Raw genomic sequence first — 54,852 nt, forward strand, 5'->3', positions numbered from 1 at the left:
GCCGTCCGCAGGCACGATCCGGCTCGACGGGCAGCCCTTGTCCGATCTGAGCCGCGACGCGCGCGCCCGGCGGATCGCGGCCGTATTCCAGGGCGTCGGAGTCGGCTGGCCGATGAGCGTCCGCGAGATCGTCGCGCTCGGGCGCCGACCCCACCGCCGCGTCTTCGCCGGCCCGGGGGAGCGGGACGAGGCGGCGATCCTCCGGGCGATGGAGCGGACGGATGTCGCCCATCTCGCCGACCGCGCCGAGCCGAGCCTCTCCACCGGCGAGCGCATGCGCACGCTTCTCGCCCGGGCGCTTGCCGTCGAGGCCGATTGGCTGATGGCCGACGAACCGATCACCGGCCTCGATCCCGCGCATCAAATCGATGCCATGGCCCTGTTCCGCGACATCGCCCGCGACGGCGCAGGCGTCGTCGCCGTGCTGCACGATCTCACCCTCGCCGCCCGCTTCTGCGACCGCATCCTGGTGCTGGCGGAGGGGCGGATCGTGGCGGACGCGGCCCCGGACGCGGCCCTGACCGACCGCCTGCTCGCCGAGGTGTTCGGGGTGACCGCGCGGCGGGGACGGGCACCGGACGGAACACCCTACATCCTGCCCTGGGCCCGCGCCCGGGCGACGACGGAGGACGACGATGACGCCATCCGCTCACCTTGACGCGGTCACGGAGCTGCTGCGCGGCGCCCTCGCCGATCCCGGGACCGCCTGGAGCCTCGGCACCTTCGGGGCCATCGCCGAATTCATGCGCGATCCGGACGAGCCGGTGCAGGCCCTGGCCGACGGGCGGATGGGGATGGCCACCGCCCGCGGGGCCATCGCCCTCATCCCGAATGCCGATCTGCGTCCCGTCGCCTACGAGACCGCTTTGGCCTTGGGCTGGAACCACGCGGTCGCCCTCTGTCTGCCGTCGGAGGCCTGCGCCATGAGCGGCCGCAGCGTGGTGACCGAGCTCGGCCCCGATCGCGAGGCCGCCAGGGCCGAGAACCGGGAAGACGTCCTGTTCGATCTCGGCCTCGGGCTGCGCGCGGTCGATGCCTGCGTGCGCACGGGCGATCCGGACGCCGTCGCCTGTCTCCGCGCCGGGGTGGGCCGCCCCCTGTTCGACCCCGCGAACCCGATCGGGCCGCGCCTCGTGGCCATGAGCCCGCACCGGATCTTCCTCGCCCGGATCGGCCGGATCGAGGTCTACGCGCCGATCCCCGGGCCGGGCGGCACGAGTCCCGAGGGACCGCACACGCATGTCCTGCCGAAACTCCTGCGTCAGGGCCGCACGCATGCGGCGACGACGCCAATCCCGGCCGGCCTCGTGCCCTGCGCCGGTCTGCATCCGCCCCACCCCTACAAGGACATGTTGGGCCAGCGGATCGCCTTCGACGTCGCCCGCCTCGATGCGTTTCGGGCGCTCCTCGACCGTTGGGGCGATCCGGACTGGGTCGCGATCAAGCGCGGCGCTCCACACATGCCCGACAGTCCCCTTTCGAGCCGGCACGCCCAGGGGGCCCGCCGCGTGGCCGAGATCCAGGCGCGCCTCCGCCGCGGCGAGAGCAATGTGCCGGATCTGCTCTTGGACGAGAACGACGGCGAGGCGGACGAGGCGTGAGCGCGAAAGCCGTGGCGGAGGCGGACCGAGTGCCGGGCCGGGCTACCCTCGGATCGGCCGCCCTGCCTCCGGCACATCGATCGATTCAGGGACGGCCCGCTCCGCCTCTGCCCCAAGCGCCGTCGGGATAAGGCCCGGCGCGGCATGACGGATGCCTGTGAGCGGGACGGACGGTGACGCAGGCTCGCCCGTGCCTAGCTCCGCTATCGCTGCCCGATCGTGCCGCCGCGAGCGCTCCACCGCGACGATTGCCGCCTTGATGCCCCGGGCTTCCGGAGAGGTGCCCGTCGAGGGAACGCCCCCCTCTGCCTGCAAAGCGGACACCGAGATAATGGACCAAGCGTCCATAACCCTCCGTGACCGGACTGGATGAACGCAGCCGCCCCGCGATCCGTGGCGGCACGAGGCATTTCGTGCGGCGACACCGTCAATGATGGGCTGCCGCGATCTGATGCTCTTGTGCCATCGGATTTGAGGCCATCGCCGAAGCCCAGGCGGCATGGGGCTGTTCCGACATGGTCGACATCGCCTGAATCATCCTGTCGATACCTGCGGCCTGTCCCGCGTCGTCACTCGACCCTGTGGCGGTCGAAGCGTCGGTCGATGAGAACGAACGCGCCGGACCGCCCATGTAGTCGAGGTCGCCGGCGAGGCCGACCACGAAGTCGCCCCGCGACACCACCCGTTCGCCAAGCAGCGTTGTCCACTGCGACAGTTCCGCAGCCGTCGGTACACGGCCGAGGGCATTCTGGAACATCTGCGTGATGAATTGACTATCGTTCAGCGTTCCGTAGCGCATGTAGAATTCCGAAGAATTCACGGCCTTGTCCGCCAAGGCAGCCTCGGTGTCGGTGCCGGTCAGGATGCCGCTCGCCGCGGCGGCGGCTCCCGCATCGGTCCCGTGCCGCCCCAGACTAGTTACGTAGATCCGGTCGACGATGTTTGCCGCCGCCATCTTGTCGTTGGTGTGCTCCAGGGTGAACGTACCCGAGACGTTGCGGCTGCTGCTCGTCACCGCATGGACATTGCCCATAGTGAGATGTTCGGCGCTGTCCACCAGCGCCGCGGCGACGTAATTGCGTACAATGTAAGCTCTTATTGAAATGTTCAGCCAGTAAGCTAGCTCTGAAACCCTTGCGCTCCGACCATAAGCGTTCTTGTACATTTGCTCGATGCACTGGGCCTCGGTGAGAGTGCCGTAACGTTGTCTGAACTCGCTACTGCGTATGATGCCCGATGCGATCGAAATAAGATCTTTTTTGAAGAGATATTGTTCTCTTTCCAGCGAGGTCGGGTCACGATCCAGTAAGACGTCGAAGATGCGTGCGACACGAGCCCGGTCGGCATCGCTTTGACGCACTGTCTGAAACCCGCCCATGATGGCCGAGTCGTATCCATTCGCCCGATACTGAGCGCCCCGGGCGATGATGATACGGTCGACGCCGTTCTCATCGATCGTGTGGTTGCCTTGGAAGAGAACGCCGTTCGACGTCGCGTCCTGTGCGCCGATATCGTAGGAGCCAGTGCCGTCGGCCACGTGGCTCTCCACTTCGAGGGCATCTCGGCTGCCGTTTCCATCGAAGTCGCGGCTCACCGTTGTGAGGCGCCCGTCGGCGCTGGTCGTGGTTGTGTCGCGTGAGACCAGCGTGCCGCTCGCATCGTAGTAACGCACGTCGATGGTGCGAACACCGCTGCTGGCGGTGTCGTCAGTCCTGACGAGCTCGTTCCTTCCGTCGCCATCGAGATCCTCCTGGGTGACGACGTCCTGTCCGTTCGCCGAAGTGAGGATCACGGTGGTATTTTTGACTGTGGCATCGGCGTATTTCGTCTGGATCGTCTGCGTCCTGCTGCCGTCTGTGTTGAGGATGGTCTGTTTCGAGAACGTCTCGTCGGTCACGCCGTCTCCGTCGAGGTCGATCGTGCTGGTGACCTTGTAGCCGTTGGCACTGGTCGTGGTTGAAACCCGGTCGCGCAGCCTGCCTTTTCCGTTGTAATCGTTACGCGTTTGCGCGGTGGAACCGTCATCGTTGATCCACGAAGTCTGGGTTTGCTTCCTGTCGATGACGGCATCGCCGTCGGTGTCGATGGTGGTGATCTGCGTACGGCCGTCCGCGCTGGTCGTTGTGACGGACCCTTTGTGCCCGGCACTGCCCGTGCCCTGCCAGACCGCGTCGATACGAGACCCGTCGACGTGGACCTCGGTGCTCTTGAACGCGTCCGCCTGACCGTCGCCGTTGGTGTCGCGGTCAATGGTGACGCGGCGTCCGTCGGCGCTCGTCCAGGTCACTTCTCGTTCGGCCAGCGCGCGGTCCTCGATGTCCGTATAGATCCGCGTCGTGGATCCGTCAGCGTTGACCGTGGTCTCGTCAGTGATATGAAAATACCCGACCGGGCCGGCATCGAGTTGAACGGTGCGCTTGAGGCCATGCGCATAATCGGTGATCGTCTGCGTGCTTCCCAGCGCGACGGATCCATCGATCTGTGAGACCAGCATGCTGCGGACCATAGTCCTGCTGCCATCAGCTCTGAGACTCGTTGACTCGAACGCAGTGCGGCCGATGGTGAAGCCCTCGTTAGACCCGGTGACTTTGGTGTTCTTGCTCAGCCCGTCGGCACTTGTCGTGATTTCGATCCTGCTTTGGCTGCCCCGGCTTCCAGGCTGGATATTGGCATCGGCGTTGGTGTCCGTGACGATCTCGGTCGTCGAGCCATCGGCTTCGTAACGGAAGGTCCGGGTCTGGATCTCGTCAACCGTCGCGTCGTTGCCGACACGGAGGGTCCGCGTTGTCGAGAGCCCGTCGGCGCTCCGCGTCACCGTCGTCGTCTGCAACAGGGTATCGTTTGCGTCGTAGGCCGTCGTGGTGTCGACGACATCGCCGTTGCCTGCGACGGTGATCGTCTGCCGCGTGTCCGTGTTCCCGCTGGCGTCGAGATCGGCGGTGATCGTCGTCGCCCGGTGATCCGCACGGATCTCCGTCGTGGTCCAGTCGATCAGCCTGCCGTTGCCGCTGACATGACGGATCGTCTCGCTGGTGCCGCCCATGGCATCCGCGTTGAGGGTCATCACGGCGTTGGTGGTGAGGTCGGTGGAACTGGCGGCGAGGACGTTGCCGTCGAGATCGCTGACGATCGACCGCGACAGGCCGTCATCCGACACGGTGGTGGCGGTGCGGCTCACGACCTTGGCCGTCGCGGTCGGCCCGCCGGCGGATCGGGTGACCGTGGTGGTCCGGCTGCCGTTGGCGTTCAGGACGGTGTCGGAAACGGTTTTCCCATCGACTTTGCCGTCACCGTTCACATCCGTCTGGACGCTCGTCTTCAGGCCGTCGGCGCTGCTGCTGGATTTGGTCCAGGTGCGGAAACTGCCAACGTCATTGGTCGTCTCGACCGTCTCGAGGCGCCGGCCGTCGGAGAGGAGGGTGACCGTATCGCTGCCGTGTTGGTCGTCGCCTCCGAGGGCGTCGACGTTGGTCTCGACCGTCTTGACGAGCCCGGTGTCGTCGGTCGTCGTTGACGTGATGCTGAGGGGGGCGCCGTTGCGCGCGTAACGGGTGACGACGTCCGTGACGGTGCCGTCGGAGTGTTTCCAGATCGTCTCGACGCTGTCGGTCGCACCGTCGCCATTGATGTCGCTCGTGATGGTCGTGATGTTGCGGCCGGCGCTGAGGGTGACGACGCGCTTGCTCTGCAACGTCCCGTCGGCGCTCGTCACGGTCTCGGTCGTGGTCCGCACACCGTCGCCGCCCAATGCGGTCACGCTCGTCGTGGTCAGATCGAAGCCAGATGCTCCGTTGAGGTCGATTTGGCTGATGGTGGTCAGCCCGTCGGCGCTCGTCGTGACCGCGCTCTGACCCGTCAAGATTCTGAGACCGGTGGAATTTTTGGTCGTGACCGTCGCGCTTCCGTCGCTCTTGTTGATCGTCTGCACTTCTGTTTGCCGGTCGAGCGTGCCGTCGCCGTCCAGGTCGGACGCGACCGTTTGGGTCAGGCCGTCCGCACTCGTCGTGGTCACCGTCCGGCGCGTCAACGTCGTGCCGTCGGGCCGGTAGTTCGAGAGCGTCTCTGTGACGATTCCAGAGGCGACGCTCACCTGATCGACGCTGTCGTTCGTCCCGTTCCCGTCCGTGTCCACGAGGGTCGTGCGGGTGATTCCGTCCGCGTCCTTGACGGTGGTGGTTTTGGACAGGACCACGCCGATGGTGCTCAGGTCGGTCGTCACCAGCGTGCGGTTGCCGTCCGCGTCGATGCTGGTGGCTTCCTTGTGGGTGGCATCGAAGGTGCCGTCGCCATTGAGGTCAGACGCCACCGACCGGCTCTGTCCATCGCGGGTGGTCGCCGTCCGGGAGGACGCGCGGGTCGTGCCGTCCCCGTTCTTCTCGGTCACGACCGTGATGATGGCGCCGTCGCCGCTGCGCACGGTCGTGTCCGACACGCGTGTCGTCTCGCTCGTTCCGTCGCCGTCGGCGTCGATCGTCTCGGTTCGGACCGTGCCATTGGCGCTCGTCACGGTGACCGATCTGGCGCGCAGCGAGCCGTCGGTGTTGGTGTCGGTGACCGTGCGGGTGCGGCTGCCGTCGGTGGCGACCGTGGTCGTGTCGTTGGTGACGAGGTCGAAGCCGTTCGCATCGTCGTCGTCGCGCTTCGTGATCGCGGTCCGTCCGTCCGTGGACACCCAGCGCCGGACCGTGTCGATCACGGTGCCATCCTCGTTGAGGTTCTGGATCGTGACCGAGAACGAGTCGTCGTCGTTGGTGACGTCGACCTCCCTCTGGTCGGTGAGGCCGTCGCCGTCGCTGTCGCGGAGGATGGTGACGGTGGCGCGATCGGCGCTCGTCGTCGTCGTGACCTTGTCGAGCAGGATGCCGGAGGACCGGTCGCTCACCGTCTCGACATGGGTGCCGTCGGACGGATCGGTCACGGTGGTGGTGCGCACGCGGTCGATCACCCCGTCGCCGTCATCGTCGAACGAGAGCGTCCGGGTCCGGCGATCGGCGCTGGTGACGAGCGTCGTCTCCGAGATCAGCTGTCCGCCCGAATCGAGCAGCGTGTTCTTGACGGTGACGGCGCCGCTCGCCGCGTAGGTCGTCTTCGACTGGAGGACACCGCCGTCGTCTTCAGCGGCGAAGGACACGGTCGCCGCGGTGCCGCGGGTGCCGTTCGACCGGGTGAAGGTGGTCTGCCCATCGATGGAGGAGCCGTCCTCCATGACGCGCTGGGTCTTGTCGGCGGTGAGGTTGATTTCCTTGATTCCGAGTTGCGCAAGCGTCCGGAGTGCGCCGGTGCCGTCGCTGTAATGGGTCATCAGCCGGAAAGACCCGAACTGGGCGTCGCCTGCGTCGAGCTTGCCGTTGTGGTTGGTGTCGAAGACGTGCGCCAGCGCCTCCATGTCGGTTTCGGCCGTGGCATCCCAATCGGTGAAGACGATCTCGTTGCGCTCGGTGATCTTGCCGTCGCCGTCGGCGTCGAGCGCGAGCACGGCGTCGCCCACCGCCGCCCAGGCGGTGCGATGCTGATAGCCGTCGCCGGCCACATCGAAGAACTTGTTCGATCCCGTCAGGGGCGCAATGTCGACGCCGTCACCGTCGAGATCGAGGATGACGGGGTTTAGCAGTCTGCCGCCCGTTCTTCCGGATGGATTGTACGATCTTGACCGGATCCGAAGCATCAATGGTTCCGACTCATCGTCGCGTTCAACCGAACCGATCCCCGATTCCGGTGACATATCGCCGATCAATGTTGTGCCGCGTCCCACCAATCCCGGGGCGTTTGCGATCCCATTGGGAGAGCCGACAGCTCCTTGGCTCACTCCGCCAATTTCACTGGCGTCGCGTCCCGAATTTCCAGTTTGATTCGGGCCAAGGATAGTGTCGAGCGTGGAAGAAACCATTATGTCGGCACCAGCAAAATCCTGGCTGGTGCCGGCGCTATTTGGATAAGGCACCATAGGTTGCGAGGCGCGACCATTCGGTTCAAGATGTGGGTTGCCTGAGGAGCTAGTGCCGTTGTTTGAGGCTTCACTTGCAGATGCCTCGGTGGCAAGTAGACTGGCCGCGATCATCCCTGCTGCTGCCACAAAAAACCCAGGGGGCGCGGCAAGAATAGCAATTGCAGCTGCGGCAATGATAAGACCGCCCGCCACATAATTGTAATTTATGGTGAATTGATAGTCCGTCATCCGGCCAGATGCTGAGCCAGACAGAGTATTCGGCTTCTGAGCAAAAATGGTCGCGCCTTCAGGAGACGCGGCAGGAAAGCTCTCGGGCAGCGGCTGCGCGAAAGGCGTTCCCGTGAAGCCGGGGTTGGCCGGCAGCGGCTGCGCGAAGGGTGTGCTGTAGGCCTGGGGGCCCGTCGGCATCGCCATGAAGCCGGGCAGGTTTGTGAATTGCGGTGCCTGGGTGAAGCCAGGAAGTGGATCAAAAGAACCCGATTGCTCAAATCTCGATTGAATATTTTTCTGAAACCGAAAGTTAAACTTGTCGTTATCCGTTTTTGTATAAACATTGTAAGGGTCGGTTATCTTGTTCCTGCTTGCATGTAGCGTTCCATTCAACAGGGCTCCTTTGGCAAATCTGGCATATGACTTAAAATCGCCGCCGAGACGCGCTCTGGACGCCGGATCATTCCAAAAGTTCTTGTAATCGTTCGTGTTTTGCAATCTCTGCAATATCTCTTCGATTCCATTTTGATATGACGAATGTGTTCTTCCATTATGACTCGATACTCCAAGTATTTCGGCTACCATATCGTCTACTGGGAGATCGACTTTGTTATAAAACGCATTCTTTAAAAAAATCCTCGATTTTAGAAGGTCTGCCGCCAATCCCTCGTCAAATAGGGTCTGTGGCCAAATGTGATGACCTTGTGTCTTGTACAATTTGTTCTCCTTGCAAGATTTTTGGCAGATTTATCTGCCACAGTTGATAAAAGTTAAGCCTTTTATTTGCTTTTTTTGGCATTTCTCTCTGAATATGTCATTACAAATCACCTTGTGCCAGGCAAACTGCATTCTAAATATGATATTGCTTTGGATTTTTTCTTCCAAAAACAAATATCTTTCTGATCCTATTAAGTTGTAAAGCTTCTTTCCCCCAACGTAGTCAATAGATATGTCGGATTTTAATTCATCGAGCGCATTGATTGTTCTAACTACATCGCAGATCCAGTACTCTCCATCTGATTCATGCCCTTCGATACATGTTCTGCAACTCATGAAAACAAAAGCTTCAGCATCGACAGATTCAAGAAATTCTTTCACTCGATTTGTTATCAGCCAAAAATCCCTAAATTTTTCAAATTCTTTAGGCTTTCGGCCTCTACTTTTTATGTATTTTATGTAAGGCACCTCTTTCGTTGGTGGAAAGCCTCGAACCGACGAGTCTCTAAGGACAAAAGTCGGATCTCCTGAGGTAGATATTGTGGATTCGTTTATTAAAATCAATCCGGGTAAAGATTTGTTTCTATCGTGTGAAACAATAAAGTACTTACGCGCGCTCATGGCTTGGCTTTCCTTCATTCATGTGATGAATTGAATTTTTAAATTAGGCAAATTTATATAATAAGCAATTATTTCAATCAAAAATATGCATCTATTATAATATTAAAAATACATTTTTGTAATTGTGGTGTTGCAACCGTGCTCAGAACTGTATTATGATTTTGGAGTGCTTTAAAATTTTTCATCGTCATGCATTAGCCCCGGCCGCCGGCCTTACCCAGCCAGCGACATATGAGTTGCATGCCACGTTCGCTACTCCGGCCGAGCTCGCCGCGCAAGGATGAAAATCGCGTCTCGAACGTGCTTGGCAAACGCAACCATCATATGTAGAAATCCGGCCACATCGGTTGGGCGCAACCTAATGCGCCGTCCGGTCGATCGCGGAAAGAGCCTTTCCGCGACAGGGGAAAATTTCAATGAAAGACGAAGTCGTGGCCGAGTCAGGACTCGCAGCCCTGGCCGCCGTGCTGCAATTCCACGGTGTTCCTGCCGATCCCGATCAGTTGAGCCATCGCGCGGCCGGCCAGCCCTTCGGGCCCTCTGAGATCGTCCGCGCCGCCCGCGAACACAACCTAAAGGTATCTTTGCGCAGGTGCCGTCCGAACACGCTGCCGTGCCAGGCCCTGCCCGCCATTGTCCGCCTCAATGACAACCGTTACGTGATTCTGGCCAAGGTCGTGGAGCAGACCGTCCTGATCCACGATCCCGTTGCCGGTCAGCCGCGCCTGATGGAGAGGGCCGCGTTCGCGCGGGAATGGGACGGCACCCTGATCCTGTTCGCCCGCCGCGCGGCGCTGTCCGACCTCGGGCGCCGCTTCGACTTGTCGTGGTTCCTCCAGGCGATGCACAAATATCGCTGGCTGCTCGGCGAAGTGCTGCTCGCGTCGCTGTTCATCCAGATCTTCGCCCTCGTCACGCCCCTGTTCTTCCAGGTCGTCATCGACAAGGTGCTGGTCCATCGCGGCCTGACGACCCTCGACCTCCTCGTCATCGGCCTCGTCGTCGTCGGCATGTTCGAGAGCCTGCTGACGGCCTTGCGCACCTACCTTTTCGCCCACACGACCAACCGCATCGACGTCGAACTCGGCGCGCGTCTGTTCCGTCATCTCCTGGCGCTGCCGATCGCCTATTTCGAGACCCGCCGCACCGGCGATTCCGTCGCCCGCGTGCGCGAGTTGGAGAACATCCGCTCCTTCCTCACCTCGTCGGCCCTGACGCTGGTGGTCGATCTCGCCTTCACCTCCGTCTTCCTCGCCGTGATGGCGGCCTATTCGCCGTTGCTGACCGGCATCGTGCTCGCCTCGATCCCGCTCTACGTCGTGGTCTCGGTCGCGCTCGCGCCGGTGTTCCGGCGGCGGCTGGAGGAGAAGTTCAATCGCGGCGCCGAGAACCAGTCGTTCCTGGTCGAGAGCCTGTCGGGCATCGAGACGCTCAAGGCCATGGCGGTCGAGCCGCAGATGCAGCGCCGCTGGGAGGAGGGGCTCGCGGCCTATGTCCGCGCCAGCTTTCGCGTGCTCTCCCTCGGCAACACCGCGAGCCAGACAATTCAGCTCATCGCCAAGGTCGTCACCGCCGCGATCCTGTTCTTCGGCGCGAAGGCGGTGATCTCGGGCGCCATGACGGTCGGCGAACTCGTCGCTTTCAACATGCTGGCCGGCCGCGTCGCCCAGCCGGTGCTGCGGCTCGCGCAAGTCTATCAGGATTTCCATCAGGCCCGCGTCTCGGTCGCGCGGCTCGGCGACATCCTCAATGCCGTGCCCGAGCCCGCCACCCGTCCCGGTGCGGCGGCTCTGCCCGCGATCCGCGGGGCGATCCGGTTCGACCGCGTCACCTTCCGCTACCGCCCCGACGGGCCACCCGTGCTGCAGGACGTCTCGATCGACATCGCGCCGGGACAGGTCGTCGGCATCGTCGGCCCCTCGGGCTCGGGCAAATCGACCCTGACCAAACTGGTGCAGCGCCTCTACGTGCCCGAGACCGGCCGCGTGCTGGTCGATGGGATCGATCTCGGCGTCGTCGAGGCCGCTTGGCTGCGGCGGCAGGTCGGTGTGGTGTTGCAGGAGAACGTGCTGTTCAACCGCTCGATCCGCGACAACATCGCGCTGGCGGAGCCCGGCCTTCCCATGGAGCGGGTGATCGCCGCCGCCCAACTCGCCGGCGCGCACGACTTCATCACCGGCCTGCCGCACGGTTACGACACCCTGGTGGGCGAGCGCGGCGCCTCCCTCTCCGGTGGCCAGCGCCAGCGCATCGCCATCGCCCGCGCGCTCATCGGCGACCCGCGCATCCTCATCCTCGACGAGGCGACGAGCGCGCTCGACTACGAGAGCGAGCGCATCGTCCAGGACAACATGCGCGCCATCGCCCGGGGACGCACCGTCGTCGTCATCGCCCACCGCCTCTCCACCGTACGGCGGGCCGACCGCATCCTGACGCTGGAAGGGGGCCGCCTCATCGAGGATGGCAGCCACGACGAGCTCGTCGTGCGCGGCGGGCGCTACGCCTCCCTCCACCGGATCCAGGGAGGCCTGCATGAGGCGGTCTGACCCGGCCGCGACCGCCGAGGTCGTCGCCTTCCGCCCGCGTCCCGTGTCCCGGAGCGAGGCCGCGTTCCTTCCCGCCGCGCTCGAGATCGTCGAGACGCCGGCGTCACCCCTGGGCCGCGGCATGGCGCTGGCCATCGCCGCCTTCCTGCTCGTGGCCATCGTCTGGGCGAGCCTGGGCGAGGTCGACATCATCGCGACTGCGCAAGGCCGCATCATCCCCACCGGCAAGTCGAAGGTGATCCAGCCCTACGAGACCGGAGTGGTGCGCCGCGTCGCCGTCACCGACGGTGCGGTGGTGAGGGCGGGCGACGTACTGGTCGAGCTCGACCCCACCACGGACGCCTCCGACGAGACCCGCGCCGCCTTCGGCCTGGCCCAGGACCGGCTCGACATCGCCCGCCTCCAGGCCTTGCTCGCGGGCGACACCGACGCCTTCAGCCCCGACCCGCAGGCCGAGCCGCGGCTCGCCACGATGGCGCGGGGGCAGATGGAAGCGCAGGGGGCGGAGCATCAGGCCCGCCTCGACGGACTCGACCGCCAGATCGCCCAGAAGCAGGCCGAGGGCCGTGAGATCCGCATCGCCATCGAGCGGGTCACCGCGAGCCTGCCGCTGCTGACCGAGCAGCGCGACATCCGTCAGAGCCTGCTGGCCAACCAGTACGGCTCGCGCCTGACCTACCTGCAGATCCAGCAGCAGGTGGTGGAGAGCCAGCACGAGTTGGAGGCACAGAAGCAGAAGCGCGAGGAGAACGCCCACGCCCTCGCCGCGCTGGAGCGGCAGAAGGCGGAAGCCGTCGCCGGCTATCGCAAGGGCCTGCTGACCGATCTGGCCAAGGCCGAGCTTTCGGCGAGCGAGCATGCACAGGAAATTCGGAAGGCGGCGCTCCGACGCGAGCTGCGCACCCTGCGCGCGCCGGTCGACGGCACGGTCCAGCAACTCGCGCTGCATACGCTGGGCGGGGTCGTGACCCCGGCCCAGCCGCTGATGGTGGTGGTGCCGAAGGGCACCGGCATCGAGATCGAGGCGGCGCTCCCCAACAAGGATGTCGGCTTCGTGCGCCGGGGGCAGCCGGTCGAGGTCAAGGTCGAGACCTTCACCTTCACCCGCTACGGGCTGTTGCACGGCACGGTCTCGGACGTCAGCCACGACACGATCACGCCGCAGGACGAGGGGCGCGGCATGCGCGCCGAGACCGAGGCGAGCGCCGACGAGACGAGCCGGCAGGCGCGCCAGCCGACCTACCTCGCCCATGTGGCGCTCACCGACCACGTGGTCGCCACCGAAGACGGACCGATCGCGCTGGAGCCGGGCATGGCGGTGACCGCGGAAATCAAGACCGGCCGGCGGACGGTGATGAGCTATCTTCTGTCGCCGCTGGTCCGCTTCCGCCAGGAGAGCCTGCGCGAACGGTAACGGACCGGGGGTGCGGCCATCGATCGACACTCAGGGTCAGAGTGGGCCATTGCAGGGACGGTCTTGCGGCCCTACCCGTCAGCGCGGCGCCGGCCTCTCACGACGCAATGCGCTCTCTCCAATTGTGACTTGTTGAAAACGCGACGAGGTTTTCGAGCCGCTCATCGACCTCGTCCTCGTTCCATTGAAGTTCGATTTCTCGCTCGACGTGAAAATCCCTCACCGTGATGGTGCGGACATCGGCGGAGCCATGAAGCTCCGGCATCAAGGCGAGGCCGAGGCCCGAAGCGACCAAGGCGATCGCGCGATCGTCCTGATCGGTCCTGTAGACGACGTGGGTTCGAATGCCCCGCTCCGACAGCAGTTTCGTCGTGCTCGCAAACGTTTCGCAATGGCTGCGCACGATGAACGGTTCGCCTTGCAGATCATCGAGCGCGATACTGTCACACGACGCAAACCGGTGGCTCAAGCTGACGACGACCGCGTAACGTTCGCGCCGTAGCGTGACGGATCGCACGGCCGCGCCCGTGTCGCCGGCGCTGGTGATCGCCGCGGACAGCTTTCGATCGGCCAGACGGGCGGCGAGCTCGTCCCGTGCGCCGTCGACGAGTTCGATCGTGGTCTCCGGCATCGATCGGCGAAGCCCGATCATCAGATGGGCGAGGTGGACCGTCGGAAGCGTCCGCAGCACGCCGATCCGAAACGGTCGCGTGCTCAAGGAGGCGCGCAGATCGGCCTTCACCCGATGGCACGCCGAGAGGATCTGCCGGGCGGCCTCCAGCAGACGCCGCCCGGCCGCGGTGAGCGTGACGGTGCGCGGCGTGCGGGTGAACAGCTTCGCATCCAGTTCGCGCTCGAGCTTCGCCACGGAGGCGGACAGGGCCGGCTGCGAGACGGCGACCCGCAGAGCGCCTTTCGTGAAGCTGCCGGTTTCGGCGACGGCGACGAAGTGCCGGAGCTGATGGAGTTCCATAGCCATAACTCATACCGATAGGATCGATCAGAACAAACGATTTTGCTTATTTTTCCACCGCTCCTAACCTTTGACAAGGCCGACGCTCGAACGAACCGAGCGCGGTGGTCGGCGTGGGAGGAGCGACGAACAATGACGGTCGAGAGAATGGTCTTGGGCGGCGCGGCGATTCGAAGTCGTGAGCGCCTCTCGGTCGATGCCAGGGACAGAACCGATGCCTATCTGTCCGAGATCATCTTTCGACGTCGACGCGTCGTTCTTCCCTTGTTTTTACTGTCGTTTGCGCTGTTCTGCGCGACCTTGATCGCCTTCGCCTATCTCCCGGACTTGGTCGCGTATCGCGTCTACGGGGTCGTCAATGTCGCCTACTGTCTCGCGCTGATGCAGTTCTGCGTCACCTTCTTGGTCGCGGCCACGTACAGCTACTGGGCGAAGACGGCGCTCGATCCGTTGATCGTGGACGCACATCGACACCTTCTCTCGACCGTCGGGGAGCGGGTACGATGATCGGATCGACACAAGGTCAGGTTCTGGCCACGCTCTTCTTTCTCACCTTCATCCTGGTCAGTCTCGCTCTGACCTTTTGGGCCATTCGCAAATCCAAGAGTGCGAGCGGCTTCTACGTGGCCGGTCGCAGCCTGAGCGGTTGGAAGAACGGTCTGGCGATCTCGGGCGACTACATGTCGGCGGCCTCGTTCTTAGGCATCGCCGGGCTGGTGTCGCTGTTCGGGTTCGATGGGCTGCTCTATTCCTTCGGCTTCATCGTCGGCTGGATCGCCATCGTCCTCCTCGTCGCCGAGCCGCTGCGGAATTCCGGCAAGTACACGATGTCGGACGTCATGGCGTTCCGCTTGCGGGCGAAGCCCGTCCGCCTCGCCGCGGCCGCCTCTTCGATCACGATCGGGCTCTTCTATCTGCTGGCCCAACTCGTCGGCGCCGGTGCAATCGCATCGCTGCTCCTGCCGATATCGCCGAGTGGAGCGATCGTCATCGTCGGATGTCTGATGGTGATCTATGTCCTTTTCGGCGGAATGGTCGCCACGACCTACGTCCAGATCGTCAAGGCCGTCCTGGTCTTCGGCACGACGGCCTTGCTCGCGGTGATGTTGCTCGCGCAGTTCGACTTCAGCGTCGACCAGCTGCTCGGGGCGGCGGCCAAGGCGAGCGGGAAAGGCGAGGCGTTCCTGCAGCCAGGCCTGTATTTCACCAACAAGCTCGACCTAATCTCGCTCGGCTTGGCCTTGGTGCTCGGTACGGCGGGTCTGCCGCACATCATGATGCGGTTCTACACCGTCACCGATGCGCAGCAGGCCCGCGTCTCCGCGAACTGGGTGATCGGGATCGTGGGGCTCTACCTCGTGATGACCACCATTCTCGGCTTCGGAGCGGCGGCGCTCGTCGGCCAGGACCGGATCCGGGCGGCCAGCCCCTCGGGTAACAGCGCGGCGCCGCTCCTGGCTCTGGAACTGGGTGGCGGTCAGGGGTCCCTCGGTGGCGAGGTGCTGGTCGCCTTCGTGGCGGCGATCACCTTCGCGACGATCCTCGCGGTCGTGGCGGGTCTCATCATCGCCGCGACCTCCAACATCGCCTACGACGTCTATTCCCAGGTCATCCGCAAGGGAGAGGCCGACGAGCGCTCCGAAGTGAAGGTCGCGAAGGTGGCGACCGTCGTGGTCGGCGCGGCGGCGATCGTTCTGGCTCTGGCCGCACAATCGCTCAACGTCGCCTTCCTCGTGGGGTTGGCCTTCGCGATCGCGGCGAGCGCCAATCTCCCGGTGATCCTGTTCTCGCTGTTCTGGAAGCGGTTCAACACCTTCGGGGCCGTGGCGGCGTTGCTGACGGGTCTTCTCAGCGCCGTCGGCCTCGTCCTCGTCGGCCCGGCCTCCCTGGGGCCGAAGGGACTGATCCTGCCGCACGTGCAGCCCTGGGTCACCCTGATCAATCCCGGCATCGTCAGCATCCCGCTCGGTTTCCTCGCCGGCTGGCTCGGCACCCTCCTCAGCGGACGGGAGCCGAACAGCGAGCGGAAATTCCACGACCTCCAGATTCGCGCCCTGACCGGCTTCGGATCGGAAGTGAGCGACCGCGCGCATTGAGCGCCCTTCGACAGGAGAACAGCATGCCGATCATCACCTGCGACATCCGGAACGGCCGGACCCGGGAGCAGCGAAGCCAACTCGCCATGGGCCTGACCCAGGCCGTCGTCGAGGCGACCGGATGCGACCTGCACGACGTGTTCCTGGTCATCCGGGAGATGCCCGGGTTCAACTTCGTCGATGGTGGTGACCACGTGCCGGATTACGTGCCGGGGCCCAACGGACTCGATCTCGCGGCCCAGGAGCAGGTCAAGACCAGGATCGAGCGCACTTCCAACGATTGACAGCGTCGAACGAAAGGAACGGATCATGCCCTTCATTCAATGTGACCTCGAAGTGGGTCTCTCGGACGAAGAGAAGCTGGTGCTCGTCAAAAAGATGACCGACGTCACCCACAACGCGATCGGCTCCGCTTACGAGCATATCAATGTCGTCCTGCGCGAGCATCCGACGGCCAACCTCGGTGAGGCGGGACAGCCCGGTCGCGGATTGATCTCCCGCCGGAACGCCGAGCGCGCGAAGGCGGGACCGCGAAGGGTCGCCTGATCCGGGCTCCGCTTGATCAAAGCGGAGCCCGGATCAGTCCAGCCCGCGCGGCGTTTGAGCGAAGCCCAAATCCGCCATCCCGAAGGGATCAACCGGATTTGGTATGACAGCACTGCTGCGCCGAAGCGGTCACCGGTTCGGCGCAGGAGCGCGGGAGACGGACACCCGGCCCATGCCGAGGCGAGGGGCTTGCCGGCAAAGGCCCGTCGATCGGCGCGGCTCAGCCTTGAAGAGCAGACGTTTTCACAGGAGGAAGCGACACGATGCCGACTTACGTATGTTGGGCTGCCGCCGGACGTCTCGGTCCCGAGCAGCGCGCGCAGATCACCGAGTCCATCACGACGATCCATGCAGAGGAAGCGCGCGCGCCGCGTTACTTCGTCCAAGTGATCTTCAATGAAGTGCAGCCGGGGAGCCACTTCGTCGGCGGTTCGGCGGCCTCCGAAGGTCACATCTGGATCCGCGCCGATATCCGAAGCGGGCGGACCGACACGCAGAAGAAGGCCATCCTCGAGCGGATCGCGGCCGCGGTCAGTCGCACCGTCGATGTCCCCCGGGAAGACGTGTGGGTCTATATCTCGGATATCGACGCGGCCGGCGTTCTCGAGTTCGGCGAAGTCCTGCCTCAACCCGGGCAGGAAGATGAATGGTTCGCCAAGCTGCCGGATGCCCTGAAGGAGCGGCTCAAAGCCCTGTCGTGACAGCGCCGTCGCGATCCACCGGCGCGGATCTCGGCCGAGGGTGGGGACCCGCGCCGGTGGATGCCCGCCGTGATCCCGACGGGCGGGCACGCATTTCCCGCGTTGCCGTCTCCGCTCAAGCGATGCCGAGGGCAAAGATCAGCGCGAGACTGACGGCCAGGAGGAGAACCAGGGACGCGGTCACCGCCAGGGTGACGCGGGCGCCGACGCGGGCCAGGACCCGAACGTCCACCCCGAGGCCGAGGGCCGCCATCGAGACCACCGTCAGCACGCCCGCGATCCGCTTGACCGCGGGCGCGATCGCTTCCGGCACGAGCCCGAGGGAGCGAAAGGTGGCGAGCACCAGGAAGCCGATGATGAACCAGGGCACCAGCTTGGAGAAGCCGAGCCGCCGTGGGGCGGCTTTGCCCGTCGTCCCGTCGCTCGGCAGGTGCGGGGCGATGAGCGCGAAGGCGACCACGACGGGGCCGAGCATCAGCACCCGCACGAGCTTCACCAGCGTCCCGACCTGCGTGGCGAGCAGGCCCACCGGCACGGTGGCGGCAAGAACCTGCGGGACCGCGTAGACGGTCAATCCCGCCAGAACCCCGTATTGGTGTTCGGTGAGGCCCGCCAGCGGCACGAACAGCGGCAATCCGAGCACCATCAGGACGCCGAGCACGGCCGTGAAAGCGATCGCCGCCGTCACGTCCCGTGCATCGGCACCGATGACCGGTGCGACCGCCGCGATGGCCGAGTTGCCGCAGATGGCATTGCCGGCCGCCACCAGGATGGCCATGCGCGTGGGCAGCCCGAGGCATCGGCAGATGCCGTAGCTGGCGGCGATCGCGAGCAGCACCGTCGCGACGATCCCGGTGAGCAGGGCCGGGCCGGAGGCCAGGATCGTCCCGAGGCTGATCGAGGCGCCGAGGAGGACGACGGCGACCTCCAGCACCTGCTTGGCCGAGAAGGCGATGCCGGCCCGATAGCGCTCGCCCGGCACCCAGACGGTCCGCAAGGCGATCCCGAAGAGGATCGCGATGACCAGCGCCTCGATATAGGGATGGCCGGTGAGACGCTCCTCCACCGCCTGCACCGCGAGCGCCGCCGCCGTGATCGCGAGGCAGACCAGAAGACCGGGCAGAAGCGACACGGATTTGCCGACGAAGGCGCCGAACGGTGCCTCCTTCGCAGACGCCTCGGCGGTCATCGGGACGGTCTCGCGCGGCAGGGGAAGAGCATTCTACGGGGCGCCTTCATCGGAGGACAACGGTTTCCTTCTCGGCGAAACATCGAAAGCCCGCATCCATTGCCGGGGCCCGGCGCCGACGCGATCATACCGGCCATGTCCGTGCCCCCCGACCCGTCGCCGTCACCCTTCGATCCCTTCGGTGAACCGGTCGATGCGCGCTGCCTCGCATCGGCCGCGCCGGTGAGTCATCGGGCCCGATCCGTCGCCCTCGCGGTCTTCTGGGGCCTGGCTCTCCTGTTCGTGGCAGGGCGCACGCTCCTCGCTCCGCAGGCCATCGCGCCGGCGCCTGCGCAAGTCACGGAACAGGTTGAGGGTCAGAGCTCGGCACGGGGCCCCGCCGCCGTCGGGATTCCGTAGCGCCCGGTCCCGATCCTCTCTCGATCCTCGCCTCCGGGACGATGCTCACAAGTGTCGGGCCACATCGTCCTTTTCCCGAGAAACGCCGCCCCTCCCGCGACGCACCTACGCCGACCGTTTCGGGGACGGGCGCCGATCGTGCGGGGCCGGTGCCCCGATCAGCGCAGGACCGAGCGGTAGTGGACCTCCTGCGTCAGGCAGGTCGAGAGACGCCACTCGACCGGCCGATCCTCCAGATCGACGGCGACCCGGTCGATCTCGAGGGCCGGCGTTCCCTGCGCCACCTGAAGCAACCCGGCCTCGCGCTCCGCCAGCGCGACCGCCTTGAGGCGCTCGTTCGCCGTCGCGATCGTGATGCCGTAGCGGATCGCATAGAGGCTGTAGAGGGTGTTGGGCAGTTCGAGTTCCGCGATCCCCGGGAACAGGCCGGCCGGCACGCTGATCGTCTCGCTGACGCAGAGACGTCCGTCGATGGCGCGCACGCGCTCGATCCGCACCACGCGGGCGGCGCGGACGAGATCGAGACGCCCGCGCTCGTCGGCGCTGGCGGTGGCTTCCGTGATCGCTCGCACTTGGCTGGTCGGCATGCCGAGGCCGTCGCCGTCCGGCCGCAGCTTGAAGAAGCGGAAGACGCTCTGCTTGTCGTCGTGGTCGGCCACGAAGGTGCCGCGGCCCTGGCGGCGCACCAGCAGGCTGTCGGCGGTCAAGGCATCGAGGGCCTTGCGCACCGTGCCCTGGCTGACCCCGAGTTCGGCCGCCAGCTGCCCCTCGCTCGGCAGGATCTGGCCGGGTTGCCACACGGCATCGGCGAGGCGCTTCAGCAGCGTGTCGTAGACCTGCCGGTAGAGTGGTCGAAAGCCCACTCCGTTGCCGCGTCCCGAAACCGGCTGCCCATCTCCTGACCGTTCCATCGCGTGACGACGCTGATCCCCACCTGCGGGTAGAGCGTCGAAGGATGTGTCCAGCACCTCTCCCTCCTCTGGCTTACGTCGGCCTGTTCTTGGGAGCAATCACAGGCTCTTTCTTCACACAGGCGATCGGTTCACAGCGCCCGGATTTCCGTGAGCAGGGCGTCGGGAACGCTCAAGCCCTCCGCGGCGGCGCGGCGGCGCAGGGCGAGGCGCCGGGCGCCCGGAAGCCGCGTGCCGTCCTGCGCCTCGATGGAGGCGGCAAGCGCGGCGAAGCGCGCCGGACCGTCGGGGCTCAGCGCCGTCGCATCGAGGGCCAGGATCAGCTGGCCCGTGCCCGGCGGATCGCCCTCGGCATCGAGGAACGAAGAGGCCTCTCCGGCAAAGCGCGCGCCGACGAGCCCCGCGGCCAGGAGTTCCACCATCAGGGCGAGCGCCGTGCCCTTGGCGTCGCCGAGCGGCACCATCGTGCCGGCGAGGGCGGCCTTCGCGTCGGTGGTCGGGCGTCCCTCGGCGTCGAGCGCCCAGCCCTCGGGGATCGCCTCCCCCCGCTTGGCCGCTCCGACGATGTTGGCGCGCGCCACCTTCGACAAGGCGAGGTCGACCACCAGGGGCGCCCGGTCCGGCAGCGGACAGGCGAAGGCGAGCGGGTTGGTGCCGAACACCGCGCGGGACCCGCCCCAGGGTGCCATCGCGGCGGGGGTGTTGGCGAAGAGAAGCGCGAGGCAGCCCTGCGCCGCCAGCGCCTCGACCGGGCGGCCCGCCGCGCCGCAATGGTGCGAGCGGCGGATGCCGGCCGCGGCGATACCCTGCTGGCGGGCCAGGTCCGGCAAGGCCTCCACGGCGAGGTCGATGGCCGGATAGGCGAAGCCGTGGGCGGCATCGATGGCGAGGAGGCCCGGCCTCCGACGTTCCAGGCGCGGCTGCGCGTCGCCGACGACCTTCCCGGACCGCACCTGCGCCCCGTAGGCCGGCACGCGCGACAGGCCGTGGCCCGTGAGCCCTTCCGCCTCGGCGCCGACCAGGGCACGGGCAACGCTCGCCGCAGGGGCCTGCGCCGTCCCGCATCGGACGAGGGCATCGGCAGCGAGCGCATGGGCCTCTGTCAGGGACAGGATCGGCATGGGATCAGCGCTCCGCGAGGTGCCGGCGCACGGCCCGGGCCGTGACGGCCGAGACCCGCACGTTCGATTCCCGGGTCACGCCGGCGATGTGCGGGGTCAGGATCAGGTTCGGGACGCCCGCGAAGACGGCGCCGCCTTGCCCGTCCAGGGGCTCCTGCGCGAAAACATCGAGCGCCGCGCCGCCGAGATGGCCGGACCGCAGGGCGGCCGCGACCGCCGCCTCGTCGACGATGCCCCCACGGGCCGCGTTGATGAGCACCGCGTCCCGGGGCATCCGGGCGATCGCCGCGGCATCGATCAGGCCGCGCGTGGCGTCGGTCAGCGGCACGTGCAGCGAGAGCACGTCACTGTCCGCGATCAGCGCATCGAGAGTGACCCGCGCGACCGGGCCATGAGCCGGCCGCCAAACCGCATCCTCGGGCGCGCAATACGGATCATACGCCGCGATCGCCATGCCGAGCGCGGCGGCGCGGCGTGCGGTCTCGCGGGCAATCGCGCCGAAGCCGAGGAGGCCGAGGCGCTTGCCGGCGATCTCGCGGCCCATCAGGGCGTTCCGTGGCCAGGTCCCCGCGGCGACTTCGACACTCGCGCCGTAGGCGCCGCGCAGGAGCAGGAGCGCGCAGGCCACCACGTATTCGGCGACGGCTCCGTCATTGGCCCCCGTGGCCGGGTAGACCGCGATGCCGCGGGTGCGGCAGGCCTCGACGTCGATGTTGTCGAGGCCGACGCCGAGACGCCCGACCACCTTGAGGTCGGGCGCGCGCGCCAGCAGATCCCCGCGCAGCTGGGTTCGATTGCGCACGATCAAGCCGTCGGCCCCCGCCAAGGCCGCCACCAGGGCCTCGGGACGGTCGACGAGGCCGGGATCGTACACGACCTCGAAGCCGGAGAGTTCGGCGGCGATGGCAGCCTCGTCCATGAACTCGCTGATGACGACCTTGGACATGGTGGGCTCTCTCGCGCTGTGCATCCGACCGCCGGAGCCGCGCCGGCGGCCCCAGCGCAGGTCCGTCGGCCTGCGCCGGGAACGGGCGCTTCCGACCAAGTGGTACGGGATGGGAGCGATGGTCCTGTTCCATGCGTCCGGCCGACGCCCGACGCCGCCCCGCCGCGGGGGCCATCGACGATGCGTCCCCCTCATCGCCGATCGGCTTCAGGCGCTGCGGTACAGTTTCGTCATCACGAATTCCCGGTGGCCGAGCGCCTCGGCGGCGGTCAGCCGGCCGTTGGCCGTGCGCACCACCATGTCGATGAGCGCGTCACCCGCTTGCGGGATCGTCATCTCGCGGGTGAGGATCCCCGAGACGTCGACGTCGATATGCTCGCCCATGGTGCGCACCGTGCGCGGATTGCCGGTGATCTTGATGACCGGGACGATCGGATTGCCGATCACGTTGCCTTGGCCGGTGGGAAAGGTGTGCACCACGTAGCCCGCGGCCGCCATCAGGGTCACGCATTCGGCTGCCGCCGAGGACGTGTCCATGAAGTAGAGGCCGGGGCCCCGGGCGGGTGCCTCCGCCGGCTGCAGGGCATCGATGAAGCGGCACTCGTGGCCGATCTTCTCGAGGTTCCCGAGGGCCTTCTCCTCGATCGTGGTGAGGCCGCCCACGATGTTGCCCTTCGTCGGCTGCGAGTCCGACAGGTCGTCGGTCTTGTGGGCCTCGATCACGTCGTCCTGGTAGGCCTTCCACATGGCGAACCATTTCTCGGCGATGTCGGGGCTCGCCGCCCGCTCGCGGCAGAGATGCTCGGCGCCGGTGATCTCCGAGGTTTCGCCGAAGACCCCGTAGATCCCGTGCGGGATCAGCTTGTCGTACATGTTGCCGACGGTGGGGCAGGAGGCGAGGCCCGTGGTGGTGTCGGACTCGCCGCATTTCGTCGAGACCCAGAGGTCCGAGATCGGACATTCCTCGCGCTGCAGCTCGGTTGCCCATTGCACGAAGCGCTTGGCCTGGTAGCTCGCCTTCGCGATCGTCGCGATGTCGCCGTGGCCCTCGATCCCGAAGCCGATCACGGGCTTGCCGGTCTTGGCGATGCCTTCGACGACCCGGTTGGTCCACTGGTCCTCGATGCCGATCACCACGACGGCGGCGACGTTCGGATTCGCGCCGATGCCGATCAGGGTGCGGAAGTGGAGGTCCAGGTCCTCGCCGAACTGGAGCCGGCCATAGGCATGGGGCAGCGCCATCGTGCCCTTGATGGTGTTGGCCACCGCCTCGCAGGCGGCGTTGGAGAGATCGTCGAGGGGTAAGAGCACGACGTGGTTGCGCACGCCGACGCGGCCGTTCTCGCGGCGCCAGCCCATGAATGTGGCCGCCTCGTAATCGGCCGAGGCGCGCGTGGTCGAAAGCGCCTTCGTGGCGAACTGATCGGGCGCGCCGCCGATGAAGGGCGTGGCGATCTCGTGTTCGAGCTGAGCGGATTCCTTGAACATCGTCACCTCACCAGCGCTTCGTCTTGACGTTATGAACGTGGACGTGCTCACCTTTGGCGACGTCCTTGATGACCTTTCCGATGTCCTGGCCGTACTTGATGGCCGTATCGCCGGCCTTGAGATCCGTCAGCGCGACCTTGTGGCCGATCGGGATGTCGTGCCGCACATGCACCGAGAAAGGGGTATCGGTCTCGGTCACCACCCCGAAGGCGTCGGTGTTCGCCGAGAGGCCCTCGACCACCGCGACGGCGACGTTGTCGTCGGGGGAATGGGCGAGAAGATGCGGCTTGCGGCGTCCCGCGCCGGCTTCGGCGTGGCTGCTCATGCGGTCCTCCTGCTGACGGTCGTCGGCTCTTAGCGGCGACTAGTCTTATATAAGACGCATAAGTAGAGGGAGGTCAACGCCCGATCTCCGGGAAAGGCCGATCGCGTGCGTGAATGAACGGCTGGCAGAGTGGGGTGGCTCGGCCGTCACCGGATGCGCCCGATCACTCGGCCTTGTCGCGGATCAAGTCTTATATAAGATATATTCCAAACACAGCGCCGCGGAAGGCGGTCGGGGGAAGGCGGGTCATGGCGGTGCAGGCGACCGGCTCGGTGGAGCGCGCCCGGTGAACGAGACGGTCCTCCTCGTCCTGTGCATCGGCGTTGCGGGTCTGATCTCGGGGCTGACGGGCTTCGCTTTCGCCCTGATCGCCTCGGGGACGCTGTTGTCGATCCGCTCGCCCGTGGAGGCGACCGCCCTGGTTCTGGTCTGCAGCACCCTCTCGCAGGTGATCTCGATCCTGCGCCTGCGGACCTGGCCGCCGCGGGGCACCGCCTTCGCGATGATCCTGCCGGGCCTCGTCGGCGCGCCGATCGGCATCCACTTGCTGCACGGGCTCGACCCGCAATGGATCAAGGTGGCGATCGGCGCCTTCCTGATCCTCTACAGCGGCACCGTCGCGCTGCTGCGCGCCGATTACCGTGTCGGATTCGGCAACACTTGGAGCGATGGCGCGGTCGGGTTCCTGGGCGGCGTGCTCGGCGGCATCGCGGGTCTCTCGGGCGCGCTGCCGACGGCCTGGAGCCTCGTGCGCGGGTGGGAGCCCCGCACCCAGCGGGCGGTCTACCAGAGCTTCACCCTGGTGATGCAGGTCTGGGCGCTCGCGATCCTGCTCTGGCTCGACCCGATCCCGCCGGACCTCGTCGGCGACCTCGCGCTGGCGCTGCCGGTGGTTCTGGTGAGCGTGCTGGCCGGCCTCTCGCTGTTCGCCCGGATCGACCAGCGGCGCTTTCGAACGATCGTTCTGGCCCTGCTCGCCGCCATCGGGGTGACGACGACGGCGCTGGCATTGCCGGGGTTGCTGGGGTGAGGACGGGGCGCCGCCTGGTTCCTTCATTCGGATACGGAAGATCCCGGTTCAGCTTCCGTCCCGCCCATGCACGCCCGCGAGGAACAGGTCGCGCCAGCTCTCCGGGCGGCGGCGGATCGTGCCGGTGCGGTGCATGAAATCGGCGACCTTGCCGATCGCCTGCGGCGTCGCGGTGAAGCGCACCTGCGGGTTGCTCAGGATCTCGGTGATGAGGCCGACATCGCTCGCATCGCGGGCGAGCCGCACATAGGCGCGCGCCGCCGCCGGGGTGTCGGCCTCGATTGCGGCGAGGGCCTCGTCGAGAGCGGCCGCGAAGGCGTCGCAAACCCGGGGATTGGCCGCCGCGAAGGCGGCCGAGGCCCAGACCACGTTGAAGGTCGAAGGCTCGCCCAGCACGTCGAACGTGTTGAGCACCGTGCGGATGCCGGGCCGGCGCAGTTCCAGCTCCTGGATCGGCGCGGCGGTGAAATGCGCGGTGATCTCGTTGCCGGCGAGCAGAGCCGCCATCCCGTCCGGATGCGACAGCGTGACGGTGAGCCGGTCGAGTTCGTTGCGGCGGGCGGGTCCGAGTTCCTTCTCGGCCGCCATCTGCAGGAACATCGCCTGGACCGAGACCTTCACGGCGGGCAGGGCGATCTTGTCCCGGTCGGTGAGATTCGCGAGCGTGCGCACCCGCGGGTTGTTGGTGTTCATCAGAAGCGGCATGCTGTTCATCGCCGCCACTCCCTTCACGGCCATCGCCGTGCCCTCGGTCTTCGACCAGATCAGGATGAGGGGCGGCACGCCGCCGGCCGCGAACTGGATCTGCCCGGAAAGAAGCGCGTCGTTCATCGCGGCCCCGCCCGCGAGGGTGAGGTAGCGCGCCTGAAGCCCCGCCACGCCGCGGGCCGCCGCCGCCTTCTGGAGCAGGCCCTGCTCCTCCATCAGCATGAGCGGCAGATGGCCAAGGCTCGGCTGACGGGCGATCGTCACCCCGCCGACTTCGGCGCAGGCCGGGTACAGACCCGCCCCGAGCATACCGGCCGCACCTGCCAGAACGTCCCGTCTGCGCATGATCCGCTCTCCCACGGGCGCGTCGCGCCCCTCAGCGCGCCCGTCGGATCACCGGGGCGGGCACGCTCTCGATCATCACGTTGAGGCAGGCGGGCCGCCCGCTCGCATGGGCGGCCTCGAGCGCGGCCGGCAAGGCCTCCGCCTCCGTCACCAGCGCGCCGAATCCGCCGAGCGCCTCCACCACCGCGTCGTAGCGGGTGGGACGAAGGTCGCAATGGCCGGTGCGCTCGGGGCCGTACTGCCGCAGCTGGATCTGGTGCTCGGCGTTCCAGCGGGCGTCGTTGCCGACCACCGCGATGAAGGGGACGCCGTAACGCAGGGCGGTGTCGAACTCGGCCATGTGAAAGCCGAAGGTGCCGTCGCCCAGCACCGCGACCACCGGCGCGCCGGGGCGCTGGAGGGCGGCGGCGATCGCGAAGGGGATCGAGGCGCCGATCGTCCCCGAAACGCCGTTGATCAGCCGCCGGCCCGACCGCACCAGGGCCTGCGGCCATTGGCCGATCTCGCCGCCATCGCAGATCAGCGTGGCCTCGGGGTGGCCGGAGAGGAACCCGCCGACCGCCCGGCACAGCGCGACCGGGTGCAGGCGTCCCGTCCGGGCCGTGAGCTGCGCCCAGGCCGGCGGGCGGTACGCGAGCGCCCCGCGGGTCTCCCGGTGCCAGTCCGCGTGGCGGGGGAGGGCGCCCGCGCCCGCGGTCAGGGCCGCGAGAAGCGGGCGCGGATCGGCTTGTCCCGAGACGACCAGCCGCTCCGTTGGCGCGCGGGCGAGCAGGGCCGGATCGGGATCGATCACGGCGAACCGGCAATCGGGCGCGACGGCCGGCGCATCCCCGAAGCGGAGGGTGAAGTCGAGGGGCTTGCCCAGCAGCACGAGGAGATCGGCCCGCGCCAGGATCTCGGCGAAGGCGCCGAGCGTCGGGTCGTTGACGCCGCGCGGGCTCTCCATGCCGATGACGGGCAAGCCGAGCCGTTCCTCGAGCATCGCCATCGCGTCCCGGCCGGCGGCGTCGCAGAGGGCGGGACCGCCGACGAGGAGGGGGCGCTCGGCTGCCGCGATCGCACCGAGGAGATCGCCGACGAGGTCCGGCGCGGGCGCGACGGGGCGGGGCGCGGCGGCGTCAGGACCGGGGATGCGCACCGCCTCGGCGGGGATGGCCCGCTCCAGGAGATCGACCGGCAGGCTGAGATGGACCGGACCGGGCCGGCCCTCGCGGGCGATCCGGAAGGCGCGGGCGAGGTCGCCCGCAAGCCCGGCGACCGCGTTCGCGGTCCACGAGGCCTTCGTCGTCGGGCGCGCGATCTCGGCCTGGGCCAGCTCCTGGAACGCGCCGCGCCCGCTTTCCGCGACGCCCGCATGGCCCGAGAGCAGCAGCACCGGCGATTCCGCGGCGAGCGCCGTGAACAGCGCCGCCGCGCCGTTCGTATGCCCCTGCCCACCGGTGACCAGGGCGACGCCGACCTCGCCGGTGAGCCGGCCCCAGGCATCCGCCATGTGGACGCAGGCCGCCTCGTGGCGCGTGTGGATCACCGCGATGTCGGTCTCGAGCAGCGCGTCGAAGACCGGCATGATGTGGTTGCCCGACAGGGTGAAGATCCGGGTGACGCCGAACGCCGCCAGGGTCCGGGCGACGATGTCGGCGCCGCGCAAGCGGTCCATCGCTCTCCTCCTCAGGCGGCGGCGTCGAGGAGCGAGCCGCCCGGCCGCACATGGGTGAAGGCGACCGGCTCCATCGCGATGTCGAACGCCTCCCCGCGGCGCCGCACCACCGTATAGGCCGAGGTGGCGAGGTCCGAGGGCTCGGGATAGTCCTCGCGGAAATGCGCGCCGCGGCTGTCGGTCCGGGCGAGGGCCGCGCGGGTGATCGCCTGCGAGACCAGAACGAGGTTCTCGAGGTTCAGCCGGTCCATCCAGGTGAGCGCGTAGCGGCGGTCGCCATCCGGGGCACCGGCGCGGGCGATCGCCTCGGAGAGCCCGTCGAGGGCGTCGAGGGCCCGTCTCAGGCCGGCCTCGTCCCTCAGGATGCCGACGTCGCTCCACATGGTCTCGTAGAGAGCCTCGCGGATCGCCGGCAGCTCGCCCGCCGGGCGGCCCAGCGGCCCGTAGGCGCGCGCGAGCCCGGCCTCGAGCGCGGCGGGATCGGGGTCGGCGAGGCGCCCGTCGTGCGCGACGGCGCGGGCCATGGACTGGCCGGCGAGGCCGCCGAACACCGTCGAGTTCGCCACGCCGTTGCCGCCGAGCCGGTTCGCGCCGTGGACGCCGCCGGTATCCTCACCCGCGGCGTAGAGGCGCGGCAGGGCGGTGGTGCAGTCCACCGCGAATTGAACGCCGCCCATCAGGTAGTGGGCGGTCGGGATCACCTCGACATGCCCACCCGCGAGGTCGAAGCCGCAATCGGCGCAGCGCTCGACCATGCCCTTGAAGCGGCGCCGCACATCCTCGGACCCGAGATGCCGCATCTGGATGTGGACGCCCCCGCTCGGCGTGGCGAAGCCCTCGCGGATCCGGCGGATGATCGAGCGGCTGACCACGTCCCGCGTCGCCCGCTCGGCGCGGGGATCGTAAGCCTCCATGAAGCGCTCGCCCGTGGAATCGAGCAGCCAGCCGCCCGCCCCGCGCAGGCCCTCCTCCAGCACGGTCCCGGTCATCCGGGTGCCGGCCCCGGCGAGCAGGCCCGTCGGATGGAACTGCACCATCTCCATGTCGCGCAAGGGGAGCCCGGCCCGCAGCGCCATGGCGAGCCCGTCGCAGGACTTGTCGCCCGACGGGGTGTGGTACTTGTACATGGTCGGCCCGCCGCCGGTCGCGAGCAGCACGGCCTTGGCCCGCACCAGCTTCGGCGCGCCGGTGCGCATGTCGAGCATCAGGACGCCCGCGAGCCCCGATCCGTCGCGGGCCGGGATCAGCTCCAGCGCCCGGTGATCCTCCAGGCGGCGCACGTCGCGCCGCCACACCTGCTCGGAGAGCCGGTTGATGATCTCGATGCCGGTGAGGTCGCCCTTGTGCACCGTGCGGTCGAAGGTCTGGCCCGCGAACGCCTTCTGATGGACGCTGCCGTCCGGGTTGCGGTCGAAGAAGCAGCCGAGCTCGGTTTCCAACTCGCGGATGCGCACCTGCGCCTCGGTGACGAACGTCCAGGCCAGCGCCTGGTCGTTCAGCCACTTGCCGCCCTCGACCGTGTCCATGAAGTGGCGCTCGACCGAGTCGCCGGGCGCCAGGGCCACGTTGTAGCCGCCCTGGACCATGCGGGTGCAGCCGCATTTGCCGAGAAGCCCCTTCACGGCGATCGTCACCGCGAGATCCGGCGCCGCCTTCTTGGCGTGGAGCGCGGCGAACAGGCCGGCCCCGCCGGAGCCGAGGATCAGGAGATCGGTCTCGACCTGCGGGCAGATCATCGCGCGTCCTCCAGGCGGGCCACCACCGCGTCGCGCCGGGCGGCGACGTCCCGCTGCACCTCGGCGAAGAGCGAGCCGCCATGCGAATCCATGCCGACGAGGAGCGGCCCGAAATCGCGGATCGCGAAGCGCCACAGGCTCTCGGGATGGAGGTCGTCCATGTCGACGTCTTCGATCCGCTCGATCCAGGTGGTCTCCAGCGCGGCCGCGCCCCCGACGATGGCGAGGTAGGCGCCGCCCCGCTCGGCGAAGGCCTTCAGCGTCGCGGCCCCCATGCCGCCCTTTCCGACGATGAGGCGCACGCCTTCCCGCGCCATCAGCGCGTCGGTGAAGCGCTCCATGCGCATCGAGGTGGTGGTGCCGATGCAGAAGGGCGCGTAGCCGACCGGCGCCTCGGGGGAGGGGGGAACCCGGTGCACGTTCGGTGCGGTGTGGATCACCGCGTGTCCGGCCAGGTCGAGCCGGGTGCGGCGATCCCGGTCGAACATGTGGATCAGGGTGGCGTCGCGGATGCCGAACAGCCAGCGCCGCAGCGTGACGGTGTCGCCGACCTTCAGCCGCCGGATCTCGGCCTCCCCGGCCGGCATGTCGAGGTCGTGGTGGGCCACGGATGCCTCCCCCAATGAAGTGCGGCGGAACTCAGTCGAAGGCGATGCCGCCCGGGGTGATCGTCGCGCGGGCGCGGCGGGCCGAATGGCACTGGATATTCACGGCGACCGGGTTCTGGGTGATGTGCGTGGCGGCGAGCTCCACATGCACGGCGAAGCTGGTCGAGCGCCCGCCGAGCCCCTGCGGACCGATGCCGAGTTCGTTGACCGCGCGGGACAGCTCGGCCTCGATCCGGGCGCCGTCCGGGTCGGCGCAGACCGAGCGCAGGGGCCGGGTCGCCGCCATCTTGGCGAGGTGCATGCAGAGGTCGGAGGTACCTCCCAATCCCACCCCTACGATCGTCGGCGGGCAGACCCGGCCGCCGAGTTCGATCACCCGGTCGATCACGAAGCGCTTGGCCGCCCCGATCCCGTCGGACGGCAGCAGCATCTGGAGGAACGAGCCGTTCTCCGATCCGGAGCCCTTCGGGATCATCTCGACGGCGACGGTCTCGGGTGAGGCGTCAAAATCGACATGGATGATCGGCACCCGGATTCCGCAGGAGGTCTGCTCGTTTGTCCGGGTGATCGGATGGACCACCGAAGAGCGCAGGGAGAATTCCCGCGTGGCCCGCTCGCAACCGCGCCGGATGGCGGCCTTGAGCTCCGCGCCGTCGAAGGTGACGCCGCGGCCGATGCGGATGTTGTAGATCGGGATGCCGGTGTCCTGGCAAAGGATGTTCTGGGTGCGCTCGGCGACCGCGACGTTCTCCACCATCGTGTCGAGGATCGCGCGGCCGGTCGTGCTGGTCTCGGCCCGCTGCAGGTCGGCGAAGCCCGCCTTGATGTCGGGCGGCAGGATCTTGAGGGCCCGGACGTAGAGGTCGCGGCAGACCTCCTCGAATTCGCGCAGGTCGAGCTCCATGGCGGATCTCCGGATGGCGAGCGGGCGGTCAGGCCCCGCTGAGCAGGAACAGGAGGCCGACCGCGAAGGAGGTCGCGAGGCAGCCCGAGACGACGATGGCGGTGCGCTCGCGGTAGCTCAGCCACTCGATCGCGAGCACCCGCAGGCCGAGCGCCATGTGCGCGGCGAGCGCGCAGACGAGGCCCCACTCCGCCGTTCGGACGAACCCGTTATGAGTGAGGCCGAGGAAGGTCTCCAGCCGGTCGGCGCCCTGGAGCGCCGTGCCGAGGGCGATGAAGTGCATCGGCAGGAACAGCGCCAGGGCGATGCCGGAGAGGCGATGGACCAGGGCCGCGGCGTATCCGGGCCGGCGGTGCGGCGCCTGGGTCACCCCGGCCCTCATGCCCCATACACCGCGAGCGCCGCGCGCAGGCCGAGCCCGGCCAGGAGCGCCGAGAGGGCCAGCATCGCGAGATCGAGGGAGCGTCCCCGCCAGGCGGTCCATTCGCGCAGGATGCTGCGCAGGCCGATCGGCGCGTGGATCGCGGCGGCCAGCACGAAGACCGCGTAGAAGAGCAGGAAGCCGAGGCTGCCCTGGGTGCGCCCCAGGATCTCGCCCGCGGTGAGCCCGCCGCGCACGGCGTAGAGGATCGTACCGAGATGCACCGCCACAGTCAGGGCGAGGATCGCGGCGGTGCCGCGCTGGGCGAGGTAGAGCAGCGGGCTCATCCGCGCCTCCAGAGCCGGCGGAGCGCCGCCTTGCCGGTCTCGCGCTTGAGCCCCGCGATCGCGAAGGTGGGGCTCAAGCTTTTGGGACAGTGCTCCGTGCAGCTCATATGGCTGTGGCAGGAATGGCAACCGGCATCACCCGCCACGGCTGCGAGGCGCGCTGCGCCGCCACGGTCCCGCACGTCGTTGACGAGCGTCCAGGCGCGGTTCAGCGCGGCCGGGCCCAGATAGTCGGGGTTCCACGTCACGACATCGCAGGCGGCGTAGCAGACGCCGCAATTGATGCACTCGATGCCGGCATCGGCCTCCCGGCGCTCCACAGAATCGGGCAGCACCGCCGCGAAATCGTCGGGCGGGTTCTCGCCGGGCTCGAAATAGCCGTGGGCGCGGCGCCACTTCTCGAAGAAGGGCTCCATGTCGACGGCGAGATCCTTCACCACGGGCAGGTTTCGCAGGGGCTCCAGCAGCAGCTCGCCCTCGGGGGCCACGGCGGCGACCCGGGTGCGGCAGGTCCAGCGCGGGCGCCCGTTCACCGTCATGCCGCAGGAGCCGCACATGCCGACCCGGCAGGCGAAGCGGTAGGCCAGGGTCGGGTCCTGATCGCGCTGGATCTCGGTGACCACGTCGAGCACCGTCTGGTTGGCCCGCCGCGGCACCGCGAAGGCGGCAAGGCCGTCGCCCCGCCGGACGCGGACCCGCAGCACCTCGGTCGCCCCCCGGGCGACGGCCGCGTGATCCACCGGCGCCGTCACCGCCCGGCTTCCTTCGGGGCGCCGGACTCGGGCGCGGGGAAGAACAGCTCGCTCTCGGCGCTCGCCTTGGCCGTGACCAGCCCGGCGCGGTTCATGTAGGCGAGGTAATCCAGCATCCGCTTGGACGTCGTCGTCCACTCGTTCTGCGGCGCGCGGATGATCGCCACCGCTTCGTCTTGCGAGAGCTTCGAACCCTCGGCCTTGATCCAGAGCGCGGCGGCCCGGTTCGGATCGTCGCGGATCAGTCTCAAGCTGTCCTCAAGGGCCGCGAGGAAGGCCGCGGTGACCTTCGGGTTCGCCGTCACGAAGCGGCCGGAGGCCCAGACGAGATTGAAGGTGTGCGGGCCGCCCATCACGTCGAAGCTGTCGAGCACCTTGCGGGCGCGTGGGTCCTTCAGCTCCAGTTCCTGGAAGGGCGGCGCGCCGAAATGCGCGGTGATCTCGGAACGCCCGCCCAACATCGCGGTCTGCGCGTCCGGATGGCCCATGGAGACGGTCAGCGGGTCGAGCTTGGCCTGCTGGCCCGGCCCGAAGGCCTGCTCCGCGGCCATCTGCAAGGTGATCGCCTGGATCGAGGTCTTCGCGGTCGGCAGCGCGATCTTGTCCTTCGGGCCGAAATCCTTGATCGACTTGACCTCCGGATTGATCGTCACGAGCCAGAGCGGCATCGCGTTCAGAGCCGCCACGCCCTTCACCTTGATGTTGGTCTGCGTCCGGCCCCAGATCGTCAGGAACGGGCCGACGCCGCCGGCGGCGAGGTCGAGATTTCCGGAGAGCAGGGCCTCGTTCATCCCCGAGCCCCCGGTGAAGCGCAGCCACTCGGCCTTGATGTCGAGGCCGCGGGCCTTGGCCTGCTTCTCCAGCAGGCCCTCTTCTTCCATCACGGTCAGCGGCAGGTAGGAGATGCCGAACTGCTTGGCGAGCCGGACGGTCGAGACCTCGGCCTGGGCCGCGCCGAGCGCCGCCCACAGTGCCGCGACCGTGCCGACGAGCCGGACGATGCTCCGTGCCGTCATGGCGTTCCTCACCAGTTTCGCGCCGATCTGTTCAGGCCGTCAGCGTCTCGGTGAGGATACGCCGGTGCCCCAACCTGTCAACATTCATATGTCATATACATGACTTGGGGGCGTCAGGCCGGGCATCATCGCGGCCCGGACCTCGGCGAGAGTTCCGGCTCATGGCCGGCAGTCGAAGGCTCTTCTCGGATCGGGCCCTCCGTGGACGTCCGAACGGGGCGTGCGACGGCCGCGATCGTCCCGTGGCGCCTGGCGGCGCCGCGCGACGCGGAGGGCGATGAGATGGGCCGCGCGCGGCCCGGCGGCGTCAGGCCTGCATGCCCCAGCGCCGGATGGTGTGGCGCTCGATCGTCTGGAAGATCAGGTTCTCGACGACGAGGCCGATCAGGATCACGGTGAGGAGGCCGGCGAACACGTTCGGGATGTCGAGCATGTTCTTGTTCTCGAAGATGAACCACCCGAGACCGCCCGAGCCGGACGAGACCCCGAACACCAGTTCCGCGGCGATCAAGGTCCGCCACGCGAAGGCCCAGCCGACCTTCAGCCCGGTGAGGATGCTGGGAAAGGCCGCCGGGATCAGGATCTTCCGGATCAGGCTCGCACCGCTGAGCCCGTAGTTGCGCCCGACCATGGTCAGCGTCCGGCTCACCGAGAGGAAGCCCGAATGGGTGTTCAGCGCAATCGCCCAGGTGACGGAATGCACCAGCACGAAGATCAGGCTTCCGTTGCCGAGGCCGAACCAGATCAGCGCCAACGGCAGCAAGGCGATCGCCGGCAGCGGATTGAGCATCGAGGTCATGGTCTCGAGGAAATCGGTGCCGATCCGCGAGGCGATGGCGAGGCCGGTCAGCAGCGTGGCGAGGACGATCCCGATCCCGTAGCCGACCAGCAGGATCTTCACCGATCCCCAGGCGCGAAGCGGCAGCGTGCCATCCGCCACGCCACGGAAGAAGGCCGCGAGCGTCGAGGTGAAGGTCGGAAAGAGCAGGTCGTTGTCGAGGTAACGTCCGTAGATCTCCCAGATTGAGGCCAGAACGAACAGGATGAGGAGCTTGCGCAGCCAGGCTTGATTGTAGAGCAGCTCCAGCGTCGAGAGCGGTTTCTCGACGATCGTGCCGCCGTGGGCGGTCATCCGATCCCGGACGATCTCGGGACGCAAGGGAGTCACGGGCGCAGCCTCGGCCAGGGCCTTCGCGCTAGACATTCTCCGCCTCCTTGATCTCCTCGGCAAACAGCATCTGCTGGATGCGGTTCTCGAGGCCCGCTTGCTCTCCCGGCGCGCCGACGCTGTTCAGCTCGGCCTTCACCTCACCGGGATGCGGCGAGAGCAGGAGAATCCGCGAGCCGATCTTGATCGCTTCGGGGATCGAGTGGGTGACGAACAGGACCGTGAAACGGGTCTCGTCCCAGAGGGCGAGCAACTCGTCCTGCATCCGCCGGCGGGTGAGGGCGTCGAGGGCGGCGAAGGGCTCGTCCATCAACAGGATGTCGGGCTCCATCGCCATCCCGCGGGCGATGGCGACGCGCTGCTTCATGCCGCCCGACAGCATGTGCGGAAAGCTGTCGACGAACTTCGTGAGGTTGACCTTGTCGATATAGGCCATCGCCCGCTCTTCCGCGGCGCGCCCGGTGAGGCGACCCGAGGCTTCGAGGGCGAAGACGACGTTCTGCTTGACGGTCTTCCACGGCAGGAGTTGGTCGAATTCCTGGAAGACCATCATCCGGTCCGGGCCCGGACCGGTCACCGCCTGACCCTTCAGCCGGATCTCGCCCTCGGTCGGTGCCATGTAGCCGCCCACGGCCTTCAGCAGCGTCGACTTTCCGCAGCCGGAGGGGCCGAGCAGCACGAAACGATCCCCGAGCAGGACGTCGAAGCTGACCTTGTAAGTGGCGGTGATCAGGTGATGCGGGGTCTTGTATTGGAGCGTGACGCCGTCGACTTCCAACAGCGGCTGATTCAAGCCCATATGCTCCTCCCTGCGCCGCGGCTCAGGCCGCGATCTTTTGCGAGCTATGTCTTGTCTTGATCCGCGCCGCGGCGATGCAGGCCGCCGCAACGTTGAACGTCCCGAACCGTCGGTCCCACGACACGGGCTTCGCGGCCTTGGTCCGCCGTCTCTCATGACGCCCGGCCCCGGCGGGCGGGACCGGGTCGCTCGGCCGAGCTCGCACGCCGAAGGCGGACATCCCACACTCTGATAGCAAGCTCACGCTCCTCCATCAAGATCATATATCATTTACAAGACTAGGGCGGGTTGCTCGGACGGGGCGTGCGCCCGTTGCCCCCCGCGCAAGGGGCGGGGCCCGTCGCGCGTCGGCGGAAGGCCGCATCGGCGGGCGGCCGTCAGCCTCTTCGATCGGTCTTGCGTCACGAAACAGCCCGAACGTCAGCGTTATCGCGGCGGAGACCCGCCCCTCCACCTTGTCTTTTGCCGTCGCGGCCGGTCACCCTGCGCCGGATGGTGCGATCCCGGATCGACCCGGTCGGAGAGGGGTACGCCGCTCTGCGCGATCTTGTCGAACAATGTCTGCGGGAGAGTTGGGGCCAACTCTACGGGTACGCACTCAGTCTGTGCGGCGAGCCGGACACCGCGCGCGACCTGATCCAGGCCAGTGCGGTCAAGGCGCTGGGGACGGCCTCGCCCCCGCGGGAGCGGCGCGCCGTCCGGGCGTGGCTCTTCCGCGTGATGCGAAACGACTGGATCGATCGCACGAGGCGGTCCGCCGTACGGCGGGCGGAGGCCGGACCGATCGAGCCGGCACTCGGCGTCTGGGCCTACGAGGATGCGCGGATCGCCGAGATCACCGTGCGGCAGGGCCTCGCCCGCCTCGAGGCCGGGCACCGTGAGATCATCGAACTGGTCGATTTGGCCGGCTTTCGCTACGCGGAGGCGGCCGAGGTCCTGAACCTCCCGGTCGGGACCGTCATGAGCCGCCTCTCCCGGGCCCGCCTCGCCCTGCTGGACGCAATCGAGGGAAGCCAGGTGACGCCCCTGGAGCGGCGTCGCGGGATGCGATGATGGTGGGCTGGGACGAGATCAACGCCTACGTGGACGGCGAACTGGATGCCGATGACATCGCGCGGATGGCCGCGGCGATCGCGGGCGACGCGTCGCTGGCCGCCCGCGTCGCGACCATCGCCCGGTTGAAAGCCGCGACGGTCGCGACCGCCCGCCCACGCGAAGTGCCACCGCATCCGGTGGGGAAGGCCCCCACGGAACGACGGTGGCGGCCCTCGTGGAAGAGGCTCGCGCTGGCGGCGTCCCTCGCTCTCCTCATCCTCGCCGGAGGCGTGGCGCGGCTCGGCCAGAGCGCGGCCGTCGATCCGATCGCCGCCGCCGCTATCGAGCAGGTCTGGCTGTCGGGGACGGCCAGCGAGGGCCGGGCTGTGCTGGAGGTCGCCGCAGCGGGTCGAACCCACCTTTTCCCGGACCTTTCGGCGGCCGATCTGCATCTCCACTATGTCTCGTTCGGTCCGGCTGGGCAGGCCGGCGGCGCCTTTGCCGGGTATGTCGGGCCGAACGGTTGCCGGCTCGGCCTCTGGTGGGGGCCCGGCCAGGGTGAGACGTATCCGCCGACGCCGCGCGACGTCGGGTCCGTCAGGATCCGTGCCTGGTCGGACGGGCCCCGCACCTTCGCGCTGATGAGTCGGAGCATGGGGGGCGAGCGGCTCGACCACGTGACCGCCCTCGTGACCGCCCTCGTGGCCGACCTCACCCGTCGCACTCGCCCGGACGACGAACGCGCGCGCAGCCCGCTCTACGCTGCGGCCCGGGCGCGGATCCCCTGCCTCGGCTGAGGTCGGGCCCGCGACCTGTCCGCGTGACGCGTCACGCGGGAATAAATCCGCCACCCGCTGCGTCTTTTCGGGTCCCAGGGGCTTGGCCCGCTGGGATGGCACGAGGCGGAGGGGACACTCCGCTCGGTTGCCGCGGATCCGAGGGAGGACGCCATGACCTTGAAGAGCGACGACGCAACCGCGATTCCGCGGCGCCCGACCGGCCTCGACCGGCGCGGCTTTCTTGCCAGGGCTGGACTGGCCGGCGCCGCGCTCGGTGCCGGCGGTGCCATGACGCCCGGCACCGTCCAGGCGCAGGAGACCAAGCCAGCCGAGGCCTCGAAGCCGGGCGGCACGGCCGAGCCCGCCGCATTCGCCTACGAGGGCAAGGATGCCGGGCTGACGGGGCTCGGCGATCGGCCCCTGGTGGCCGAGACGCCGGCGCATCTCCTCGACGACGACACCACGCCGATCACGAAATTCTTCATCCGCTGCAACGGACAGGTGCCGGAGCCCGCCGCCGATCGGGAGACCTGGTCCCTCACGATCGACGGCGAGGTCGAGGCGCCGCTGGTCCTCTCGCTGAAGGAGCTGAAGGACCGCTTCAAACCCGTGACCTACCGCATGGTGCTGGAGTGTGGCGGCAACGGCCGGTCCTCTTTTCAGCCGCCGGCACGGGGCAACCAGTGGACGAATGGCGGCGCCGGTTGTGCCGAATGGACCGGCATCCCGCTGAACGCGGTACTCCAGGCGGCCAAGGTGAAGCCGTCGGCCCGGTACACCGCCCATCACGGCGCGGATCCTCATCTCTCGGGCGATGCCAAGAAGGACAGCCTGTCGCGCGGGATGCCAGTGGCGAAGGCCATGGACGCGCACAACCTGCTGGTCTTCGCGATGAACGGCGAACCGCTGCCGACCATCCATGGCGGCCCCCTGCGGCTGGTCGTGCCCGGATGGCCGGGCTCCCTGTCCCACAAATGGCTGACGCGGATCACCCTGCGCGACCGGGAACATGACGGCCAGGGGATGACCGGGCACTCGTATCGCTTGCCCGAGCGCCCCCTGGTGCCCGGATCGAAAGGCGACGGCGTTCCCTTCCGCATCCTCGAATCGATGCCGGTGCGGGCGGTGACCACGTCGCCGGCGAACGGAACGCGGCTGCCGGCGGGGGCGCGCGATCTCGACCTGCGCGGCGCCGCCTGGGGCGGCGAGGTGCCAATTGCCCGCGTCGAGGTCAGCATCGATGGCGGCCAGACCTGGACCGAAGCGGCGCTCGCACCGCTGAAGAACCGCTACGACTGGCACCGATGGACGGCGCGGCTCACGCTCCCGTCGGACGGCTATTACGAGATCTTCGCACGCGCGACCGATGTCAGCGGCCGGACGCAGCCGACCCTGGCGACCAACTGGAACCCGCAGGGCTATGGCGGCAACGCCCAGCACCGCATCGCGATTCTGGTGGGGTGAGGCGATGTCGATCCGCACCCTGCTCGCCGCGACCATGCTCCTTCTCGGCGCGGCCGCGATCCCGACTCAGCACGCGGCGGCGCGGGAGGAGAGCGCGGAGGCGTTCCCCGCCGGGCCCGGTCGTGACGAGACCTTCGGCACCTGCTCGGCCTGCCACGCCTACCGCCTCGTCGCGGCGCAAGGGTTGAGCCGGGACCGTTGGGACGAGACCATGACGCTCATGACCGAGAAGCACGGCATGCCGAAGCTCGAGGGCGACGAGCGTCGGGTCATCCTCGACTACCTCGCCACCGCCCATCCACCGAAGCGGGCGGTCGGGACGGGCGGATTCCAGGTGCCGTTCGCGCCGCAATAGGCAACGCGCGACCGCCCGGTCGCACGAGCCACGACACGCGCCGGCGCGGGAACGAGGTTTCGCTCTGCGCGCCGGCGCGTCGATCCCGTGACCTGGGCCCCCCCGTTTGCCCTCGTTCCTCACCAGGGTCCGTTCTGGTTCTGGTCCTGTTTGGACCGGGTTGCAAACGCGTCCGGGGTGAGCCCGCCGAAGCTCGTGTGAGGGCAGCGGGTAGCGTCGTCGAACCGCCATGCCTCGATGATGGGCCGCACCGCCGGCAGGCTCCCGTGTCAGGGCTCATCAAGACACTTGTCGCGCGGGTGCCCGATCCGTCACTGTTTCCCGAGGTTTTCGATCGTGACCAGTTTTTACATCAGATTCGACATCGAATTCTGACGGTAAAAAATGGGGAAAGTCTCGGGGTGTGATCGTGCCGTCGTCCTGGCTGGAGGAGTAGCCGCCGCCGCCGGGCATCCCCGTATCGTCGCGCCTTCCCCTGTCGACGGCTACCGCCGCGTCGATGACGCCCCGGTTCGAGACGACTGGATCGCCCGCGGCCGGGCGCGCGAAAATTCGGAAAGATTTCTGGCCGCAGCACGCGTGCGTGCGCATTGGAAGCATCATCCTGCTTGTATCGACCCTTGATGTCGAACTCGCATCCAAATTATCGAGCGTACATGAAGAATTGCAAAAACGAATTTTTGAGTATGATTGCAGTTGCAGTGTGTCGCAAGCCTTTCGGAACAGGCTTCAAGCCATCAAAAACCCGCCAAGTCATTGACCGGGCGGGTGAAAAAATTGGTAGCGAGGGACGGATTTGAACCGCCGACACAAGGATTATGATTCCAAGTGTCTAGGCACTCCGCCCCCGTTTTCAGGCCCTGACGACCCCGCCATAACCCCCTGATGGCGCTGCCGGTCTTCACCATGACACCGTTTCCCCTCTTGCGACCAGGCCGAACCCCGCCCCAGAGTCCCCGCCCCAGTTCCGCCCCTGTTCGTCGGAGTAGCCCGTGGCCGTCACCCTCACCCAGCAATCCGTCGACAAGCACGTGGCGAAGGCGAAGGCGGGCGTGACCCCCTACGACGTCATCGACAAGGGGGCGCCCGGCCTCATCCTCCGCATCAAGCCGCGGGGCCCAAGCTGGGGCCTCAAGTTCGAGAGGGGCGACCGGACGATGCGGTTGAAGATCGGCGTGCCGGGGATCCTCGATCTGGAGCAGGCCCGGAGCATCGCCGGGGCGGCGCGCAAGGCCCTCAACTCGCCCCATGCCGAGCTCGGTGAGGAGTGGCTCCGTGACCAGTACGTCGGTCTCGGCATGGCGCATGCCCGGCCGCAGCGCGACCCCGCCCTGGTCGCGGCGTTCGAGGCCGAGATCCCGCACCTGTTGAACTGGCGCTGGGAGGAGGCGCGGGAATCGTACCTCGCGGAGGTGAAGCGCATCCGCCGCCACGACACCTGGAACGACTACCGGGTGATGCTCGGGCAACCCGAGCTCGCGGTCCTCGCCAATCGCCAGGTCCGCGGCATCACCCGGTCGGAGCTCGCGGTCATCGTCGACAAGATCCACGCGAGCGGTCGGGAGCGGCATGCCGAGCACCTGGCCAGCGTCCTGCGCCCCTTCTGGGGGTACATGGCCGAGGACCGGCGGCAGCACCTCTCCGGCGTCACGACGACGATGGCGGGCCTGAAGGCGCCCGAGCGCTCGACCGAGGCCAAGGTCCGCTCGAACGGAAAGGAGCCGGGGACCTACATCGCGACGCCGGCCGAGGTCGGGACCGCGGTCGCGGTCGCGCGATCCGGCATCCTCGACCGCTCGGTCTCGATGTCGCTGGAGCTCCTCATCGCGACCGGCCAGCGCCGTCGTCCCGTCGCCGGCGCCCTGACCGTCGATTTCGTCGACTGGATCGAGATGCCGGGCTGGGGCGTGTGGTCGATGGGCCCGAGCCACCGCAAGACCGCGGCGAAGCGCCAGGACAAGCACCGGCACGTCGTTCCGCTTCCGCCGGCGCTGTGGGCCCGCATCCAGGAGCAGCTACGCCGGACCGGCGGCTCGCCGTACCTGTTCCCCCAGATCCGCCCGAAGAAGGCGGGCGGCGATGCGTTCGGCCACATGTCCGACGCCGCCATCAACCACAGGCTCATCGACCTGGGGATCAAGGCGTCCCCGCACGACCTGCGGCGTTGCCTGTCAACGACCCTGCAGCACGAGTTCCGGGTGTCCCGCGACACGGTGAAACTCGTGCTCGATCACAACGAGGGCATCAGGAGCGACGACGTCTTGGAGCGGCACTACACGGCTGACGACCGCCTCGACCAGAAGGCGCCCGTGATGGAGCAGTGGTGCGCCTGGGTCGACGAGCAGGTCGCGGCGACGGTGCTCCCGGACCTGTCGACGCTCCGGGCGGACATCACGCGCCGGCGCCGCGAGAACGAGGCCGCCGGCAAGGCCAAAACGGCTGCGCTGAAGGCTGCGAAGGAAGCCGAGGAGAAGGCCAAGGCCGCCGCCGAACGCGAGGCAAAAGCGGCCTGATGCGTCGTATTTGATCGATTGGATTCAATCAAAGGCGACGGGTCGGCCTGCATGGTGTCCCCATCACCGGAGGACACCATCATGAAGCGCTATACCCCTGAGAGCCCCGAGCTCATCTCGTACCTCGCCGAGATGATCGAGCCGGCCAAGGCGAACATCGGCATGATCGCCCAGGAGCCCATCCCGGCCGACGCGCTGAACATCCTCATGGCCAACGGGGACGTCGTGTACGGCTACTGGCCCGAACCGGACCCGACCAAGCACAACATCGGCGGCTACGGCGTGGCCGTCCTGAAGGGTCAGGCGATCCTCGACAAGCGCAGGGAGCCCGGCGAGGAAATCGATCTCGTGAGCGTCCCGGTCATGTTCCGCGAGAAGGCCGAGGCGCATGCGGCATGGCAGGTGTTCGGCGAAGGCCGAACCCTCCACTCATAGGCCGAGGCAACCGGCGTCCGCTCGCAGAGCAAGACGTCCTCGCCCTTGCAGGGCCGCCCACAGCATAAGGTGGGCCGCCTCCGTGCGCTAGCCTGCCCGCCACATCTCCGCCGGCGTCGGGAATCGCACCTTCACCGCCGGGTCCGCTATGGCCTCGACGATGGCGCGCTGGTAGCCGGACAGGCGCACCGAGGCGCCCGGCGGGGACAGCGCCACGTTCTCCGAGATCCAGTCGGCGACGTCGGATGACTTGGTCATGCCTTGCCTCCATCGATCTTGATCAGCGGCGAGACGGCCTCGTCCGACCACGGCAGGACCGTCACGGGCCGGATGAGCTCGTGCCGAAGTCCATCCCGTATCCACTCCAGGGTGCGCTCGGCCTCCTCAAGCGGGTAGTCGACGGGCGCCTCCTCGCCATCGGCGTCGACCCGGAATGGCTCGTAGGCGACCCGGGCCTTGGCCTTCGAGGCGAGGCACACGCCCTGGCCTTGTGCGCCCATGTCGTCGAGGCACTGCCACATGGCATCAGCCAGGGCATCGATCTCGGACCGGCGCATGATCACGAACCCGAGTTCAGCGAGCTCATGGACGAGGACCTCCGGCTTGTCGCCACAGATGGACGTCCATCCCTCGATCTTGGCCAGCGCGGCCGCATCGGTCGTCATGCCCCACTCTCCTCGATCAGCAGGATGGCGGAGATCTCCTCCACCACGCGCCATGGCCACAACTCGCCGGCGATCTCGTCCAGCCTATCGACGGCGGCCGCAGCGCGCCCGGCCGGGAGCACCCGCTCGATCAGGCGCACGTCAGCCTCGCTGAGGTCGACGTCGTTCCCGGTCGCGAACACGAACTTGATGCCGTGGCTCTCCGAGACCTCGACGACCTGCGGCTCGCGTCTCTCGACCGAGGCCCACCAGAACCCACACTCGGTCATGCCGCGTCCTCAGCCCAGATGCGCTCGTAGAGCTCTGCCTCGGCAAGCACGAGTTCGCCGGCGACCGTGCAGATCTTCTCCGGGAACCAATACCCCCAGTCGTTCGCCGCCTTGGCGCTTTGGACTGCCTCCTCCAGGGTGCACGCCTCCTCCTCGTGCGGGGCGTGATGCATCCAGCCATGGATGACGAACAGCTTGGGGCGCGCTTCCAGCCGGGCGAACTCGGCCTCCTTCGCCAAATGGGCCACCACCGCCTCGCTCAGGGTGGTCTCCGCGGCGCCGAGGTCGGTCCAGACCTGCAGGTTCGGCACCGCGATGCTGTCGCCCTTCTTGTCCTTCACGAACCCTTCGACGGGCGCCGCGCATGCCTTCATGCGGGCCTCGCGCCAAGCGACCGCGGCGGTTTCGAGCTTCGATGAGAACATGGTCGTCGCCCTCAGCCGTAGTACCGGGAGAAGTCGAGCTCGCGGCTCTTGAGCGCGGCCGCCGCGATTCGCGTGGCGTCCCGGTGCCCGTCGACGACCGCCTGCAGGGCCGTCTGGTGCAGCCAGTCTTCGACGATGTGGTCGGCGCAGGACCAGTGGATGCTCCGCTGGTCGGCCAAGGCAGCCACGATGGCGTCGACCGCCTCGACGGAGAGCGCCGGGCGCTCCTCGACGTCGATCCAGCAGATGACGTGGCCGTACCGGTCCCAGTCGCGGACCCTCTCGTGCTGGACGGTGAACACCTCACCGCCCTCGTCCGAGATGCCGTGCAGCAGCATGATGTCCTCGTCTTCGCTGCTGCCGCTCCAGTAGAAGTACGCCCACACCGGACGGTCGGTCGGGATCCCCTTGTGCCCGCTCTGCCATCTCGGACGGTTGCGGGAAGCCTCCAGGGCCTTGATCGCGCACGCCCGGCATCGCCGGCACCGCTTGTCGCCACCGACGTGGACTTCCACACAGTCCTGGCAGGTGCCCATGTACCCGCCCGGCGCCCACCCATGCCCACGCAGGTCCTCCGCGGAGTAGCCGTCGACGGGGTTGTCCCCTCGCAGCGTCAGGGGCGCCGCGTTGCGGAAGGTGCGCCCAGCCCAAGCCTCGGTCATGCCGCCGTCCCTCCCAGCAACCGCCTGACCGTGATGGCCCTGCGCATGTGCTCGATCAGCTTCTCGCTCGCGTCCTCGGAGAACCGCTTCGGGTCGCAGCGCCAGGCGTTGAAGACGAGGTCCGCGTCGGACTTGGAGACTGGCTCCCGATTGAGCGTGTACTCGCCGCCCGCCGCCTCGATGCGGATCGCCTCCACGTCGGACCGATGACCGATGGCGCCGAGGGCATCGCGCGCCATGGGGCCGACGACGAACGCCTCCCAGGTCGCGCTTCCGATGATGATGCCGGACGTTGTGGTGTGCTTCTCAGCCATGGAAGGACCCCACGGCCGGCAGGTCGGCGTCCCGGGCGCGGCCGGTGTCCTTGACGAAGCCCCTCTCCCATGAGGGCACGCGGATCTGAGCTTCCGCCTCCTCCCGCCGGGCGCGCTCCCGGACGAGCTCGTCGTGGAGCTCCAGGACGCGGCGGGCGAGCTCGCGCTTTTCGAGGGAGAGCAGGCCCTTGAGGTCCGGCTTGAAGATCGACAGGTCGGCCATATCAGGCGGCCTCCATCACGCGGCCGAGGGCGGCGGACGAGCCGTAGCCGTCGAGCAGGTTGTTCGTCGGCCTGATTGAAGAATTTCGGGAAGGGCGTCGCAACCACGGCGCCACGGAATGGGTCGATGATCAGCCCGCGGGCCAGCAGCGTGAAGGCATCCCAGCCGTGGTCGTACACGCAGCGCTGCGTGTAGCAGTAGAGGATCAGCCCCGTGTCCTGGCAGGTCTTCCGACTGACGAGGCCGGCGGACCGAGCGCGCTCCAGACCCCTGATCAGGTCGTTGAACGGGATCGTACGGGCAGGATGGATGCCGGCGGGCGCAGGCCGCGATTCGTGCGCCCGGAGGACCTCAGCCTGCTCGGGCGTCGCCACGCGGGCGCGCTGCCCGTGGACGAGCGGCGACGGCGCGCCCGGGGCGACCAAGGCGTGCTCGGTCGTCGGATCGGCCAGCAGCGCGTCGAGGGCCGCCTGATCCTCGGCGTAGAAGCCGGGCTCGATCCCGGGCGGGCCGCCTTGCTCCGGTACGTGCCAACCTGTGCCCACTGGGGTCCCCTCGAATCGATCCTTCGAGAAGTCTCCGCAGCGACCAGGCGATGATCCAGCCCGGCGTTAACCGAGGCGGCACGAGGCGATTGACGGGGGCGGCGGGCTGGCTATCTTGAGGTCAGCCGGCACGTTGTCGGGCAAACCAACCAACGCGACTTTCTTAGCCTCTGGTTCACGATCCCTCCCAGTCTAGGGAGGACAGACCCTACGAAGACCCCCGCTGGTCATTCGACCACGGTTCACTCCATCTGGGGTGCGGACTACGAGCAGGGCTCCCTTCACCGGGGGCCCTTTCTCGTTGTGGATAGTGCACCTCGCAGCTTGACGGCGATCCCGCCGTCCGTATTCTTCCCAGTGCGGTGTGGCCGATGCCCGCCCAGCTTTCGAACTCCTCATCTCTAGAGGCCGACCAGAAATGAAGCTCAAGTCCACTGCCAGAATCCGTCTGTCCATCATCCTCCGCTTCGCGTGGCGCGTCCTCGTGTGGCCCGTGCTGTTCGTGTGGACGTTCGAGGATCGGTACCTCCAGCGCCGCCCCGATCCGATCCCCACGAGCATCGAGGGCATCCGCGCGAACCTCGCCCGCACTGATGAGGCCCTCGCCGACATCCGCGAGATCATCCTCACCGGGCGCAGCAAGAACGGGTTCGCCTTGGCCCAGATCTGGCTCAAACTGCAGGAGCAGCAGCAGGTCCTCCAGGCCGCCCTCGCCACCGCCCTGGCGGAAGAGGTCCGGCACACCCAGCCCCTAGCCGCCTGAGCGGCCCTCCCTTCTCCCCCGGCGTGCTGGGGGATCGGGGAGCGCCGACCGGCCGCCCCGCGGTGAGATCTACTCCGCCGCTTAGAGACTCCCTGGAGGGAAGTAATGACAACGGAATCCAACAAGCAGAAGCGCTACGACCGCCCCGTCCTCTTCAGGACTGCCTGGGAGTACGCCCGGTACGTCGAGAGCCTCGTCCAAGTCCCCGCGAGCAAGCTCTTCCCCCATGCGATCCGGGTCGTGTGGAAGCTTGAGAAGGGGAAGGAGGAGCTCGCGCTCGCGACCTCGCAGCTGTCGCTGGAGCAGGCGCAGCAGTACGCGGCTTACTCGAAGAAGCGCCTGTTCGAAGCTGTGGCGCATTTCAACAAGAACCGCGCCTAAAACCCCACCCATCCACGTTGTCCAAGGGCGGTCCAGAAGGGGCCGCCCTATTGATTCGAGGGCCTCCCCCCATGGCGCGCATCATCCTCCACCCCGGAGCCAAGGCCGACGTTGGCGTCCCCGTCGGCACAATCGACGGGCAGGTCCTCTCCTTCGTCGACAAGACCCCGCACATCGACGGCGAGGCCGTTCCGTTCGATGAGATCGGACGCGACCTGTCCGATGCCGTCGAGGAGGCCGCCGTGGTCATTTTCGGCAACGAGTGGAGCACCGATTTGGGGCGGGTGACGGGCCTAAACCGGCGCACGGTGACCCGCGACAGGATCGAACGCTTCGGCGTGGCGGCGTGGGTCTACACGCTCCTCGGTCGGGCCGCGACGTCCAGTTGCCCAAGGGCGTTTGGGTACATGCTGCTGGCCTCGGCCGAGCTCTGCGACCGGGGGCCTTACTCCAAAGGAAAGGGCGTCGACCAGGGCCCCAGCATGCGGGAGCGTGCGTATCTCGGCGGGATGGCCCGCGTCGAGATGGAGAAAGCCTATGCGGAAATAGATCATGCCCGCGCCGAGCGTGAACATTTCCGTTTTTTGAAGACCCAGGAAGGAGATCAGTAACACCTTCCTCCTATAGTCAAACTCACGTGAGCTTGCGGTTTTCACCCGAGCTCTTGGTCGAAGGAAACCGAACATGCAGAACAATCGCACCTCGCGCGAGGCCGCGTCCGCTGTGACGCTCGACGCCGTCCTGAACGGCACCCTGCCTCCTCCCTTCCGACACGACTCGCCGTTCCGGCTGTTGGAACTCCTCCTGACCGTCCGCTGCCCGCGGGACCGGCCGCGGCGCCGCGACTTGCTGCGCTTCGGCGACGATGACGGCGTGCTGGGGCTTTGGCAGGCCGCGTGGAGCACAGCCGAGGACGTCCGCGACAAGGGCTGGACTGATCCCAGGCGCGCCCACACGGGCTACGTCCGCCTCCTCGCCCTCCTGGAGACGTGCGAGCGCAGGTTGCAGGAGCTCGACGAGCGGCTCGACCTCGACCCCGAGGACCTCGACGATGCAGTCGTCCTTCGCGTCGAGTTGGAGCAGCTTGCCGGAGCGGCGGCCGGCTGCCTCGCCGAGTGTGGCGACCGCGCCGGCCGAGATTACTGCCGGGAGAGGGCTGCCTGGTTGGTCGAGCACGGCCAGGAGGGGCACAAGTACGCCTCGGCGTTGGTCGGGCTGTCGGCGGACGTGCGGTACGCCTGGCGTCCGGGGAATCCCGGCCTTGGCGCCTTGGCGAGCGCCCTGCAATCCGGGGACGCCACGATCCACGATGCAACCCGGGCGGCCGCGCCCGAGGATGAAGAGCCCGAGCCGTCGTGGGCCGCCGAGGCCCGGGCGAAGGCGGCCCGCGAGAAGGCGGATCGGGAGCGTGCCGCAGGGCCGAGCCTGGTCGTCTTGGCGTCCGTCGAGCACCTGCCCGGCAGCGCCGAGAACGGCGCGCGCGCCGGTAGGAGCACGGGCAGCACTGCCCGGACGGAGTGGGCGCCCCTCGCCGGAAAGGCGTTGCCGCTGGCCGTCGTCCCCGACCTGGCCGAGGCGCGGCGGGTGCTCGTGTCCGAGTTCCCGGACGACGCCGCGGTCATCGACGCGATCCTCGTCCCGCTGGCCGGGCGGAGCTTCGTGCACCTGCCACCGACCCTCCTGCTCGGCCCCCCGGGCACGGGCAAGTCGCGCCTGACGCGGCGGTTGGGCGAGATCCTGGGGCTGGCCGTGACGGTCTACTCGTGCGGGGGCGTCGCGGATTCCAGCCTGATCGGGACGTCCCGCCAGTGGAGCACCGGCCGGGCGACGGTGCCCCTGCAGGCGATCAAGCAGGCCGGCGCGGCGAGCGTGCTCGTCGTCCTCGATGAGCTCTCCCGCGCGGGGACCAGGGCGGACAACGGCAGGCTCGTCGACGGCGTCCTGGCCCTCACGGAGGCGGAGACGTCGAGGCGGTACCAGGATCCCTTCCTGGAGTGCCCGACCGACCTCTCGGCGGTGAGCTGGCTCGCCACGGCGAACAGCGTCGCCGGCCTCGATCCGGCCCTGCTGTCCCGGTTCCGCGTCCTGACGCTGGGCCCCCGGACGGCGGCGTCGCTGCCTTCGCTGACGAAGGGCATCCTTGCCGACGTTCGCCGCGAGCGCGGCCTCGATGCGACGTGGCTCCCGGACCTCGACGAGGAGGAAGCCGGCGTCCTGGCGGAGAACTGGCCCGGCGGGTCCGTCCGCGTCCTGCGCCGGCTGATCGAAACCGTACTCGCCTCGCGCGAGCACCTGGCGACGCGGAACTGAGGGAGGGGTGATCATGACGACGTTTGATTTCGCCGCCTCCCGCAGGCGCATCAAGTCCGGCTGGCAGGCCGGCCGGACTTGCCGCCTCGTGTCCCGCGGTCTCGCCGCCCGGGTCTCCGAGGCCGAGCGGGCGTGGCAGGCGGGGCAGCTTCCCCTCGACCGGGCAGCGGCTCTCGCGGCCGAGGCCGAGGCGGTGAGCTTCTCGTTTGCCCCCGTTCCCGGCCGGCGCCCCGGGCCCGTGCAGGGGCTCCTCGTCGACCTAGCCCTCAGAGCCGTCCTCGCGGCGCCCGGGCGGCTGATGCCCTGCCAGGCAATCCGCGACGCCGTCCAGAGGAGGCAGCAGTGACAGACGTCTACCGCAACAGAGTTCGCCGGGTCTGGAGTGTGCGGGAATCCGGGATCGTCGTCGCGCACGTGCACGCAGTCGCCCTCTACGACGTGACGTTCGTCGTCAGCGAGGCCGCCCGGCAGCGGGCGCTACGCAAGGGACAGCGCGCCGTGATGGCGTGGGCCCGCGGCCGCTTGATCGACGCGCCCCTGCAGGCGTCCTCGATGAGGGTCTCGTTCGACCCCTTCGCCGGGCCGTCCTTCATGATCGATGACTGGCCGATCCGCGAGGCGTCGCTCGACCTTGCCGATGGACGGCAGGGCATCCTGGAGCGGGGTCAGCGCCGAGACGGTCTGGTCGACGACCGTGCCGACGATTCCACCACCGGTGAGCGCGTCGGCGATGGCCGGGGACGGCGCGCCCTTGGCGTCGGACAGGAGGCCGCGGCGCTCCATGCCGGCGAAGTAGGTCGGCTGGGGCCCGACCGAACCGGAGGCCCACGCCTGCCCGATCTGGCGGACCTCGACGACGCGGCGGCCCCAGCCCTTGCCGAACGCCTTCCAGGTCCGGAGCGACTTGAGGAACGCGAGGCGCCGCTCCAGGATCGCGGCGACCAGGGCGTCGTGGTCGGGGTAGGCTTCCGCGGCTTGGACGGTCGCCTCGCCGATCACACCGTCGACGCGGACGCCGAGGGCGCGCTGCAGCCACTTGATGGACTGGCCCGGGCCCGAGTTCACGGCGCCGTCGAACAGGACGTAGTCGATCCCCTCGGGGAGCTCGTCGCCCTTCACGGCATCCCAATACTGGCGGCGGTAGACGGCCCCGAGCTCGGCCTGGGTGATCGAGCGGACCGGGCGGGACGGCTTGCCGTTCCGCTTGAGGTAGCCGTCGAACGTGCGCTGGGTGACACCCTTCATGGTGGCGCCGCCCGGATCGCGCGGGTCGTTGACGTAGCCCCCCTCGTGGACGAGCACGCGGGTGATCGCGTCCTGATAGCGGTCGGCGCTCACTGGTCTCTCCTTGCGGGTGCGTCGATGAAGTTGCCCGGCCACGCCGTCGCGATCCGCGCGGCGTCCTCGACGGACAGGCCGGGGTAGGTCCCGATCAGGCCCTCGATGACGACCTCGCGGGGGATGCGCTTCGACCGGCGCTTCCGGGGGGGCGGTGGTGGTGCCGGCGGCGACGAGGGCTGAGCCTCGCGGATGACGAGGGCCATGGCGGCGGCGACCGCGGCGAGGCCGGCGGCCATGGCGATGGGGTTGCGCCTGCGGGACATGGTCAGCCCTCTTCCCGGCGGGCGGCGAGGGCGAGCTCGGCGACGCGGGCAGCCAGGGCCCGGTGGAGCTTCAGGTTGGCGCGCTGGTAGTCCTGGGGGTCCCAGCCGGCGAAGGTCTCGGTGACCCGGGCGACCGCGGCGTGCTCGACGAGACGGTCGCCGTCGACCTGGGCCACGTAGGCGGTCAGCGCGAGCTCGTGCCCGCCGTCGACGGCCCGGCAATCCTCGCCGAGGATGCGGACCATGGAGAAGTCGAGCCGGGTGCCCATCAGTGGACCCTCGGGCCGGCGGTGCGGGCGAGGTAGACTGAGGCGATGAGCTCGCCGGCCTCGACCTTCATGGCGTCGCAGAACACCAGCAGGCGCTTCCAGGTGATGCGGTCGCCGTCGTGGGACCGGATCGCCGCGAGCTCGTCGCGGAGGTCGCTGTCCCGGCTCTCGAGCTGCCCGAGCAACACCCGAAGCTGGGGGGCCGTCAGCCGGCGGTCCTTGATGACCGCGGCGAGGCCCTTCATCAGGGAGGAGTTGAGCGCCGCCCCTTGGGGCGAGACCCGGTAGGAGCCGCGGCACTGCCGGCTGGCTCCGGACGCATGGACCAGCGTCGAGTTGGGGGCGTCCGAAACGCGCGGGGCGAGGTTTGGTTCCATCGAAAAGGATGGAATGCCTCGCACCTGGATTCGACAAGGGTAATCAGGGGGCTAAGCGATTTTGACGTCGCTTAGCCGGTCATTTTCCCGGCGCTGACAAGGATGGGCCAAGCCGTTCTTGCAGGTGTCAGACTTTTCTGACGGGCGGGTCTTCGCGCAGGCCCATGAGGCCCGACAGGTCGACGCGCCAGACGCCCTTGGGCAGGGCCGCCAACCGCTCGATGCGCCCGTCAGGATTTTCTGACTGGGAGCGGATCGCCGAGATGGCCACCCGGACGAGGAGGTCGGCGCGCTCGACCCCATCCTCGTCCGGGTCCTGCAGGGCGAGGCCGGCGGCCTTGAGGAGTCGTCGGATCGGCCCACGGCGCGAGTCGTCCCAGACGGAGATGTCCGACCATGCCGGCGTCCGCCACGCCTGAAGCACCTCGCGAAGCAGGGCTTGGCCGACGTCGTGGCGCGGGGGCACGGGGATCGGGGCCGCTCCCGAAATGCTGTGCCAGATCCCGCCACCCACGTACCGACGTCGGCCCACCGGCTCGCGCTCGGCCCGGCGGGCCGCTTCCTTGTCGCCGACCGGGTAGCGGTACCAGACGGCGTGCAGCCTCGCCGCGGCGGCCCGCAAGGTGTCCTGAAGTTGCTGCTCTTCGGGTGTGAGGCGCCACTTCATGTCACGCCACCTCCATCTCGGAGGCCGGACACGTCGACGCCCGCCGGGCCGTGGGGCGCGCAGCGGGCGTCTGTCCTAGAAGAGTGCTGCCCTTCGTCGTGACCCGAGGAACATACTGCGTACGGCGGCCTGCGACAACAGCCTCGCGCGCGGTCTCTCTGATATCCCGTAACACTTCGTGCGCGATCACGGCGGGGGTGCCGACGGGCAGGTCGAGGGTGTCGCCGACGTCGTCGACGGTGACCACGGGAGCCACCACCGGCTCGGCCTTGGCGGTGGTGATGCCGGCGACGGCGCGGGCGTCCCGGAGGGCGTTGTCCAGCCACCGCGGCGAGACACCGTAGAGCTCGGCCACCGCCTTCACGGTCAGGCCCTCGGCGAGGAACTCGACGGCCTGCTGCCCGACTTCGAGGCGGTGCTGCTGTTGGACCGAGCGGTCCCTGACGCCCGCGGCCCGGCGAGAGGCGACGACGCGCGAGACGGCGTTCTCGGACCGGCGCGCCTGGTCGATCAGGATGCGCAGGTCGGCCCGGCGCATCTCCCTCGGGGTGATGACCAGCAGGTCCCGGAGGTGGGCGGGGGACGGCTTGTAGCGGGGGTCGACCGTGAATCCGCGGTACGCCCGGCGGACGCCCCGGGCGGATTCCTTCGCCCTGCCGACGATGGAGCAAGCCTTCGACTTGGCGGAGGCGTGGTCGAGCCCGAGGCGGTCGGCGGTCTCGATGACGTACGCGTCGAGGTCGGAGGCCGGGAGGCGCCACGAGGCCACGTAGACGAAGGCGACAAGCCAGGAGTTGCGGCCGGCTCCCGTGTCCTCGCGGGCCGCGGTGTCCTTGATGCCGGCCTTGCCGTGCCGGAGGGCATACAGCCGGTCGAGGTCCGCGGCGATGGTGTCCCAGTACGACGAGCCGGTCAGCTTGGCGCCGTGGTGGCCTTCCCGCGGGGTCCGGTTGGCGAGTTGGGCGGCGGTCCGCTTGGCCTTCGCCTCGGCCTTGGCGGCCTCCCGCTGGGCCTTGGTCTGGCGCTGGAACGGCAGGACCACGCGGCAGAGCTCGTCGAAGTCGATCCGGGCGATCTCGGCGGTCAGGTCGGGAAAGATCACCACCACCGGGAGGCCGCTCTTTTCGTTGTAGGTGCCCGGCATCCGAAACTGCTTCGTCGCAGCCTTGGCCGTGTAGTCGGACCCGAACGGCAGGAACTCCTCGTGGAGGATCTGCTGCAAGGCACGGTGGCGGGCCATGACACGCTGGGCCGGCTGGGAGGCGGTGTAGAGCCAGACCACCAAAATCCCGCGCCCCGAGAACGTGGCGTAGGACGGCGACGGCCAGCCGCGGTCCTCGCAGATGTTGCGGACGGCTTCCAGGACCTTGCGCGGGGGGACGTCCTTCCAGTCCGGCTTGTTGTAGTAGTCGAGGTCGAGCCACGAGGCGCCGAGGGACACGATGTTGATCGCGTCCTTGGCGACGCGGGGCTCGCCCGGCTTGGAGTACGGGTACGATGCGAACGACATGAAGCGCCGGCCCTGCAGATCGACGTCGCGGCTCGCGAGGGCGTGGGAGGAGTACCGCAGGTCGGACCATCGCGGCTCGGTGCTGCCGTCCTTCCTGGGCTTCCTGGGAGGGACGCGGTCGCCGAACATCGCGGACCCGACACCGCCTTTGGGGTGGACGAGACGGGCGTAGTCGAGGGGGCGGAGCTCGGAGCAGTAGGCGGGGGCTGGACGGACCAGGGAAGCAGCCTGGGGCCAACGCGTGGCGGTCGGGGAGATGAGGGAGGTTGTCACGACGGTCCTCTACTGGGGCCTGTCGCGGGGCAGCACGTCCGCAACTCAGGCCGGGATCAACATGACGAGGATACGTACGCCGAGGATAAGGTCAATCGGGGGCCTGACCTTCCGTTACGCGGGGCAATACTTGCGGAAGGGGATCGGAAAATCGCGGGGACGAGGGGGTATCGGCCGCCGGTGAGGCACAGGGAGGTAGGCTGTGGCGGTCAGTCGGGGGTGGCGTGGGTAAGGACACATCCTGCCAGGCACGATGCCCTGGTGGCCTTCCCTGGCGGTGGTGGCCGTCCGACGAGGAGAACTGACGCGGGAACGGTCCAGATCTTTTTTCCGCTTCCCGACATTGGCGTAGCCAAGGCCCCATACCCCGTAACGGAACGTGCGTGATCGGAACGCCACCGGAAGGACCGGATCGACCGTCCTTCACACCGTGCGCGATCCCCCATGGTGGCTTTCTGGACGGCCTGGCACTCTACCGTCATGAGCACCGCAACCGCCTCCGCGCTCCCCGAGGAGCACCCCGCCGCCCGGTCCGCCCGCGTCCGTCGCGATGCCGCCGACCGCGCCCGACGCTGGCGCGAGACCCAGCGCGAGACCGCCGAGACCGATGCGGCAATCGTGAAGGCCATGCTCGCGGACGTCGACGCCTACATCACCCCCGAGCACCGTCTCATGGCCAGGAACGAGCGGGTGGACATCGCCTTCGTCGTAGGCCGGGCCGCCTACGAGCTCGGTGGCAGGGAGCGCTTCAAGGAGGCCAAGAAGAGGGTCTTCGACAGGCTGCAGGAGCTCTCACCTGCCCCCAAGCACCACGCCTGACTGAACGAATCGACGGCGTCTGTTAGGCTGGTGTGATCGGGCGCCACCACAAACGGCGAAGGGCCCGACCACCCAGGAGCGCCCCCGTGTCCGGACTGAGCTTCGACTTTAACGTCCGGGATGTGGATCCTAGGTGGATGCCCCGGGGACTCCTCCCGCACTTGGGAGGGCACCCCCGACGGGTCCCTCGCATCATGGTCGAACGGCGGGTCGCGTCCCGGCACCAAGTCGGACCTGCATCACGACGCGGGAGTCATCCGCCACCCGTAACATCGCCCCGGCACGATCCAGGAACCAGGGACGCGTCAAGAACGGACGGGCTCCGGGTGGCGCGTACGTTCGGAATGGGCCGCATCGCCGCGCCATCCCCATCCAAGTGGCCGATCAGCCACCCGGCAAGGTCAGGGACAACCGGTCCTAGCGCAGCCTGACCCCCAGCAGCCTCAGGGCGTTGGCCGTTACCAGGACCGTCGCCCCCGTATCGGCGAGGATGGCCGGCCATAGGCCGGTGATGCCGGCGATGGTCGTGACAAGGAACACCGCCTTCAGGCCGAGTGCCACACCGATGTTCGTGCGGATGTTCGCCAGCGTCCTGCGGGACAGTTCCACCATCCGCGCCACGTCGGCGACGCGCCCGTGTAGCACCGCTGCATCGGCTGTCTCCAGCGCGACGTCGGTGCCGCCACCCATCGCGATGCCGACGTCTGCGGCCGCGAGCGCCGGGGCGTCGTTGATGCCGTCCCCGACCTTCGCCACGACGGCCCCGGCGGCCTGGAGCTCAAGTACGATCCGCTGCTTGTCCTCGGGCAGCAGTCCCGCCCGTGCCTCGATGCCGAGCATCCCCGCCACCGCCTGGGCCGTGCGGGCGTTGTCCCCGGTCAGCATGAGCGACCCGATGCCCTCCGCCGCGAGGCGGTCGATCCCGGCCTTGGCGTCGGACCGGGGCTCGTCGCGCATGCCCAACAGCCCGGCCAACGCCCCGTTCGCCAGCAGGGCGGCGACCGTTTTACCCT

The 54,852-nt window shown here is 68.0% G+C and carries 57 protein-coding genes, 1 tRNA gene and 2 pseudogenes (2 of these 60 running past the window's edge); 24 read left to right on the forward strand and 36 right to left on the reverse strand.

Annotated elements, in window-relative coordinates:
• Both LW587_RS00515 and LW587_RS00520 read left to right on the forward strand, forming a co-directional pair.
• Window positions 1–658, forward strand: the 3' portion of a protein-coding gene (locus LW587_RS00515; RefSeq protein WP_232627716.1) for an ABC transporter ATP-binding protein. The gene continues 158 nt to the left of window position 1, outside the view; only the last 658 of its 816 coding nucleotides appear in the window; its start codon lies off the left edge, out of view; it ends in the stop codon at window positions 656–658.
• Entirely contained in the window at window positions 636–1,601 is a 966-nt protein-coding gene (locus LW587_RS00520) for a DUF6925 family protein (RefSeq protein WP_232627717.1), read from the forward strand. The genes LW587_RS00515 and LW587_RS00520 overlap by 23 nt, the downstream gene beginning before the upstream one ends.
• A 427-nt stretch (window positions 1,602–2,028) precedes the next feature.
• Here the strand turns inward: LW587_RS00520 and LW587_RS00525 are convergent, their stop codons facing one another.
• A complete protein-coding gene (locus tag LW587_RS00525) occupies window positions 2,029–8,256 on the reverse strand; it encodes a DUF4214 domain-containing protein (RefSeq protein ID WP_232627718.1) in 6,228 nt (2,075 codons plus the stop codon).
• 249 nt (window positions 8,257–8,505) lie between these two features.
• The gene (locus tag LW587_RS00530; RefSeq protein ID WP_232627719.1) at window positions 8,506–9,096 is read right to left on the reverse strand and encodes an imm11 family protein; all 591 of its coding nucleotides are present in this window, start codon (window positions 9,094–9,096) and stop codon (window positions 8,506–8,508) included.
• A 416-nt stretch (window positions 9,097–9,512) separates the two neighbouring features.
• On the opposite strand from LW587_RS00530, the gene LW587_RS00535 reads away from it, so the two are divergent.
• Together LW587_RS00535 and LW587_RS00540 are read left to right on the forward strand one after the other, a co-directional pair.
• Complete coding sequence (locus LW587_RS00535) at window positions 9,513–11,642, forward strand: type I secretion system permease/ATPase (protein ID WP_232627720.1); 2,130 nt, start codon at window positions 9,513–9,515, stop codon at window positions 11,640–11,642.
• Window positions 11,629–13,056 (forward strand): HlyD family type I secretion periplasmic adaptor subunit, encoded by a 1,428-nt coding sequence (locus tag LW587_RS00540; RefSeq protein WP_232627721.1) that lies wholly within the window; start codon window positions 11,629–11,631, stop codon window positions 13,054–13,056. Before LW587_RS00535 ends, LW587_RS00540 begins: the two co-directional genes overlap by 14 nt.
• A gap of 97 nt (window positions 13,057–13,153) precedes the next feature.
• Here LW587_RS00540 and LW587_RS00545 read toward each other — a convergent pair whose 3' ends face one another.
• Window positions 13,154–14,029: a LysR family transcriptional regulator gene (locus LW587_RS00545; protein WP_232627722.1), complete on the reverse strand. Its 876-nt coding sequence runs from the start codon at window positions 14,027–14,029 to the stop codon at window positions 13,154–13,156.
• A gap of 132 nt (window positions 14,030–14,161) precedes the next feature.
• Here LW587_RS00545 and LW587_RS00550 point away from each other — a divergent pair, with 132 nt between their 5' ends.
• The 5 genes from LW587_RS00550 (at window position 14,162) to LW587_RS00570 (ending at window position 17,372) form a co-directional block, all read left to right on the forward strand.
• Window positions 14,162–14,536 (forward strand): DUF485 domain-containing protein, encoded by a 375-nt coding sequence (locus tag LW587_RS00550; protein ID WP_232627723.1) that lies wholly within the window; start codon window positions 14,162–14,164, stop codon window positions 14,534–14,536.
• Window positions 14,533–16,125, forward strand: coding sequence for a solute symporter family protein (locus tag LW587_RS00555; RefSeq protein WP_232627724.1), 1,593 nt, complete (start codon window positions 14,533–14,535; stop codon window positions 16,123–16,125). Before LW587_RS00550 ends, LW587_RS00555 begins: the two co-directional genes overlap by 4 nt.
• 23 nt (window positions 16,126–16,148) lie before the next feature.
• Window positions 16,149–16,409 (forward strand): tautomerase family protein, encoded by a 261-nt coding sequence (locus tag LW587_RS00560; protein WP_232627725.1) that lies wholly within the window; start codon window positions 16,149–16,151, stop codon window positions 16,407–16,409.
• A gap of 25 nt (window positions 16,410–16,434) precedes the next feature.
• Window positions 16,435–16,671: a tautomerase family protein gene (locus LW587_RS00565; protein WP_232627726.1), complete on the forward strand. Its 237-nt coding sequence runs from the start codon at window positions 16,435–16,437 to the stop codon at window positions 16,669–16,671.
• A 263-nt stretch (window positions 16,672–16,934) separates the two neighbouring features.
• A complete protein-coding gene (locus tag LW587_RS00570) occupies window positions 16,935–17,372 on the forward strand; it encodes a tautomerase family protein (RefSeq protein ID WP_232627727.1) in 438 nt (145 codons plus the stop codon).
• A 115-nt stretch (window positions 17,373–17,487) separates the two neighbouring features.
• Here the strand turns inward: LW587_RS00570 and LW587_RS00575 are convergent, their stop codons facing one another.
• From LW587_RS00575 to LW587_RS00600, 6 genes are all read right to left on the reverse strand, one after another.
• Window positions 17,488–18,561 carry a YeiH family protein gene (locus LW587_RS00575; RefSeq protein WP_232627728.1) on the reverse strand — a complete coding sequence of 358 codons (1,074 nt, stop codon included), beginning with the start codon at window positions 18,559–18,561 and terminating at the stop codon, window positions 17,488–17,490.
• Between the two features lie 557 nt (window positions 18,562–19,118).
• Window positions 19,119–19,823 carry a GntR family transcriptional regulator gene (locus LW587_RS00580; protein WP_232627729.1) on the reverse strand — a complete coding sequence of 235 codons (705 nt, stop codon included), beginning with the start codon at window positions 19,821–19,823 and terminating at the stop codon, window positions 19,119–19,121.
• Window positions 19,824–20,002: 179 nt separating this feature from the next.
• Window positions 20,003–20,992: an Ldh family oxidoreductase gene (locus LW587_RS00585; RefSeq protein WP_232627730.1), complete on the reverse strand. Its 990-nt coding sequence runs from the start codon at window positions 20,990–20,992 to the stop codon at window positions 20,003–20,005.
• Window positions 20,993–20,996: 4 nt separating this feature from the next.
• The gene (locus tag LW587_RS00590) at window positions 20,997–21,938 is read right to left on the reverse strand and encodes a hydroxyacid dehydrogenase (RefSeq protein WP_232627731.1); all 942 of its coding nucleotides are present in this window, start codon (window positions 21,936–21,938) and stop codon (window positions 20,997–20,999) included.
• 207 nt (window positions 21,939–22,145) lie between these two features.
• Entirely contained in the window at window positions 22,146–23,426 is a 1,281-nt protein-coding gene (locus LW587_RS00595; RefSeq protein WP_269780279.1) for a UxaA family hydrolase, read from the reverse strand.
• A 7-nt stretch (window positions 23,427–23,433) separates the two neighbouring features.
• The gene (locus LW587_RS00600; RefSeq protein WP_232627732.1) at window positions 23,434–23,751 is read right to left on the reverse strand and encodes a UxaA family hydrolase; all 318 of its coding nucleotides are present in this window, start codon (window positions 23,749–23,751) and stop codon (window positions 23,434–23,436) included.
• A 286-nt stretch (window positions 23,752–24,037) separates the two neighbouring features.
• Here LW587_RS00600 and LW587_RS00605 point away from each other — a divergent pair, with 286 nt between their 5' ends.
• Window positions 24,038–24,781: a sulfite exporter TauE/SafE family protein gene (locus LW587_RS00605; protein ID WP_232627733.1), complete on the forward strand. Its 744-nt coding sequence runs from the start codon at window positions 24,038–24,040 to the stop codon at window positions 24,779–24,781.
• Between the two features lie 48 nt (window positions 24,782–24,829).
• Here LW587_RS00605 and LW587_RS00610 read toward each other — a convergent pair whose 3' ends face one another.
• The 11 genes from LW587_RS00610 to LW587_RS00660 form a co-directional block, all read right to left on the reverse strand.
• Window positions 24,830–25,834, reverse strand: coding sequence for an ABC transporter substrate-binding protein (locus LW587_RS00610; RefSeq protein WP_232627734.1), 1,005 nt, complete (start codon window positions 25,832–25,834; stop codon window positions 24,830–24,832).
• A 31-nt stretch (window positions 25,835–25,865) separates the two neighbouring features.
• Entirely contained in the window at window positions 25,866–27,491 is a 1,626-nt protein-coding gene (locus LW587_RS00615; protein WP_232627735.1) for a thiamine pyrophosphate-binding protein, read from the reverse strand.
• Window positions 27,492–27,502: 11 nt separating this feature from the next.
• Window positions 27,503–29,227 (reverse strand): L-aspartate oxidase, encoded by a 1,725-nt coding sequence (locus LW587_RS00620; protein ID WP_232627736.1) that lies wholly within the window; start codon window positions 29,225–29,227, stop codon window positions 27,503–27,505.
• Window positions 29,224–29,835 carry a fumarate hydratase C-terminal domain-containing protein gene (locus tag LW587_RS00625; RefSeq protein WP_232627737.1) on the reverse strand — a complete coding sequence of 204 codons (612 nt, stop codon included), beginning with the start codon at window positions 29,833–29,835 and terminating at the stop codon, window positions 29,224–29,226. The genes LW587_RS00620 and LW587_RS00625 overlap by 4 nt, the downstream gene beginning before the upstream one ends.
• Before the next feature lie 31 nt (window positions 29,836–29,866).
• Window positions 29,867–30,739, reverse strand: coding sequence for a fumarate hydratase (locus tag LW587_RS00630; RefSeq protein WP_232627738.1), 873 nt, complete (start codon window positions 30,737–30,739; stop codon window positions 29,867–29,869).
• 28 nt (window positions 30,740–30,767) lie between these two features.
• A complete protein-coding gene (locus LW587_RS00635; protein ID WP_232627739.1) occupies window positions 30,768–31,109 on the reverse strand; it encodes a succinate dehydrogenase, cytochrome b556 subunit in 342 nt (113 codons plus the stop codon).
• Window positions 31,110–31,117: 8 nt separating this feature from the next.
• Window positions 31,118–31,447 carry a succinate dehydrogenase gene (locus LW587_RS00640; protein ID WP_232627740.1) on the reverse strand — a complete coding sequence of 110 codons (330 nt, stop codon included), beginning with the start codon at window positions 31,445–31,447 and terminating at the stop codon, window positions 31,118–31,120.
• Window positions 31,444–32,199, reverse strand: coding sequence for a succinate dehydrogenase/fumarate reductase iron-sulfur subunit (locus tag LW587_RS00645; protein ID WP_232627741.1), 756 nt, complete (start codon window positions 32,197–32,199; stop codon window positions 31,444–31,446). The genes LW587_RS00640 and LW587_RS00645 overlap by 4 nt, the downstream gene beginning before the upstream one ends.
• On the reverse strand, window positions 32,196–33,215 hold the full coding sequence (locus LW587_RS00650; protein ID WP_232627742.1) for an ABC transporter substrate-binding protein: 1,020 nt from the start codon (window positions 33,213–33,215) through the stop codon (window positions 32,196–32,198). Before LW587_RS00650 ends, LW587_RS00645 begins: the two co-directional genes overlap by 4 nt.
• 307 nt (window positions 33,216–33,522) lie before the next feature.
• Window positions 33,523–34,419 (reverse strand): ABC transporter permease, encoded by an 897-nt coding sequence (locus tag LW587_RS00655; RefSeq protein WP_232627743.1) that lies wholly within the window; start codon window positions 34,417–34,419, stop codon window positions 33,523–33,525.
• Window positions 34,412–35,182, reverse strand: a complete 771-nt coding sequence (locus LW587_RS00660) for an ABC transporter ATP-binding protein (RefSeq protein ID WP_232627744.1) — start codon at window positions 35,180–35,182, stop codon at window positions 34,412–34,414. The genes LW587_RS00655 and LW587_RS00660 overlap by 8 nt, the downstream gene beginning before the upstream one ends.
• 492 nt (window positions 35,183–35,674) lie before the next feature.
• Here LW587_RS00660 and LW587_RS00665 point away from each other — a divergent pair, with 492 nt between their 5' ends.
• From LW587_RS00665 to LW587_RS00680, 4 genes are all read left to right on the forward strand, one after another.
• The gene (locus tag LW587_RS00665) at window positions 35,675–36,235 is read left to right on the forward strand and encodes an RNA polymerase sigma factor (RefSeq protein WP_232627745.1); all 561 of its coding nucleotides are present in this window, start codon (window positions 35,675–35,677) and stop codon (window positions 36,233–36,235) included.
• Entirely contained in the window at window positions 36,235–37,014 is a 780-nt protein-coding gene (locus LW587_RS00670) for an anti-sigma factor family protein (protein WP_232627746.1), read from the forward strand. The genes LW587_RS00665 and LW587_RS00670 overlap by 1 nt, the downstream gene beginning before the upstream one ends.
• 153 nt (window positions 37,015–37,167) lie before the next feature.
• Window positions 37,168–38,460, forward strand: a complete 1,293-nt coding sequence (locus tag LW587_RS00675) for a sulfite oxidase (RefSeq protein WP_232627747.1) — start codon at window positions 37,168–37,170, stop codon at window positions 38,458–38,460.
• Between the two features lie 4 nt (window positions 38,461–38,464).
• The gene (locus LW587_RS00680; RefSeq protein WP_232627748.1) at window positions 38,465–38,815 is read left to right on the forward strand and encodes a hypothetical protein; all 351 of its coding nucleotides are present in this window, start codon (window positions 38,465–38,467) and stop codon (window positions 38,813–38,815) included.
• A gap of 119 nt (window positions 38,816–38,934) precedes the next feature.
• Here LW587_RS00680 and LW587_RS00685 read toward each other — a convergent pair.
• Window positions 38,935–39,120: pseudogene (locus LW587_RS00685) on the reverse strand (IS3 family transposase); the annotation flags it as partial.
• Window positions 39,121–39,593: 473 nt separating this feature from the next.
• A tRNA-Met gene (locus tag LW587_RS00690) sits at window positions 39,594–39,689 on the reverse strand.
• A 118-nt stretch (window positions 39,690–39,807) separates the two neighbouring features.
• Between LW587_RS00690 and LW587_RS00695 the strand changes: the two genes are divergently transcribed.
• Window positions 39,808–41,328, forward strand: coding sequence for a tyrosine-type recombinase/integrase (locus LW587_RS00695; protein WP_056246677.1), 1,521 nt, complete (start codon window positions 39,808–39,810; stop codon window positions 41,326–41,328).
• Between the two features lie 81 nt (window positions 41,329–41,409).
• Entirely contained in the window at window positions 41,410–41,763 is a 354-nt protein-coding gene (locus LW587_RS00700; RefSeq protein WP_056096895.1) for a hypothetical protein, read from the forward strand.
• Window positions 41,764–41,850: 87 nt separating this feature from the next.
• On the opposite strand, the gene LW587_RS00705 is transcribed toward LW587_RS00700, so the two are convergent.
• Genes LW587_RS00705 through LW587_RS00735 form a run of 7 tightly spaced genes read right to left on the reverse strand, consistent with a single transcriptional unit; the run spans window position 41,851 to window position 44,321 of the window.
• Complete coding sequence (locus LW587_RS00705; protein WP_232627749.1) at window positions 41,851–42,021, reverse strand: hypothetical protein; 171 nt, start codon at window positions 42,019–42,021, stop codon at window positions 41,851–41,853.
• Window positions 42,018–42,428, reverse strand: coding sequence for a hypothetical protein (locus LW587_RS00710; protein WP_056096899.1), 411 nt, complete (start codon window positions 42,426–42,428; stop codon window positions 42,018–42,020). The genes LW587_RS00705 and LW587_RS00710 overlap by 4 nt, the downstream gene beginning before the upstream one ends.
• Window positions 42,425–42,697, reverse strand: a complete 273-nt coding sequence (locus LW587_RS00715) for a hypothetical protein (RefSeq protein ID WP_056096901.1) — start codon at window positions 42,695–42,697, stop codon at window positions 42,425–42,427. The genes LW587_RS00710 and LW587_RS00715 overlap by 4 nt, the downstream gene beginning before the upstream one ends.
• On the reverse strand, window positions 42,694–43,122 hold the full coding sequence (locus LW587_RS00720) for a hypothetical protein (protein WP_056096904.1): 429 nt from the start codon (window positions 43,120–43,122) through the stop codon (window positions 42,694–42,696). Before LW587_RS00720 ends, LW587_RS00715 begins: the two co-directional genes overlap by 4 nt.
• Before the next feature lie 11 nt (window positions 43,123–43,133).
• Window positions 43,134–43,784, reverse strand: a complete 651-nt coding sequence (locus tag LW587_RS00725; RefSeq protein ID WP_056096907.1) for a hypothetical protein — start codon at window positions 43,782–43,784, stop codon at window positions 43,134–43,136.
• Window positions 43,781–44,098, reverse strand: a complete 318-nt coding sequence (locus LW587_RS00730) for a hypothetical protein (RefSeq protein ID WP_056096909.1) — start codon at window positions 44,096–44,098, stop codon at window positions 43,781–43,783. The genes LW587_RS00725 and LW587_RS00730 overlap by 4 nt, the downstream gene beginning before the upstream one ends.
• A complete protein-coding gene (locus LW587_RS00735) occupies window positions 44,091–44,321 on the reverse strand; it encodes a hypothetical protein (protein ID WP_056096912.1) in 231 nt (76 codons plus the stop codon). The genes LW587_RS00730 and LW587_RS00735 overlap by 8 nt, the downstream gene beginning before the upstream one ends.
• A 59-nt stretch (window positions 44,322–44,380) precedes the next feature.
• Between LW587_RS00735 and LW587_RS00740 the strand changes: the two genes are divergently transcribed.
• The 7 genes and pseudogenes from LW587_RS00740 to LW587_RS24195 all read left to right on the forward strand — a co-directional run.
• Window positions 44,381–44,920, forward strand: a complete 540-nt coding sequence (locus tag LW587_RS00740) for a hypothetical protein (protein ID WP_156384032.1) — start codon at window positions 44,381–44,383, stop codon at window positions 44,918–44,920.
• 364 nt (window positions 44,921–45,284) lie between these two features.
• Window positions 45,285–45,629, forward strand: coding sequence for a hypothetical protein (locus LW587_RS00745; RefSeq protein WP_056096918.1), 345 nt, complete (start codon window positions 45,285–45,287; stop codon window positions 45,627–45,629).
• A gap of 105 nt (window positions 45,630–45,734) precedes the next feature.
• Window positions 45,735–46,010 (forward strand): hypothetical protein, encoded by a 276-nt coding sequence (locus LW587_RS00750; protein WP_056096921.1) that lies wholly within the window; start codon window positions 45,735–45,737, stop codon window positions 46,008–46,010.
• A gap of 71 nt (window positions 46,011–46,081) precedes the next feature.
• Window positions 46,082–46,621, forward strand: coding sequence for a hypothetical protein (locus LW587_RS00755; protein WP_056096924.1), 540 nt, complete (start codon window positions 46,082–46,084; stop codon window positions 46,619–46,621).
• 73 nt (window positions 46,622–46,694) lie between these two features.
• Complete coding sequence (locus LW587_RS00760; protein WP_056096926.1) at window positions 46,695–48,320, forward strand: AAA family ATPase; 1,626 nt, start codon at window positions 46,695–46,697, stop codon at window positions 48,318–48,320.
• Window positions 48,321–48,333: 13 nt separating this feature from the next.
• Window positions 48,334–48,666: a hypothetical protein gene (locus LW587_RS00765; RefSeq protein ID WP_156384033.1), complete on the forward strand. Its 333-nt coding sequence runs from the start codon at window positions 48,334–48,336 to the stop codon at window positions 48,664–48,666.
• 38 nt (window positions 48,667–48,704) lie between these two features.
• Window positions 48,705–48,869 (forward strand): annotated as a pseudogene (locus LW587_RS24195) (hypothetical protein); the annotation flags it as partial.
• Here the strand turns inward: LW587_RS24195 and LW587_RS00770 are convergent.
• From LW587_RS00770 to LW587_RS00795, 6 genes are all read right to left on the reverse strand, one after another.
• Window positions 48,798–49,700, reverse strand: coding sequence for a glycoside hydrolase family 108 protein (locus tag LW587_RS00770; protein ID WP_442919072.1), 903 nt, complete (start codon window positions 49,698–49,700; stop codon window positions 48,798–48,800). The pseudogene LW587_RS24195 and the gene LW587_RS00770 sit on opposite strands and share 72 nt — an antisense overlap.
• Window positions 49,655–49,924, reverse strand: a complete 270-nt coding sequence (locus tag LW587_RS00775; protein ID WP_056096935.1) for a hypothetical protein — start codon at window positions 49,922–49,924, stop codon at window positions 49,655–49,657. The genes LW587_RS00770 and LW587_RS00775 overlap by 46 nt, the downstream gene beginning before the upstream one ends.
• A gap of 2 nt (window positions 49,925–49,926) precedes the next feature.
• On the reverse strand, window positions 49,927–50,193 hold the full coding sequence (locus tag LW587_RS00780) for a hypothetical protein (RefSeq protein WP_056096937.1): 267 nt from the start codon (window positions 50,191–50,193) through the stop codon (window positions 49,927–49,929).
• Window positions 50,193–50,570 carry a hypothetical protein gene (locus LW587_RS00785; RefSeq protein ID WP_056246680.1) on the reverse strand — a complete coding sequence of 126 codons (378 nt, stop codon included), beginning with the start codon at window positions 50,568–50,570 and terminating at the stop codon, window positions 50,193–50,195. Before LW587_RS00785 ends, LW587_RS00780 begins: the two co-directional genes overlap by 1 nt.
• A gap of 127 nt (window positions 50,571–50,697) precedes the next feature.
• On the reverse strand, window positions 50,698–51,237 hold the full coding sequence (locus tag LW587_RS00790) for a hypothetical protein (RefSeq protein ID WP_056096942.1): 540 nt from the start codon (window positions 51,235–51,237) through the stop codon (window positions 50,698–50,700).
• 1 nt (window position 51,238) lies between these two features.
• A complete protein-coding gene (locus LW587_RS00795) occupies window positions 51,239–53,020 on the reverse strand; it encodes a hypothetical protein (protein ID WP_232627750.1) in 1,782 nt (593 codons plus the stop codon).
• A 480-nt stretch (window positions 53,021–53,500) separates the two neighbouring features.
• Between LW587_RS00795 and LW587_RS00800 the strand changes: the two genes are divergently transcribed.
• Entirely contained in the window at window positions 53,501–53,839 is a 339-nt protein-coding gene (locus LW587_RS00800; RefSeq protein ID WP_156384035.1) for a hypothetical protein, read from the forward strand.
• A 417-nt stretch (window positions 53,840–54,256) separates the two neighbouring features.
• Here the strand turns inward: LW587_RS00800 and LW587_RS00805 are convergent, their stop codons facing one another.
• A protein-coding gene (locus tag LW587_RS00805) for a heavy metal translocating P-type ATPase (RefSeq protein ID WP_232627751.1) crosses the window boundary here: on the reverse strand, window positions 54,257–54,852 show its 3' end. It continues 1,543 nt past the right edge of the window; only the last 596 of its 2,139 coding nucleotides appear in the window; the start codon falls outside the window, past its right edge; it ends in the stop codon at window positions 54,257–54,259.

This window comes from Methylobacterium sp. Leaf118 (assembly GCF_920984675.1).
Classification (GTDB): Bacteria; Pseudomonadota; Alphaproteobacteria; order Rhizobiales; family Beijerinckiaceae; genus Methylobacterium.

Excerpts from the sequence above, each read along its gene's own strand:
- LW587_RS00520 (WP_232627717.1), top strand. The coding sequence starts at position 636 with ATGACGCCATCCGCTCACCTTGACGCGGTCACGGAGCTGCTGCGCGGC.
- LW587_RS00530 (WP_232627719.1), bottom strand. The coding sequence starts at position 9,096 with ATGAGCGCGCGTAAGTACTTTATTGTTTCACACGATAGAAACAAATCT.
- LW587_RS00535 (WP_232627720.1), top strand. The coding sequence starts at position 9,513 with ATGAAAGACGAAGTCGTGGCCGAGTCAGGACTCGCAGCCCTGGCCGCC.
- LW587_RS00540 (WP_232627721.1), top strand. The coding sequence starts at position 11,629 with ATGAGGCGGTCTGACCCGGCCGCGACCGCCGAGGTCGTCGCCTTCCGC.
- LW587_RS00545 (WP_232627722.1), bottom strand. The coding sequence starts at position 14,029 with ATGGAACTCCATCAGCTCCGGCACTTCGTCGCCGTCGCCGAAACCGGC.
- LW587_RS00550 (WP_232627723.1), top strand. The coding sequence starts at position 14,162 with ATGACGGTCGAGAGAATGGTCTTGGGCGGCGCGGCGATTCGAAGTCGT.
- LW587_RS00555 (WP_232627724.1), top strand. The coding sequence starts at position 14,533 with ATGATCGGATCGACACAAGGTCAGGTTCTGGCCACGCTCTTCTTTCTC.
- LW587_RS00560 (WP_232627725.1), top strand. The coding sequence starts at position 16,149 with ATGCCGATCATCACCTGCGACATCCGGAACGGCCGGACCCGGGAGCAG.
- LW587_RS00565 (WP_232627726.1), top strand. The coding sequence starts at position 16,435 with ATGCCCTTCATTCAATGTGACCTCGAAGTGGGTCTCTCGGACGAAGAG.
- LW587_RS00570 (WP_232627727.1), top strand. The coding sequence starts at position 16,935 with ATGCCGACTTACGTATGTTGGGCTGCCGCCGGACGTCTCGGTCCCGAG.
- LW587_RS00575 (WP_232627728.1), bottom strand. The coding sequence starts at position 18,561 with ATGACCGCCGAGGCGTCTGCGAAGGAGGCACCGTTCGGCGCCTTCGTC.
- LW587_RS00585 (WP_232627730.1), bottom strand. The coding sequence starts at position 20,992 with ATGCCGATCCTGTCCCTGACAGAGGCCCATGCGCTCGCTGCCGATGCC.
- LW587_RS00590 (WP_232627731.1), bottom strand. The coding sequence starts at position 21,938 with ATGTCCAAGGTCGTCATCAGCGAGTTCATGGACGAGGCTGCCATCGCC.
- LW587_RS00595 (WP_269780279.1), bottom strand. The coding sequence starts at position 23,426 with ATGTTCAAGGAATCCGCTCAGCTCGAACACGAGATCGCCACGCCCTTC.
- LW587_RS00600 (WP_232627732.1), bottom strand. The coding sequence starts at position 23,751 with ATGAGCAGCCACGCCGAAGCCGGCGCGGGACGCCGCAAGCCGCATCTT.
- LW587_RS00610 (WP_232627734.1), bottom strand. The coding sequence starts at position 25,834 with ATGCGCAGACGGGACGTTCTGGCAGGTGCGGCCGGTATGCTCGGGGCG.
- LW587_RS00615 (WP_232627735.1), bottom strand. The coding sequence starts at position 27,491 with ATGGACCGCTTGCGCGGCGCCGACATCGTCGCCCGGACCCTGGCGGCG.
- LW587_RS00620 (WP_232627736.1), bottom strand. The coding sequence starts at position 29,227 with ATGATCTGCCCGCAGGTCGAGACCGATCTCCTGATCCTCGGCTCCGGC.
- LW587_RS00630 (WP_232627738.1), bottom strand. The coding sequence starts at position 30,739 with ATGGAGCTCGACCTGCGCGAATTCGAGGAGGTCTGCCGCGACCTCTAC.
- LW587_RS00640 (WP_232627740.1), bottom strand. The coding sequence starts at position 31,447 with ATGAGCCCGCTGCTCTACCTCGCCCAGCGCGGCACCGCCGCGATCCTC.
- LW587_RS00650 (WP_232627742.1), bottom strand. The coding sequence starts at position 33,215 with ATGACGGCACGGAGCATCGTCCGGCTCGTCGGCACGGTCGCGGCACTG.
- LW587_RS00655 (WP_232627743.1), bottom strand. The coding sequence starts at position 34,419 with ATGTCTAGCGCGAAGGCCCTGGCCGAGGCTGCGCCCGTGACTCCCTTG.
- LW587_RS00660 (WP_232627744.1), bottom strand. The coding sequence starts at position 35,182 with ATGGGCTTGAATCAGCCGCTGTTGGAAGTCGACGGCGTCACGCTCCAA.
- LW587_RS00665 (WP_232627745.1), top strand. The coding sequence starts at position 35,675 with ATGGTGCGATCCCGGATCGACCCGGTCGGAGAGGGGTACGCCGCTCTG.
- LW587_RS00670 (WP_232627746.1), top strand. The coding sequence starts at position 36,235 with ATGGTGGGCTGGGACGAGATCAACGCCTACGTGGACGGCGAACTGGAT.
- LW587_RS00675 (WP_232627747.1), top strand. The coding sequence starts at position 37,168 with ATGACCTTGAAGAGCGACGACGCAACCGCGATTCCGCGGCGCCCGACC.
- LW587_RS00680 (WP_232627748.1), top strand. The coding sequence starts at position 38,465 with ATGTCGATCCGCACCCTGCTCGCCGCGACCATGCTCCTTCTCGGCGCG.
- LW587_RS00700 (WP_056096895.1), top strand. The coding sequence starts at position 41,410 with ATGAAGCGCTATACCCCTGAGAGCCCCGAGCTCATCTCGTACCTCGCC.
- LW587_RS00705 (WP_232627749.1), bottom strand. The coding sequence starts at position 42,021 with ATGACCAAGTCATCCGACGTCGCCGACTGGATCTCGGAGAACGTGGCG.
- LW587_RS00710 (WP_056096899.1), bottom strand. The coding sequence starts at position 42,428 with ATGACGACCGATGCGGCCGCGCTGGCCAAGATCGAGGGATGGACGTCC.
- LW587_RS00715 (WP_056096901.1), bottom strand. The coding sequence starts at position 42,697 with ATGACCGAGTGTGGGTTCTGGTGGGCCTCGGTCGAGAGACGCGAGCCG.
- LW587_RS00720 (WP_056096904.1), bottom strand. The coding sequence starts at position 43,122 with ATGTTCTCATCGAAGCTCGAAACCGCCGCGGTCGCTTGGCGCGAGGCC.
- LW587_RS00725 (WP_056096907.1), bottom strand. The coding sequence starts at position 43,784 with ATGACCGAGGCTTGGGCTGGGCGCACCTTCCGCAACGCGGCGCCCCTG.
- LW587_RS00730 (WP_056096909.1), bottom strand. The coding sequence starts at position 44,098 with ATGGCTGAGAAGCACACCACAACGTCCGGCATCATCATCGGAAGCGCG.
- LW587_RS00735 (WP_056096912.1), bottom strand. The coding sequence starts at position 44,321 with ATGGCCGACCTGTCGATCTTCAAGCCGGACCTCAAGGGCCTGCTCTCC.
- LW587_RS00745 (WP_056096918.1), top strand. The coding sequence starts at position 45,285 with ATGAAGCTCAAGTCCACTGCCAGAATCCGTCTGTCCATCATCCTCCGC.
- LW587_RS00750 (WP_056096921.1), top strand. The coding sequence starts at position 45,735 with ATGACAACGGAATCCAACAAGCAGAAGCGCTACGACCGCCCCGTCCTC.
- LW587_RS00755 (WP_056096924.1), top strand. The coding sequence starts at position 46,082 with ATGGCGCGCATCATCCTCCACCCCGGAGCCAAGGCCGACGTTGGCGTC.
- LW587_RS00760 (WP_056096926.1), top strand. The coding sequence starts at position 46,695 with ATGCAGAACAATCGCACCTCGCGCGAGGCCGCGTCCGCTGTGACGCTC.
- LW587_RS00765 (WP_156384033.1), top strand. The coding sequence starts at position 48,334 with ATGACGACGTTTGATTTCGCCGCCTCCCGCAGGCGCATCAAGTCCGGC.
- LW587_RS00775 (WP_056096935.1), bottom strand. The coding sequence starts at position 49,924 with ATGTCCCGCAGGCGCAACCCCATCGCCATGGCCGCCGGCCTCGCCGCG.
- LW587_RS00780 (WP_056096937.1), bottom strand. The coding sequence starts at position 50,193 with ATGGGCACCCGGCTCGACTTCTCCATGGTCCGCATCCTCGGCGAGGAT.
- LW587_RS00785 (WP_056246680.1), bottom strand. The coding sequence starts at position 50,570 with ATGGAACCAAACCTCGCCCCGCGCGTTTCGGACGCCCCCAACTCGACG.
- LW587_RS00790 (WP_056096942.1), bottom strand. The coding sequence starts at position 51,237 with ATGAAGTGGCGCCTCACACCCGAAGAGCAGCAACTTCAGGACACCTTG.
- LW587_RS00800 (WP_156384035.1), top strand. The coding sequence starts at position 53,501 with ATGAGCACCGCAACCGCCTCCGCGCTCCCCGAGGAGCACCCCGCCGCC.